At 65.7% G+C, this 57671-nt stretch carries 32 protein-coding genes, 1 tRNA gene and 1 pseudogene (1 of these 34 cut by a window edge); 10 read left to right on the forward strand and 24 right to left on the reverse strand.

Features of this window, described 5'->3' with window-relative positions:
* From V2J18_RS12860 to V2J18_RS12870, 3 genes are all read right to left on the reverse strand, one after another.
* On the reverse strand, positions 1-106 hold the start of the coding sequence (locus V2J18_RS12860; RefSeq protein WP_186442648.1) for an RES family NAD+ phosphorylase. It extends 1145 nt beyond the left edge of the window; only the first 106 of its 1251 coding nucleotides appear in the window; its start codon is at positions 104-106; its stop codon lies off the left edge, out of view.
* A 62-nt stretch (positions 107-168) separates the two neighbouring features.
* A complete protein-coding gene (locus V2J18_RS12865) occupies positions 169-783 on the reverse strand; it encodes a CDP-alcohol phosphatidyltransferase family protein (protein WP_064749491.1) in 615 nt (204 codons plus the stop codon).
* A gap of 124 nt (positions 784-907) precedes the next feature.
* Positions 908-2719 (reverse strand): 3-hydroxybutyrate oligomer hydrolase family protein, encoded by a 1812-nt coding sequence (locus V2J18_RS12870; protein WP_064749499.1) that lies wholly within the window; start codon positions 2717-2719, stop codon positions 908-910.
* 230 nt (positions 2720-2949) lie between these two features.
* On the opposite strand from V2J18_RS12870, the gene V2J18_RS12875 reads away from it, so the two are divergent.
* A complete protein-coding gene (locus V2J18_RS12875) occupies positions 2950-3615 on the forward strand; it encodes a response regulator transcription factor (protein WP_064749492.1) in 666 nt (221 codons plus the stop codon).
* Positions 3616-3860: 245 nt separating this feature from the next.
* Here the strand turns inward: V2J18_RS12875 and V2J18_RS12880 are convergent, their stop codons facing one another.
* Together V2J18_RS12880 and V2J18_RS12885 are read right to left on the reverse strand one after the other, a co-directional pair.
* Positions 3861-7196 (reverse strand): hybrid sensor histidine kinase/response regulator, encoded by a 3336-nt coding sequence (locus V2J18_RS12880; protein ID WP_336131966.1) that lies wholly within the window; start codon positions 7194-7196, stop codon positions 3861-3863.
* Between the two features lie 483 nt (positions 7197-7679).
* A complete protein-coding gene (locus tag V2J18_RS12885; protein ID WP_064749538.1) occupies positions 7680-9851 on the reverse strand; it encodes a TonB-dependent receptor in 2172 nt (723 codons plus the stop codon).
* A 303-nt stretch (positions 9852-10154) separates the two neighbouring features.
* Here V2J18_RS12885 and V2J18_RS12890 point away from each other — a divergent pair, with 303 nt between their 5' ends.
* Together V2J18_RS12890 and V2J18_RS12895 are read left to right on the forward strand one after the other, a co-directional pair.
* Entirely contained in the window at positions 10155-11552 is a 1398-nt protein-coding gene (locus tag V2J18_RS12890; RefSeq protein ID WP_336131967.1) for a GntP family permease, read from the forward strand.
* A 298-nt stretch (positions 11553-11850) separates the two neighbouring features.
* Positions 11851-12939: a glycoside hydrolase family 99 protein gene (locus V2J18_RS12895; RefSeq protein ID WP_336131968.1), complete on the forward strand. Its 1089-nt coding sequence runs from the start codon at positions 11851-11853 to the stop codon at positions 12937-12939.
* A gap of 415 nt (positions 12940-13354) precedes the next feature.
* Here the strand turns inward: V2J18_RS12895 and V2J18_RS12900 are convergent, their stop codons facing one another.
* Complete coding sequence (locus V2J18_RS12900; RefSeq protein ID WP_064749502.1) at positions 13355-13894, reverse strand: response regulator transcription factor; 540 nt, start codon at positions 13892-13894, stop codon at positions 13355-13357.
* Positions 13891-15126, reverse strand: coding sequence for an ATP-binding protein (locus V2J18_RS12905; protein WP_336131969.1), 1236 nt, complete (start codon positions 15124-15126; stop codon positions 13891-13893). The genes V2J18_RS12900 and V2J18_RS12905 overlap by 4 nt, the downstream gene beginning before the upstream one ends.
* A gap of 199 nt (positions 15127-15325) precedes the next feature.
* On the opposite strand from V2J18_RS12905, the gene V2J18_RS12910 reads away from it, so the two are divergent.
* Complete coding sequence (locus V2J18_RS12910) at positions 15326-15715, forward strand: hypothetical protein (RefSeq protein WP_064749504.1); 390 nt, start codon at positions 15326-15328, stop codon at positions 15713-15715.
* An 88-nt stretch (positions 15716-15803) separates the two neighbouring features.
* Here V2J18_RS12910 and V2J18_RS12915 read toward each other — a convergent pair whose 3' ends face one another.
* Positions 15804-18557 carry a TonB-dependent receptor plug domain-containing protein gene (locus V2J18_RS12915; protein WP_336131970.1) on the reverse strand — a complete coding sequence of 918 codons (2754 nt, stop codon included), beginning with the start codon at positions 18555-18557 and terminating at the stop codon, positions 15804-15806.
* 487 nt (positions 18558-19044) lie between these two features.
* Between V2J18_RS12915 and V2J18_RS12920 the strand changes: the two genes are divergently transcribed.
* Positions 19045-20793, forward strand: a complete 1749-nt coding sequence (locus tag V2J18_RS12920) for a DUF1800 domain-containing protein (protein WP_064749506.1) — start codon at positions 19045-19047, stop codon at positions 20791-20793.
* A 13-nt stretch (positions 20794-20806) separates the two neighbouring features.
* Positions 20807-22234 carry a DUF1501 domain-containing protein gene (locus V2J18_RS12925; protein ID WP_336131971.1) on the forward strand — a complete coding sequence of 476 codons (1428 nt, stop codon included), beginning with the start codon at positions 20807-20809 and terminating at the stop codon, positions 22232-22234.
* A gap of 69 nt (positions 22235-22303) precedes the next feature.
* Here V2J18_RS12925 and V2J18_RS12930 read toward each other — a convergent pair whose 3' ends face one another.
* Positions 22304-23236 carry a LysR family transcriptional regulator gene (locus V2J18_RS12930; RefSeq protein ID WP_336131972.1) on the reverse strand — a complete coding sequence of 311 codons (933 nt, stop codon included), beginning with the start codon at positions 23234-23236 and terminating at the stop codon, positions 22304-22306.
* 142 nt (positions 23237-23378) lie between these two features.
* Here V2J18_RS12930 and V2J18_RS12935 point away from each other — a divergent pair, with 142 nt between their 5' ends.
* Positions 23379-24128 (forward strand): SDR family oxidoreductase, encoded by a 750-nt coding sequence (locus V2J18_RS12935; RefSeq protein ID WP_336131973.1) that lies wholly within the window; start codon positions 23379-23381, stop codon positions 24126-24128.
* 124 nt (positions 24129-24252) lie between these two features.
* Here the strand turns inward: V2J18_RS12935 and V2J18_RS12940 are convergent.
* The 5 genes and pseudogenes from V2J18_RS12940 to V2J18_RS12960 form a co-directional block, all read right to left on the reverse strand.
* Positions 24253-24702, reverse strand: a pseudogene (locus tag V2J18_RS12940) (transposase); the annotation flags it as partial.
* 222 nt (positions 24703-24924) lie between these two features.
* A complete protein-coding gene (locus V2J18_RS12945; protein ID WP_336131974.1) occupies positions 24925-36048 on the reverse strand; it encodes a C80 family cysteine peptidase in 11124 nt (3707 codons plus the stop codon).
* A gap of 120 nt (positions 36049-36168) precedes the next feature.
* Positions 36169-38328: a type I secretion system permease/ATPase gene (locus V2J18_RS12950; protein WP_064749510.1), complete on the reverse strand. Its 2160-nt coding sequence runs from the start codon at positions 38326-38328 to the stop codon at positions 36169-36171.
* Positions 38328-39710: an HlyD family type I secretion periplasmic adaptor subunit gene (locus V2J18_RS12955; RefSeq protein WP_336131975.1), complete on the reverse strand. Its 1383-nt coding sequence runs from the start codon at positions 39708-39710 to the stop codon at positions 38328-38330. The genes V2J18_RS12950 and V2J18_RS12955 overlap by 1 nt, the downstream gene beginning before the upstream one ends.
* Positions 39700-41835: a peptidase domain-containing ABC transporter gene (locus V2J18_RS12960; protein WP_064749512.1), complete on the reverse strand. Its 2136-nt coding sequence runs from the start codon at positions 41833-41835 to the stop codon at positions 39700-39702. Before V2J18_RS12960 ends, V2J18_RS12955 begins: the two co-directional genes overlap by 11 nt.
* 909 nt (positions 41836-42744) lie before the next feature.
* On the opposite strand from V2J18_RS12960, the gene V2J18_RS12965 reads away from it, so the two are divergent.
* Both V2J18_RS12965 and V2J18_RS12970 read left to right on the forward strand, forming a co-directional pair.
* Positions 42745-43236 carry a hypothetical protein gene (locus V2J18_RS12965; protein ID WP_261370193.1) on the forward strand — a complete coding sequence of 164 codons (492 nt, stop codon included), beginning with the start codon at positions 42745-42747 and terminating at the stop codon, positions 43234-43236.
* Positions 43237-43362: 126 nt separating this feature from the next.
* Positions 43363-44220, forward strand: a complete 858-nt coding sequence (locus V2J18_RS12970) for a helix-turn-helix domain-containing protein (protein WP_064749539.1) — start codon at positions 43363-43365, stop codon at positions 44218-44220.
* Between the two features lie 66 nt (positions 44221-44286).
* Here V2J18_RS12970 and V2J18_RS12975 read toward each other — a convergent pair whose 3' ends face one another.
* On the reverse strand, positions 44287-45027 hold the full coding sequence (locus V2J18_RS12975) for a hypothetical protein (protein ID WP_336131976.1): 741 nt from the start codon (positions 45025-45027) through the stop codon (positions 44287-44289).
* Positions 45028-45202: 175 nt separating this feature from the next.
* Here V2J18_RS12975 and V2J18_RS12980 point away from each other — a divergent pair, with 175 nt between their 5' ends.
* Entirely contained in the window at positions 45203-45853 is a 651-nt protein-coding gene (locus V2J18_RS12980) for a hypothetical protein (RefSeq protein WP_336131977.1), read from the forward strand.
* 102 nt (positions 45854-45955) lie between these two features.
* Here the strand turns inward: V2J18_RS12980 and pnp are convergent, their stop codons facing one another.
* From pnp to nuoN, 9 genes are all read right to left on the reverse strand, one after another.
* Positions 45956-48064 carry a polyribonucleotide nucleotidyltransferase gene (pnp, locus tag V2J18_RS12985; RefSeq protein ID WP_064749515.1) on the reverse strand — a complete coding sequence of 703 codons (2109 nt, stop codon included), beginning with the start codon at positions 48062-48064 and terminating at the stop codon, positions 45956-45958.
* 261 nt (positions 48065-48325) lie between these two features.
* Entirely contained in the window at positions 48326-48586 is a 261-nt protein-coding gene (gene rpsO, locus V2J18_RS12990; protein WP_064749516.1) for a 30S ribosomal protein S15, read from the reverse strand.
* A 258-nt stretch (positions 48587-48844) separates the two neighbouring features.
* Positions 48845-49780 (reverse strand): tRNA pseudouridine(55) synthase TruB, encoded by a 936-nt coding sequence (gene truB, locus V2J18_RS12995; protein ID WP_064749517.1) that lies wholly within the window; start codon positions 49778-49780, stop codon positions 48845-48847.
* Positions 49781-49964: 184 nt separating this feature from the next.
* Positions 49965-50351, reverse strand: a complete 387-nt coding sequence (rbfA, locus tag V2J18_RS13000; protein WP_064749518.1) for a 30S ribosome-binding factor RbfA — start codon at positions 50349-50351, stop codon at positions 49965-49967.
* Between the two features lie 108 nt (positions 50352-50459).
* Positions 50460-53084 carry a translation initiation factor IF-2 gene (gene infB, locus V2J18_RS13005; protein WP_064749519.1) on the reverse strand — a complete coding sequence of 875 codons (2625 nt, stop codon included), beginning with the start codon at positions 53082-53084 and terminating at the stop codon, positions 50460-50462.
* A 221-nt stretch (positions 53085-53305) separates the two neighbouring features.
* Positions 53306-54793: a transcription termination factor NusA gene (gene nusA / locus V2J18_RS13010; RefSeq protein ID WP_064749520.1), complete on the reverse strand. Its 1488-nt coding sequence runs from the start codon at positions 54791-54793 to the stop codon at positions 53306-53308.
* An 84-nt stretch (positions 54794-54877) separates the two neighbouring features.
* Positions 54878-55465 carry a ribosome maturation factor RimP gene (gene rimP / locus V2J18_RS13015; RefSeq protein WP_336131978.1) on the reverse strand — a complete coding sequence of 196 codons (588 nt, stop codon included), beginning with the start codon at positions 55463-55465 and terminating at the stop codon, positions 54878-54880.
* Positions 55466-55756: 291 nt separating this feature from the next.
* Positions 55757-55833: transfer RNA gene (locus V2J18_RS13020), tRNA-Met, on the reverse strand.
* A gap of 355 nt (positions 55834-56188) precedes the next feature.
* Positions 56189-57634: an NADH-quinone oxidoreductase subunit NuoN gene (gene nuoN / locus V2J18_RS13025; protein ID WP_064749522.1), complete on the reverse strand. Its 1446-nt coding sequence runs from the start codon at positions 57632-57634 to the stop codon at positions 56189-56191.
* Between the last annotated feature and the right edge of the window lie 37 nt (positions 57635-57671).

A 57671-nucleotide genomic window follows, 5' to 3' on the forward strand; every position in this document is an offset into this window, starting at 1 on the left:
GTTCTTCGTAGAGCCGCCGCAACACGGTGTTGCCGATGCACGGCAAGCAGATTCCGCCGGCATACGGGCCTTGCGCGAACACGTCCTCGGCCAGCTCCCGCAGCATCCGCTTCATCCGTGCCGCCCCCGTGCCCGCATGGTCCGCCGTCTCCGCCCGGAGCGCACCGCTCAAGGCTTGGGAATGCGCAGCGTCTTGCTGATCATCAGCGAGCCCGACAGCGCGAACATCAGCACCAGCGGGTGGAACAGCCACGGGCCGATGCGGATGCCGCCGAACCACAGGTCGGGGCCGATCGCGCCCTGCCAGGCCGCGACCGCCAGCACGATCACCAACGCCAGGCTGGTCGGAATCGGCGTGCCCTCAAAGTACTTGACCTTGCCTTCGTCGCCGGAGAGGGCCTCGGCGGTGACGTTGTAGCGCGCCAGGCGGCTGACGCCGCAACCGACGAAATAGCTCAGCACCACCCAGTCCCAACCGCCCTGCAGGCCGCAGGCGTAGGCCAGCGCCGCCGGCGCGACGCCGAAGGAGATCACGTCGGCCAGCGAGTCGAGTTCGCGTCCGAGGGTGGACGAGGACTTGCGCCAGCGCGCGACCTTGCCGTCCAGCGCGTCGAAGATGAAGGCCAGCGGGATCAGCGCCATGCCGATCATCAGATCGCGCACGCCGCCTTCCTGCAGGAAGCGCATCGCGGCGAAGATCGCGCCGGTGCCGCAGAACGCGTTGGCGAGGGTGAACCAGTCCGCGAGATGGAATTCGCGAAGCATCGAGAAGTGGCGCCGCATGCGGTGTTGCTCCGTGATGGACGGCTGCGGCCGTCCCGAGGGGCGTCCAGCCTGCCAAAGCCGGAGCGCCGGCCGCAAGAGGCGGAGGTCGCATCCTGCCCCGTCCGCGGCCGCGGCGGCGCGGTCAGCGCGGGATCGCGAGCTGCGGCGCCTGCAACGGCTGACCGGCCGCTCGCAGGCCGGTGTCGATGGTGGCGTCGGCCGGCAGCGGCGCGCCGTCGGCCAGGTGCGCCTCGACCCGGTCCAGCGCGGCGTAGACGTACGGCAGCAGCGGTTGATAGCGCGCGGCCAATGCCGGCAGTCCGAGGAAAGCGTCGAAATGCTGCACGTTGCGCACCTGCCAGTACCGCACTTGCGCGCCGGCGCGGCGCGCCATCGCCACATAGGGCTCGCTGCTGAATGCCGGCGGAATCAGGCCGTCGTCGAGACCGTGCACGACCACCACCGGCACGCCCTTGCGCGGCGCCGAGGCGCGCGTCGCGGCGATGCCCTCGCGCACTCGCCGGTGCGCGGCGGCGAGGCCCGCTGCAGCGTCCCCATCGCCTCCCTGCCCGGTCCACAACGCGCGCAGCCCGGCCAGCGGCGCCAGCGCTTGCGCGGGATCGCCGGCCGGCGGCGCGAACAACTGCACGCCCGCACCGGGCGGAATGCCGCTGGCATCGGCCCACCAGGCGGCACGCTCGTTGGCGGCGGCCGGGCGTGCGGTCGGCGGCTGGGCCGCCGCGTCGGCAGCGGCATAGGCGAACGGCAGCCAAGGCTGGTCCGGCCCCTTGCCGGCCCGCTTCGCCGCCGGCGCGTAGCGGCCATAGGCCGAGGCGTACGTCGCCGCGACCGCGCGCCACAGATCGAAACTGACCGACAGCGCGCCAGCGCGCAACGCGGCGTCGCTCCAGCCGTTGTCGCGCAAGCGCCGATACGCGGCTTCCGCGCGCGCTTCGTTGCTCGCCTCGGCCATGCCCTCGCCGAGCCAGCCGTTGGCCGCGGCATAGGCGCAGTAAGCGTCCGCGGCGGCGCCGGCCGGCGCCGCCGGCATCGCCGCCAGGGGCTTGTGCTGCAGCGCGCACGGCATCAGCAGCGCCGCTTCGGTGGTGTAGTCGTACAGGGGGCGCGCCCCGTCGACGTACACGTTCGGTTCGCCCGCCACCACCGCGTCGAGCCAGGGCTCGCCGTCGAGTTCGGCGGCGCGCAGCACCGCACCGCCGCCGTTGGAGATGCCCACCGCGATGACCCGGGTGTTGGCCCAGGTGAACGGCGCCTGCTGCGGGAAGGCCCGATCCAACGCGCTCAGGCCGAACTGCGCCGCCTGCCGCACGTGGCGCCCCCAGTCGGCTTCGGGGTTGTCGCGAGAATGCGCATGCTTGAAGGCGATGCCGCCCGCCGCCGCGCGCTCGGCCGCGCTCGGCACGAAAGCCAGGTCGCCGTCCTCGGGCTGGCCGATGGTGCCGTCGGCGCGCACGCCCAGGCCGGCATCGAGATCGAAATAGTCGGTACCGGCGCCCTTGTCGGTGTAAGCCACCGCGCAGCCCTTGGGCAGGCCCCAGGCGCCGGCCACGGCGATCGCGCCGTAGATGCCGCGCGAACCGGAAGACGCCGCGACCACCAGACAGCGCTTGCCGGCATCGAACGCATCCGGCACCTGCGCCAGCACGCGGTGCGGCTGATGCGCGCCGGGCACGGTCGCGTAGGCGCTGTACTCGCGCCCTTCGACCCGCTGCACGCTGCCGTAGACCTCGCCGTAACCGCCGCCGACGGCAAGATCGGCGATGCCGCGCCAGTTCGCCCACAGCGCGCGCCGGCGCAGTTCGGCGGCGGTGGGATGGGCCGGGTCGGCGAAGGCCGGCGGCAGCGCGGCGCGCAAGCCGTCCAGACCGAGCCCGGCGCTGAGCAGGTCGTCGTGCTCGCCGCGGTGTTCGGTCTGGCGTGGGGCGCTGAACATCGGCGATGCGTCCTTGACGGGCGGGGCCGCCGCAGTGCGCGGCGCGGCGACCGCGATCGGGGCCGCGGCGGCGGCGGACAGGGCGACCGCGGCACAGGCCGCGGCAAGACGGGAGTGGAAGGCGTTCATCGGCGCAGGCTAGCAAGCCGCGCGCGCCGGCCCATCGTACTTTGGTACAGCCCGCCGGTGCGCGCGCGGAAGCGCCGGCGCGGCCTGCTAGGCTTAGCGCGATGCCGACCCTGCTGATCGCCGACGACCATCCCCTGTTCCGCGCTGCGTTGCGCCAGGCCGCCGCGGACGCTGTGCCCGATACGGCGGTGCGCGAAGCCGGCACGCTCGACGATGCGCTGGCCGCGCTCGAAGCCGAGCCCGGCATCGACCTGGTCCTGCTCGATCTGCACATGCCGGGCAACCACGGCCTGGCCGGGTTGGCGGCGATCCGCGCCCAGTACCCCGGCACCGCGGTCGCGGTGGTCTCGGCCAACGACGATCCGCGGGTGGTGCGGCGCGCGCTCGACCACGGCGCCGCCGGCTATCTGCCCAAGAGCGCCGGCCTGGACGAACTGCGCGACGCGATCCGCGCCGTATTGGCCTGCGAACAGTGGCTGCCGGCGACGCTGCGCGCCGCGGTCGCCCGCACCCACAGCGAGCGTGGCGACGCCGACCTCGCCTCGCGCCTGGCCAGCCTGTCGCCGCAGCAATTCAGAGTCCTGACTCTGGTCGCGCAGGGCCTGCTCAACAAGCAGATCGCCGACCGACTGGACGTGCAGGAGCGCACTGTCAAGGCGCACCTGTCGGCGATCTTCGACCGCCTCGGCGTGCGCAACCGCACCCAGGCCGGCGTGGTCCTGCGCGAGCTCGAACTGGCCGATCCGGCGCGCCGGATCGAGGACTGAGCGCGCAGTCACAGCGGGGTCTCTCGCTCGTTCGCGCCCGCTCACCCTGCCTCACCCCGCGTCGCGGTGTTTGTCCACACAGCCTGTGGACAAACCTGCGGACAGTAAGGTGGAGACCACGCCGAATCCTTTGTGGCACAAGCATTGCAATAGGGTTGGCGAGAAAATGACCAGAAGATTTCCTTGACATCGCTCACGCGATCTCACCTTCGCGCCATCGTCACGCGCCGGCGCTCGCCGCCCATTCAGGCGCCGACGCCGCCGGCCGCCAGCAAGCGGTCCAACACCGACTTCAAGGCCAGCGGCTTGACCGGCTTGGGCAGCAAGGCGACCCCGGCTTCGTGCACGGCCTGCCGCACGGCGGCCCCCGTGTCGGCGCTGAGCAGCAGGCAGGGCCGCGCGCCGAATTCGTCGCTCAGGCGCTGCGCCAGGGCCAGGCCGGTGTCGTCGTCGTCGAGGTGGAAGTCGAACAGCCACAGCGCTGCCGGCCGCTCGCGCAGGGCCCTGCGTGCGGCTTCGTCGCCGTCGGCGGTGGCCACCTCGCAGCCCCAGCGCCGCAACACCTCGTCCAGCGCCGCCAGCGCCTGCGGATCGTTGTCCACCGCCAGCACGCGCAGGCCGGCGACGCTGCGCTGAGCGCCGGCCGGCAACGCCGCCGACGGCATCGGCGCATGCGGCAGGCGTACCGCGAACGCGGTGCCGCGGCCGAGCGCACTGCGCAGGCTCAGCGGTGCATCCAGCAACTGGGCGATGCGGTCGGCGATCGACAGTCCCAGGCCCAGGCCCTGCCCCGGCGCGTCTTCGCCGCGGCGGAACTCTTCGAAGATCGCCGACTGCTGATCCGCAGCGATGCCCGGCCCGCTGTCCAGCACTTCCACCGCCAGCGCGCCGGCGCGCCGGCGCACGCCGAGCAGGACGCCGCCGCGTTCGGTGTAGCGCACCGCATTGGCGAGGAAGTTCTGCAGCACCCGGCGCAGCAGCTGCGGATCGCTGCGGGTCCAGGCGCGGCTGGCGACGTAGCGGAAACGCAGGCCGCGCGCCGCCGCGATCGCGCCGAACTCCGAGGCCAGCGGATCGAGCACTTCGGCCAGCGGAAACTCGCGCGGCTGCGGCACCAGGCCGCCGGCTTGCAGGCGCGACATGTCCAGCAGGCCGGTCAGCAGATCGCCGGTGGAATCCAGCGCACCGCCGATCTGGGCCACGGTCTCGCGCTGCGCCGGCGCGGTCAGCTGCTGCGCCAGGGCATCGGTGAACAGCTGTGCAGCGTGCAGCGGCTGCATCAGATCGTGGCCGACCGCGGCCAGGAAGCGGCTCTTGGCTTCGTTGGCGCGCTCGGCCTCGCGCTTGGCGACTTCCAGATCGGCGGTGCGCGCGGCCACCCGCTGCTCCAGGGTCTCGTTGGCCTGGATCAGCCCGGCCTCGGCGCGGCGGAACGCGGTGACATCGGTGAAGGTGGCGACGAACCCGCCACCGGGCATGGGATTGCCGCGGATCTCGACGATGCTGCCGTCGGCGAGCACGCGCTCGGACAGATGCGGGGTGCCGGCGCGCATGAACGCCAGGCGCCGCTGCAGCGCGCGCTCCAGATCGCCCTGCATCGGCAGGCGCTGCATCGCCCAGCGCGCCAGGTCGGCGATCGGACGGCCGACCTGCAGCAGCTCCGGCGGATACGCGAACAACTCGGCATAGCGCCGGTTCCACGCCACCAGGCGCAGTTGCGCGTCGACCACGCTGATGCCCTGGCTCATGTTCTGCAGCGCCGCTTCGAGCACGCGCTGGTTGAATCGCAGGTCGGCCGAGGCTTCGCCGACGATCGCCGCGACCGTGTCCAGGTCGCGCCCGGTTTCGCGCCGCGCCGCGTCCAGCAGCACGCGCGCCGACGCCGAGCCCAGCACCGCGGCCAGTTCGCGTTCCAATGCAGCCTCGACTTCGGCCGCCACCGGCGCACCCGCGGGCGCGGCATCGAGCAGCTGCGCGACGCGTTCGCGCGGCAGGAAACGCAGGCCGGCCGCGCGCAGGGTCTGCACGTCCAGACCGCGCCGCGCGCTGCGCGGGGTTTCGCGCCGCCACACCGCCGCCAGCACGGTCGCCAGCGTGCCCAGGAACAGGCTGGCGCCGACCGCGCGGCCGAGCCGGCTCCAGCCGGTCAGGCCGAACAGGCGCTCCGGCGCCAGCCACGACCAGCCCAGCGGACCTTCGTGCAGCCAGGCCGGAGCCACGCCGCCCGCGTCGTGCAGCATCGGCAGCAACAAGGCCCAGGCCCAGGCGGCGAAGCCGGCCGCGATGCCGATCACCGCCGCGCGCGCCGGCGTCTGCGGCCGCCATACCGCGAAGGCCAGCGCCGGCGCCAGCGTGGCCAAGGCCGAGAACGACACCGCGCCGACATCGGCCAGCGCTTCGCTGCCGGCGATCAAGCGGCTATAGCCCCAAGCCAGCAGCATGATCGCGACGATGCCGCCGCGGCGCAGCGCCAACACGCGCCCGCGCAGATCGCTGTCGCGCGCCCACGCTCCGCGCAGCAGGCCCGGCGCGAACCAGTGGTTGCCGATCATCAGGCTCAGGGTGAGCGTGCTGACCACGACCATGCCGGTGGCGGCGCTGAGCCCGCCGAGGAAGGCGAACAAGGCCAGCGACTCGTGCCCTTGCGACAGCGGCAAGGCCAGCACGTACAAGTCCGACGGCACCTGCGAGCCGAGCATCGCCTGCCCGACCGTCGCCAACGGCAATACCGGCAAGGCGATCAGCAACAGATACAGCGGGAACTGCCAGCGCGCGGTACGCACGTCGCGCTCGTCGCGGCACTCGACCACGCCGACATGGAACTGGTGCGGCAAGATGAACATCGCCAGCCCGCCGAGCAGCACCAGCGGCGCGAAGCCGCCGGTCTCGTCGGCCGGCAGCGGCGCCGTCGCGATCGGCGCCGTCAGGCCGTGATCCAGGCCGAACCAGACCAGGGCGCCGATCGCCAGCATCGCGGCGAGCTTGAACACCGACTCGAACGCCATCGCCAGGACCAGGCCGCGGTTGTGCTCGGCGGCGCTGGCGCGGCGGGTGCCGAACAGCATCGCGAACAAGGCCATCGCCAGGGCCACGTACAGCGCGCTGTCGCGCCACGCCGGCGACGCCGCGCCGTCGGTGGCGCGGGTGGTCAGCATGGCGAAGCTCATCGCCACCGCCTTGAGCTGCAAGGCGATGTAGGGAATCAGGCCGAGCGCGGCGACCAAGGTCACGGTCGCGGCCAACCAGGCGTCCTTGCCGAGCCGGGTGGCGATCAGGTCGGCCAGCGAGGTCGCGTTGGTTTCGCGCGCGAGCTTGACCAGCCGCATCATGAAGCCGACCGCGAAGGCGTAGAACAGGATCGAGCCGAGGAAGGTCGGCGGCAGCGGCCAACCGTAGCGCGCGGCCTGGGTGACGGTGCCGTAGAAGGTCCACGAGGTGCAGTGCACCGCCAGCGACAGCGCGTAGATGTGGCGCCAGTGCTTGGCCAGCGCGGCCGGCCGGCGCTCGGCGAACAAAGCGGTGCCGAACATCAGCGCCAGCCAGGCCAGGCTGGCCAGGGCGACGACGGTAAGGCTCAGCATGGGTGGCAGGAGCGCGGCATCGGCGCAGGATAGCGCGTGGCAGCGGACTGCGGCGCGGGAGATGGTGTCTTGCGCGAGCCGAAGCCGGTCCCCAGCCCGCCTCTTTTTCAAGAGGGCAACGGCTAGCGCGGAGACGGCCGCTGCGGCTGCGGCGGATGCGACTACGGCTGCCGCTACAGTCGCGGCTGGCTACGGCTGCAGTAGCGACAACGGCAGTTGCTGCGGCTGAGACAGGGACCGAGGGCAAGCACAGGAGCGGGACCGGACTTCGGATCGAATTCGGACTTGAAGATCATGGTCCGCCCTCCGAATGGACTCACCGCTTTCTTGAAAAAAAGGGCCTAGAGGGATTCGCTGTTGCCTTGCTGCTGATGCCTTGCTGTCGTCCTCCGGCGGCCTCGCCGGTGCCCCCAAAAAAACAGGCCCCCGCGCGAACGCGGAGGCCTGTTCTTCCGAACCCGCGCGGCCTCCTGCCGCGCGCGATCAGAAGTCGTACTTGACCGAGAAGGTGTACTGGCGCGGCGGACCGTAGAAGCCGGTGTAGACGCCCAGCGCCGAATTCAGGCTGTAACCGGTGGTGCGGTATTCCTTGTCGGTCAGGTTGCTGCCCTGCAGCGACAGCGTCCACGGGCCGTTGCTCTTCCAGGTCACCCCGGCGTTGACCAGGCCGTAACCGTCCTGGGTGATCGGCAGCGCGCCGGTGCGGACGATCTCGGTGGTCGCGATCACGTCGCTCTGGTAGCTGTAGCCGGCCCGCGCCGACAGCTTGCTGCCGTCGGACAGATCGGTGCGGTACTCGACGTTGATCGCGCCGGAGAAGTCCGGGGCGTTGGTGAACTCCTGCTCGTCGGCGATGTTGATCCCGGCGTACATGAACTCGTCGTACTTGGCGTCCAGCCAGGCCAGGTTGCCGGACACCAGCCAATGCTCGTTCGGCAACCACTGGTACTCGACCTCGAAGCCCTGCACCGTGCCCTTGCCGGCGTTGGTGAAGTCTCCGAAGAAGGCGTCGTTGGTGCCGTCGCCGTTGCTGTCGTAGGCGGTGAACACCGACAGCTGGATGTCCTTGTACTTGTTGTGGAAGTACGCCAGGTTCAGGAACAGGCGCTGGTCGAAGAAGGCCATCTTGCTGCCGATCTCATAGCTGTCGACGACCTCGTCGTCGAACGGCTCGGCCGAGCGCGGCACCGCGGTGGCCTGGGCGCGGATGTTGTAGCCGCCCGACTTGAAGCCGCGGGTGGCCAGACCGTACAGCAGAATGTCCGGAGCGATCTGGTAGTCCAGCGAGACCTTCGGCGAGGTGTTCTTGAAATTGATCTTACGGTCGAAGTTGGCCGCGATCACGCCGTTGGGAATGGTGAACGCCGGATCGCGGTAGCCGCGGTTGAGCACCTTGGCGCGCTTGTCCTCGTCGGTGTAACGCACGCCGACGTCGAGCTTGAGCTTGTCGTTCAGGTCGAAGGTCCAGTCGGCGTAGGCGGCGATGCTTTCGGTGTAGACCGTGCCCTGGGTGTCGCCGAAGCTGAGGTTGAAGAAGTTGTTCAGCACCTGGCCGCCGGCCTCGCCGTCGAAGCCGTAGATGCCCATCACGCCGCGCGCGCGGCCGCCGCCGTCGTAATTGGCCTGCAATTCGTGGCTGACCTGCTGGTCGCGGTAGAACGCCTTCACGTCGGCGATCTTGTTCTGCAGCGTGTCGAAGTCGATGTTGGTCTCGGTATCGGATTCGCGCTTGGCGATCACGTACTTGAAGGCCCAATCCTCGTTGGCGCGCCAGTTGACCGTCGCCGAGGCGCCCTTGATCGTGGTGTCGTTGACGTTGGGCATGCCGTTGCGCACGTCGTAGCGGTCGTCCAACGGCGCCTGGCCGGGGGCGAAGCGGTTCGGCGCCAGCATCTTGGCGCCGCGCACGCCGGACTGGTCGTCCATCCAGTCGAAGGCGAACTGGATGTCCAGATCGTCGCTGACATACGCGCCGAGGCTGCCGCGCAGGGCCAGCACTTCCTTGTCGCTGACGTCCTGGCCGGTGACCACGTTCCTGCCGAAGCCGTCGCGGTTGAGGCTGGCGACCGAAATCCGCCCGCGCAACGCATCGTCGCCGCCGATCGGGCCGCCGATCGCGGCCTTGACGTCGAGCTGGCCGTAGTTGCCCACCGTGACCGAGGCGAAGCCGTCGAGCGAGGTCGGCAGGCCGCGCGAGATGTACTTGATCGCGCCGCCGATGGTGTTCTTGCCGTACAGCGTGCCCTGCGGTCCGCGCAAGACTTCGACCCGCTCGACGTCGAACACGTCCAGCAGCGCGCCCTGGGGGCGAGCGATGTAGACGTCGTCCATGTAGATGCCGACGCCGGGGTCGACGCCCCACAGCGGATCGGACTGGCCGATGCCGCGGATGTAGGCGGTGATGGTGCTGCTGGAGCCGCGGGCGGCATAGACGGTCAGGTTCGGCACCAGCGCGTCCAGGTCGGACAGGTCTTCGACGTTGAGCCGGTCCAGCGCCTCGGGGGTGAAGGCGGTGATCGCGACCGGCACCTCCTGCAGGGTTTCCTCGCGCTTGCGCGCGGTCACGGTCAGGCCGCCGAGGGTCTTGGCCTCGGCTTGGGCGGCCGGTGCCGCGTCCTGCGCCCAGGCCGCGGGCGCCAACAGCGCACCGGCGATCGCCAGGCTCAGGTAATTGCGCACGGTCCTGCCCACGATGGCGCCGCGCGGATGCTTGCCTTGCTTCACGTCTGTCTCCTCCCCAGAAACCGGTCGGCGGTCGGACCGTCGCCACCGCCGCCGCCGTTCCCGTCCCTCGGCGGAAACGACGGCGACGGCAGGACGCAGGCCCCCGCCATGCAGCGCAGACTAGGAGGCCGACGCCGCCGCGGCTGCTGTACCTTCGGACAATGCCGGGCTCCGGCGGGCTTGCCGACACTGCGTCCACGACGGGCGCGGAGCCTGTCACGGGGAACGAAACCGATGGCGTTTTTGATCGTGCTGGCCGCGCTGTGCTTCCTGATGTATGTCGCCTACCGCGGCCACAGCGTGATCCTGTTCGCCCCGGTGGCCGCGCTCGGCGCGGTGCTGCTGACCGATCCCAGCCTGGTCGCGCCGATGTTCACCGGCCTGTTCATGGACAAGATGGTCGGCTTCCTCAAGCTGTATTTCCCGGTATTCCTGCTCGGCGCGATCTTCGGCAAGCTGATCGAACTGTCCGGTTTCTCCAAGGCGATAGTGGCGGCCACCATCCGTCTGCTCGGGCGCGAGCGGGCGATGTTGTCGATCGTCGCGGTCTGCGCCCTGCTGACCTACGGCGGCGTGTCGCTGTTCGTGGCGGTGTTCGCGGTCTACCCCTTCGCCGCCGAGCTGTTCCGGCAGAGCGCCATCCCCAAACGGCTGATCCCCGGCACGATCGCGCTCGGCGCGTTCACCTTCACCATGGACGCCTTGCCCGGCACGCCGCAGATCCAGAACATCATCCCGACCGCGTTCTTCGGCACCGACACCTGGGCCGCGCCCTGGCTGGGCCTGCTCGGCGGCGTGTTCATCCTGATCGTGGGCCTGAGCTATCTGAACTGGCGCCGCCGGGCCGCCGCCGCGGCCGGCGAAGGCTACGGCGACAACCTGGTCAACGAACCGGCGCCGTTCGCCGGCGATGCCCTGCCCAACCCGCTGCTGGCCTTGTTGCCGCTGGTCCTGGTCGGGGTCGCCAACAAGCTGCTCAGCGTCTGGTTGCCGCAGGTCTACGGCAGCGAGCACCGCTTCGACCCGGCGGTGATCGGCAACGCCGCGCCGGTGGTGCAGGAGGTGTCCAAGGTCGCGGCGATCTGGGCGGTCGAGGGCGCCTTGCTGATCGGCATCGCTGCGGTACTGGTCTGCGCCTGGAAACCGATCGCCGGCCGCTTCGCCGAAGGCAGCAAGGCCGCGATCGGCGGCGCCCTGCTGGCGGCGATGAACACCGCCAGCGAATACGGCTTCGGCGCGGTGATCGCGGCGCTGCCCGGCTTCCTGGTGGTCGCCAACGCCTTGAGCGCGATTCCCAATCCTCTGGTCAACGAAGCGATCACCGTGACCGCGCTGGCCGGAATCACCGGCTCGGCCTCCGGCGGCATGAGCATCGCCCTGGCGGCGATGGCCGACAGCTTCATCGCCAACGCCAACGCCGCCGGCATTCCGATGGAGGTGCTGCACCGGGTCGCGTCGATGGCCTCCGGCGGCATGGACACCCTACCCCACAACGGCGCGGTGATCACTCTGCTCGCCGTCACCGGCCTGACCCATCGCCAGGCCTACAAGGACGTGTTCGCGATCACCCTGATCAAGACGGCGGCGGTGTTCGTGGTCATCGCGACCTTCTACGCCACCGGCCTGGTCTGAGCGGCCGCCCGGGGCCGCCGCGGGCAACGCATACCGCTTGCAGCAATGGCGTGAACCGCGACATCCGCGGCGACGACCGGCAAGGATGGATTGCGCATCGCGGCCGCTCCGCGCGTAAAGTTCCAAACCGTTTACGCGCCGCCTGCGCAGATCGCGCCCGAACCGCTGCGCAATGCCGGCCGCACGGGCGTTTGTCGCATTTGACGCGTCCAAAGCGGTGCGCAGGACATCTTCGGCGCTGGGCGACGCTCACGGATCGACCTATAGTCGGCCACTCTCCTCCGCTCAGCGTACCCGCATGCGCCTCGTCATCGCCGCCTTGCTGTGCCTGTCGTCCCTGCTCGCGCCGTCGCTCGCCCGCGCCGCCGATGCGCTCAACCATCGCGCCATCGCCTTCTACTACAACTGGTACGGCAGCCCGGCGCTGGACGGCGCACGCCTGCACTGGGCCCACGACGTACTGCCGGAGAACGACCGCGACACCACCCGCAAGCGCATCCCCGGCGACGGCGATATCGCCGCCAACTTCTACCCGCAGCTCGGCGAATACAGCAGCGCCGATCCGGCGATCATCGAGCGGCATATGCGCATGCTGGTGCAGGCCCGCATCGGCACGGTGGCGGTCACCTGGCTCGGCGTCGACGACCCCAGCTTCAAGAGCCTGGCGCCGCTGTTCGCCGCCGCGCAGCGCCACGGCGTGAAGATCTGTTTCCAGATCGAACCGGCCGCGCGCAAGACCGCCGACGACGCGCGCGCGGCGATCGTCGAGATCCTGGACCGCTACGGCAGGCATCCCGCGTTCTACCGCGATGCGCAGACCCAGCGGCCGCTGTTCTTCGTCTACGACTCCTACGTGATCGACCGCAGGGAATGGGCGCGGGTCCTGAGCCGCGACGGCGCGCAGACCCTCCGCGGCACCGATTACGACGCCGACGTGCTCGGCCTGTGGGTCGGCGCGGACGAGCACGCCTTCTTCGAACAATCCGGTTTCGACGGCTTCTACACCTATTTCGCCAGCCGCGGCTTCAGCTACGGCGCGACGCCGGAGCATTGGCCGGACCTGCAACGCTGGGCCAAGCGGCACGGCAAATTGTTCGTGCCCTCGGTCGGTCCTGGCTATGTCGATACCCGGGTGCGGCCGTGGAACGCCAAGAACACCAAGGACCGCGAGCGCGGCGGCTATTACGACGCGATGTTCCGCGCCGCGATCGGCAGCGGCGCGCCCTTGATCGGCATCACCTCGTTCAATGAGTGGCACGAGGGCACCCAGATCGAACCGGCGGTGCCGTTCCGGCATGCGGCCTTCGATTACCTCGACTATGCGCCGCGCAAGCCGGACTACTACCTGGACCGCACGGCGTATTGGCTCGATCGCTTCGGCCGATGAGCCCGCTTGTAGGAGCGGCGCAAGCCGCGACAGCCGAAGCGTCGAACGCAAGCGCCACGGCCGAAGCCCGGACGCGCGAAGTGGTCGCCGGCCCGACCTGAAACGACTCGGCTTCGGCTGCCACAGTGGGACTTCGTCGCTTCGGTTGTCGCGGCTTACGCCGCTCCTACCCGGGAGGAATCGAGGCTCAATGCTTGGCCCGCCGAAACGCCGGCTTTTGTAGGAGCGGAGTAAGCCGCGACAACCGAAGCCGCGCACGCGAGCGCCGCAGCCGAAGACCGGAAGCGCGAAGTGGTTGCTGGCTCGACCTGGACAGACTCGGCTTCGGCTGCCGCGGTGGTGTTTAGTCGCTTCGGTTGTCGCGGCTCATGACCGGAGGAAATCCCCGTGGGACGCCGCTCCTACAAAAGCGTCGTCAGCGCTCGCGCACCGGGCGCTTGGCCAGGCGGCGCTGCAGGGTCCGGCGGTCGACGCCGAGCACGCGCGCCGCGGCGGATACGTTGCCGCCGCATTCGGCCAGCACCCGCTGCACGTGTTCCCAACCCTGGCGCCGCAGCGACGCGGCCTCGGCCGGCGGTTCCGGCGCCGCTTCCGCGGCAGGCTCGGCGAAGGATTGGGCCAGGGCTTCGATGTCGAACGGCTTGGGCAGATAGTTCCAGGCGCCGCGCCGCATCGCATCGACTGCGGTGGCGATGCTGGCGTAGCCGGTGGCCAGCACGATCCGCGCCTGCGGGCGGCGCTGGCGCAGATCGTGGATCAGCAACAGGCCGTTGTCGGCGCCGAGCTTGAGGTCAAGCACGATCCCGTCGGGAGCGAACTCCTCCACCGCGGCGAGCGCGCTGGCCGCGTCGTGGCGCGCCTGCACTTCGACTCCGCGCCTGCCCAGCAGCCGCGCAAGCACTTGGCAGAACGCCAGATCGTCGTCGATCAACAGCACCCGCGCGGGCAGGCTCATGCCGCGTCCTCCGCCGCCGACGCCAGCAAGGGCAGATCGATTTCGGTGGCGCAGCCGCCGCCTTCGCGCTCGACCTGGCGCATGCGCCCGCGGCTGCGTTCGATCGCCGCCTTGGAGATCATCAGGCCGATGCCCAGGCCGCCGCCCTCGCCGTCCTGCAGGCGCGGCCGCTCGGCGATGCGCTGCGGGCCGGCGCCGCGGTCGAGGATGCTCAGCACCAGCCAGCCGCTGCGTATCGCCGTCTCGACGTCCACCGGCAGATCGCGGCCGAGTGCGGCGTTGGCGTCGGCGGCGTTGTTGATCAGGTTGATGATCGCTTGCTGCAGGCCGGGGTCGACCCGGACCCGGCCGCCTGCGGCGCCGGGACGGAACTGCGCGCTGGCGTTCGGCCGCAGCAGGCGCCAGCGGTCGACGCAGGCGTGGACGAAACCGTCGGCGGATTCCACCGTCGGCTCGCCGGCCGCGCCGCGGCGCGCCATCTCGGCCAGGGCCCGCACGTGTTCGCGGCAATGGCTCAACTGCGCGCGTATCAGTTCGATGTCTTCGCGCGCCGGCGGCTCCTCGTGCGCCAACCAGTCGTCGACCAGCAGGCCCATGGTCGCCAGCGGCGTGTTGAGTTCGTGCGCGGTGCCGGCGGCGAGCGAGCCCAGCGCCGACAGCGATTCGTCGCGGATCGCCCGTTCGCGCGCTTCCGACAGCCGCCGCCGCTGCTCGCGCACCACGCTCATGAAGCGGCTCAGCACGACCGCCATGATCCCGGCCGAGAGCAGGAAGTTGATCCACATCCCGGTCACGTGCAGCTGGAAATCGCCGCCGTGCATGTGCGGCAAGGGGATGTTGTGGCGCATCAGCCAGGTGTACAACGCCGCGGTCAGCGCGGTCAGGCCCAGCATCGGCGCGATGTCCAGGCCGATCGCCGCCACCGCCACCGGCAACAGGTACAGCGAGACGAAGGGGTTGGCCGGCCCGCCGGAGAAATACAACAAAGCGGTCAGCGCCAGCAGGTCGACCAGCAGTTGCAGGATCAACGCGCGCGGACCGGCGTCGCGGTGGCGCAGCGACCACCCATGGCTGAGCACGTTGAACGCCAGCAGTCCGCACGAGATCGCCAGCAGTTCGCGCGCCGGGATCGGCAGGTTCAGGCGCTGGACCACGAACACCACGGTCAGCATCTGCCCGGCCACGGCCATGTATCGCAGGTAGATCAGCAGTTGCAGCACGGTTCGGCCCACGCAACGCGAGATCCGGATTATCGCATCCCCGCGTCACCGCGCCGCGGGCTGCGGCGATCGGTCCCGGCCGCCGGAGCGGACGCCCTGTCGGTTGTGACAGGCGGCAAAGCCGGCGGCGCCGCGGCCGCTATCCTCGACCGGCCAGAATCGTCTGGCGATCACAGGAAAGGACCTCATGAAATCGCAAGGATCGACGCTCATGAAACCCCTGTTCGGCTCCGCCCTCGCCGCCCTTCTCGGCAGCGGCGCCATCGCCCCGGCGGCCGCGCAAACCGGCCAGCCGGTGCTGTATTGCTTCGTCGGCCCCAACAGCCAGCCGCCGGTCGGCGACTTCGGCCGCTGCAGCACGAATTACCCCGCCAGCAGCTACACCGCGGTGTTCGAAGTCCGGCGCCTGCCCGCCGGCAGCTACAGTTTCGTCTGGACCACCGAGAGCGGCCTGGTGCTGGCCTGCGCCACGGCGCGCTGCAGCCAGACCTATCGCGGCAATATGGAAATCAGCGACATCGTCAGCGTGACCTACACCAACCTCGCCACCGGCGAATCGAGGACGCTGAGCCGCGCGCTGGCGATCAACGGGCCGTTCTGAGCGCTTCGCCGGCCGCCACCGCGACGCGGCGATGGCCGGCGATGGAAGAAGCGGGCCTCGGCCCGCTTTTTCGTGGACGGCGGCGCGCTCAGCGGAAGCGGTAGTTCACTTCCAGCCAGAACTGGCGGCCATAGGGGTCGTAGTTGCCGACCGGGTAGAACGGCCAGCCGCCGCCGCTGCGATCGACGGGCGGACGCGAGTCGCGCAGGTTGTTGACGATCAGCGCGACCGATCCCTGCTCGTTGAAACGGTAGGCCACGCTGCCGTTGTAGCGTGCGTACGGGGCGATGCGGCCGCTGCCGTCGCCGTTGGGCAGGCTGCCGTAGCGCAGGCCGGTCAGGTTCGCGGTCCAGTCGCCGATGTTCCAGGTCACTCCGGCATTGACCTTGCTGCGCCAGTCGGTGGAATCCAGCGAGTCGCGCAGATCGATCGCCGGATCGTCGGCGAACTGGCGGTAGTCGTGCTTGAGCACCAGGGTGTAGCCCAGGCGCGCGGCGAAATCGCCGTAGCGACCCGCGCTCCAGCGCAGGTTGCTCTTCAGATCGATGCCGTCGGTGCGCTCGGAGGCGGCGTTGATCGCGTTGATCAGCACCCGCCGCACCTGGTCCGGCTGCACCGCCGCGTCGGAGGGATTGCGGATCACCCGGCTCAGCGCGTTCTGGCACAGCGGCGAACGGATGTCGCGCGGTTCGCCGCCGACGGTGCGGCCGAGGCGGCAGTCGGCTTCCTCGCGCAGAATGCGGCTGCTGCTGAGGTTGGTGACTTCGTCCTCCAGGCGGATGCTGTAGTAGTCCAGCGACACGTCGAAGCGGTCGGAGGGCGACCACACCAGGCCGACGCCGTAGGACTTGCCGGCTTCCGGCTTCAGGTCCGGATTGCCGCGGCTGGTGTAGTCGATCGCCAGGCCGGAGTAGTCGCAGTCGTCGTAGGGCTGGCCGGCGGTGCGGCAGCGCCAGTAGTCGGTCATGCCCGGGTTATAGCCGCGGGTTTCGGCGGCGAAGATGTAGTTCATGTCCGGCGCGCGGAAGCTGGTCGCCGCGGTCGCACGCAGCAGCAGGCTGTCGAACGGACGGAACTCCAGGCCGGCGTTCCAAGTCGCCTTGCCCGACTTGCGCCCGGCGAAGCGGAACTCGTCGTAGCGCGCCGCGGCCGAGGCGGTCAGGCGCGAGAACAGCGGGACGCTGATTTCGGCGCCGATCGCGTAGCGGTCGCGCTCGCCCTCGGCGCGCACGCCGGCGCTGGTGTTCCAGAAGGTGCCGTCGCCCAGGTGCGGATCGGGACGGTTGATGTAGCCCTGGCTGCCTGCTTCGACCACGCCGGCGAAACCGACCGGCCCGGCCGGCAATTCGAACAGATCGCCGTTGACGGTGAAGGCCAGGTTCTGGATCCAGGCGGCGTTGTCGCTTTCGTGGAAACCGGTCAGGCGTTCGTAGTCGGCCGGAGTCAGCGGCCGGTACAGGCGCGACGGGTCCGGGTTGTACACGCCGATGCCGTTGCGCGTGCCCAGGCGCGGACCGAGGTAGAACTCGTTGATCCCGGCCAGGAACTGGCGGCGCTTGGTCTGGTTCTCGTAGCGGCCGCGGTTGTAGGCCAACTCGTAGTCCCAGCCCGATTCGCCGAAGCTGCCGCGCACGCCGGTGGTGAAGGCCCAGGAACGCTCGAGGAAGCGGTTGTTGTTGGCGTGCGCCGAGCCGATTTCCTCCGGCGCGATGCGCCGGTACCAGATCTCGTTGAGGCCGCTGGCCTGGTTGTAGAAATAATTGTTGTCCGAGGTCCAGCTCGGCGCGCGGGTGTTGTTCTGGATGCTGGACACGCCCAGTTGCACGTCGGCGAACAGGTCGGTGCGGTCGTTGAGGTGCCAGGTCAGCGAGCCGTAGGCGTCGGCGTTCTTCTTCTCGGTCTGCACGGTCCAGAACGCCGGCGAGGCCTCGTTGCTGCCGCAGTACCAGCCCTGGCGCGGGTTGTTGGCGCGGAACGTCGAGCCGCCGTACAGGCCGCCCAGCGTGGCGCAGTTCGCGCCCGGGTCGATGAAGCCGTTGGTGCGTGCGTTGCGGCGGTAGCCGACCTGGGTCGGCAACAACGCGGTGCCCGCCGGATTGTCGAGCAGCGAGTCCATGAAATCGCGCTGGCCGCCCCAGATCGCTTCGCGGTTCAGCAGTTCGATGCCGAACACCGAATCGTAACGCTCGCCGGACCGGCCGCTGACCAGTTGCAGGCGTTGGTTCTGGCCGCCGCCATGCTCGGTGCCGCCGACGCGCACGTTGACTTCGGTGCCTTCGAACTTGTCCTTGAGGATGATGTTGACCACGCCGGCGACCGCGTCGGAGCCGTACACCGCCGACGCGCCGCCGGCCAGCACTTCGATGCGCTTGATCAGGGCGCTGGGAATGTTGGCCAGGTTGACCACGTTGACCGAGCCTTCGTAGGCCAGCGGGTAGTCGGCCAGGCGGCGACCGTTGACCAGCACCAGGGTGTGGTTGGGACCGAAGCCGCGCAGGTTGATGGTGTTCGCCGCCGGGGTGAAGGTGTTGCCGAAGTCCTCGCCCTGCACCGAACCGGTGTTCTGGGTCAACGCGCTGACCGCATCGAAGGCGCTACGGTAGCCCTGCGCGTCGATGTCTTCCTTGCTGATGACGGTGACCGGCGACGGCCCTTCCAGGCTTGCGCGCGGAATGCGCGAACCGGTCACCACGACCTGCTCCAGATCGGTCGTCGCGCTGGCGGGGCGATCGGCCGGCGCGGACTCCGCGGCCAGGGCCGAGGCGGAAGCGGCGAGCGCCGGCAGCGCCAGCGCGAGCAAAACGGAAAGCGGACGGCGTCGCAGCCGCAGGGCAGCGTGCATGGAGGATCCTCGTCAGTGGGGTTGGACCGGCCGCCGGGACCTGCACCCCCGAGCCCGCGGTACGGCGTTCCGGCCATGGTTGTTGCTATGCAGCATGCGCAGAAATGAACCCCGCGCATCTGCATATGGCGAGCCGGCATTTGCCTGTCGCCAGCGAAGCTGCGCCGCACGGCGCAGCAAGGCTACGCAGCGGCGCACGCGCGATCCGCGCAATGCGTCGCGGCTTGCGAACGCCGACGCGGTTCGCGCAATCGCCAGAATCGGCAAGCCCTCACTGTCGGCGAATGAGCGCCTGCACGAAGCGCGCGTGACGCGTCGCACGCACGCAACGGTACCGGTGACGAACGCGTCAACGCGCGTGCGCCGCAGCGCATCGAAACGGTGACGCAGCGCAGCTCACCGCGAATCGATCTGTGACGCAGCCAAGGCTTTGCCGCGAACGGGCGGCATTAAGCTCGCGCTCCCTGAACGACGCCGCAGGAATGCCATGAACCGCACGCTTTCCGCTTCAGAACTGGCGGCGACCCGCAGCCGGCTGGTGCAGCGCTACGGCGCGCTCGGCCGCAGCACGCCGTCGAAGGCCGCGCGCGCCAAGCTCGCCGGCGAAGCGCCTGCGCCGGCCGACGCGTTCGCCGCGGCCTTGCCGCTGGACCTGCCGCGGCCGCCGTTCTGGATCCGCGTGCTGGGCAATCTCAGCTACGGCGCGACGCCGCAGTCGATCGCCGAATTCAACGCGCTCGGCACCACCGACACTCAGCGTCTGGCCAACTACGTCGACTGGCAGCTGGATTGGCGCGCGATCGACGACAGCGCGGTCGAAGCCCGCCTGGCCAATGCCGGGTACACCACCCTGGGCAAGTCGCTGACCCAGTTGTGGGCCGACCACGTCAAGCCCAACCCGGCCTACGAAGTGCGCATGCGCCCGGCCTGGGAATGCCAGCGCGCCGCGCTGGTGCGCGCGGTGCATTCCAAGCGCCAGTTGCACGAAATCATGGTCGGTTTCTGGCACGACCACTTCAACGTCACCGTCGGCGATTACGACGCCGGCCCGGTGTACGTGCACTACCAGCGCGACGTGATCCGGCCCAATGCGCTGGGCAACTTCCGCACCCTGCTCGAAGAGGTGGCCAAGAGCACCTCGATGCTCTACTACCTCGACAACGCCTCCAACACCCGCGCCGGCCCGAACGAGAACTTCGCCCGCGAACTGCTCGAACTGCATACGCTGGGCGCGGAGAACTACCTCGGCTTCATGGACCCGTTCCAGGTCCCGCCCGACGCCGAAGACCCGACCTACCCGGCCGGCTACACCGACATCGACGTATACGAGACCGCATCGGCCTTCACCGGCTGGTCGATCAAGAACGGCCATTGGGAATTCCCCAACGACAACGACGGCAGCTTCGTCTACCGCCAGTCCTGGCACGACGCCGGCCCCAAGTTCCTGCTCGGCCGCATGCTGTATCCCGAGCAGCCGGCGATGAAGGACGGCCGCGACGTGCTCGACCGCCTCGCCAGCCATCCGGGCGTGGCCCGCTTCGTCTGCCGCAAGCTGATCCGCCGTTTCATCAGCGACACGCCGGATCCGGCGCTGGTGCAGAGCGCGGCCAGGATCTTCCGCCAGAATTGGCGCAGCGCCGATCAGATCGCCCTGACCCTGCGCCACATCCTGGTCTCCACCGCGCTGTCGCAGGCTTGGGGCGCCAAGGCGCGGCGTCCGTTCGAGGCGGTCGCCGCGGCGATGCGCACGCTCGGCAGCGACTGGACCATCGCCGTCGGCAACGCCAAAAGCGACGAATTCGGCTGGCGCATGGGCTTCACCGGCCATGCGCCCTACGACTGGCCGGCGCCGAACGGCTACCCGGATACGCAGCAGGCCTGGTCGGGTTCGAGCAGCTATGCGATGACCTGGAAACTGCTCAACTGGCTGACCGAAGCCAGCGACGGCGGCGTGCCGCTGGCGCCGATCCTGGCGACCACGCGCGCGCAGGTGCCGCAATGGACCCCGACCAAGCTGGTCGATTTCTGGTGCCGGCGCATCCTCGGCTACCTGCCGACCGCGGCGCGCCGGCAGACGCTGATCGCCTTCATGGCCCAGAACGGCGACCCCGCGACTTACGTCGTCACCGACACCAACGCCTGGGCCGGCAGCGACCTCAAGCGCCACTACAACCAGGAACGGTTGCGCAGCATGGTCTCGCTGATCCTGATGTCGCCCGAATTCCTCAGCCGCTAGCAGGACGCCCGCCATGACCCTGACCCGACGCGAATTCCTCAAGGGCAGCTGCGCTACCGCCGCGGTCGGCGCCGTCGCCGGCCCGTCGCTGCTGTTCGCCCCGTCCGCACACGCCGCCGCCAACGGCCACGACACCGTGGTCCATCTGTTCCTGCGCGGCGGCCTCGACGGCCTCAACCTGGTGGTGCCGATCGACGGCGCCGACCGCACATTCTACGAACAGGCGCGGCCGAACCTGGCGATCGCCGCGACCGGCGCCTACGGCGCGCTGCCGCTGACCCTGGCCAGCGGCGCCGGCACCGGCTTCGGCCTGCACCCTTCGGCCAGCGGCCTGCGCGATCTGTGGAACGCCGGCCACCTCGCCATCGTTCACGCCTGCGGCCTGGCCAGCAGCGTCACCCGCAGCCATTTCGACGCCCAGCTCTACATCGACCTGGGCACGCCGGGCCAGCAAGGCATCGGCAGCGGCTGGATGGCGCGGGCGATGAACGTGCAGCCCAACCTCAACGGCGCCGAGCAACTGCCCGCGCTCGGCGTGGCTTCGCGCCAGCCCGCCGGCTTGTTGGGTTCGGTGCAGGCGCTGACGATGTCCAGTCCGGGCGACTTCGCCCTCAACGCCGGTGCGTGGTCGTGGCAGCGCACCCGCAGCGATTCGCCGGCCGGCCTGCGCGGGGTCAACGAGACCCTGGGCAGCCTGTGGGCCGGCAGCAGCGCGCTGGAGCTCGGCGGCCAGCGCGCCGACCGTTCGCTGCAGGTGATCGCGCGCCAGTCCTACAGCGCGGCGCCCGCCGGCTGGCCGAACAGCGAATTCGCGCGCCAACTGTGGACCATCGCCCAGTCGATCCAGTTCAACCTCGGCCTGCACTACGCCACCCTCGACCTCGGCGGCTGGGACACGCACAACGGCCAGGGCACCGCGGGCAGCGGCTACCACTACTACCAGAACAAGATCGCCGAACTGTCGCAGGCGCTGGCCGCGTTCTACGCCGCACTCGATACCAGCGGCCATGCCTCGCGCGTGACCGTGATCGTGCAGTCCGAGTTCGGCCGCCGGGTGCGCGCCAACGCCAGCGGCGGTACCGATCACGGCTACGGCAATCCGGTGCTGGTGCTCGGCGGTCCGGTCAACGGCCGGCGCTTCTACGGCACTTGGTCCGGCCTGGACCCGGAAATCCTCTCGCCGCATTTCGGCGACGTGCCGGTCACCACCGATCACCGCCAGGTGCTGTCGGAGATCCTGATCAAGCGCATGGGCAACAACCACCTGGCGACGGTCTTCCCGGGCTACGCCAACTACGCACCGCTGGGCCTGGTGCGCGACTTCGGCACCCTGGCCAAGCCCGCGCCGCGCCTGCGAGCGCGCCCGATCAAGCCGGCGGCCGCCGAACAACCCGACCTGCTCGAACGCCTGATGCGCTACGTGCAGGAGTGGGTGGATTGAAGCTGGGATTGAGGATTGGGGATTGGGGATTAGGGATCAGGCGTTTGGGGTGGGGAGATCTTGTGCGCGCTAACGCACGCCAATCCCCAATCCCGAATCCCCAATCCCGAACTTGTCGACAAACACCTGCGCCACCCAATCCACGAACACCCGCACTCGCGGCGACAGTTGCCGGTGCTGCGGATACAGCACCGACACCGGCACGCCCGGGCTGGCGTAGTCGGCCAGCACTTCCACCAGGCGCCCATCCGCGAGTTGCGCCTCCACCCCGTGGCGCGGCAGCTGGATCAGGCCGCAGCCGCGCACCGCCGCGGCGACATAACAGGCCGCATCGCTGACGCTGATCCAGCTGTCCAACGAATACTCGCGCAGTTCGCCGTCCACGGTCAGCTCGAACGGATAACGCAGGTCGCGGTTGCTGGCGAAGAACCCCACCGCCTGATGCGCCCACAGTTCTTCGGGATGGCGCGGCGTGCCGAAACGCTGCAGGTATTCCGGACTGGCGCAGACCACTTCCGGCATCACCGCCAGCCGCTTCGCCACCAGGCTGGAATCGCGCGGATGCCCCGAGCGCACCACGCAGTCGATGCCTTCGCGCACCAGATCGACCAGCCGGTCGCCGCTGCTGATCGCCAGATCGACCTGCGGATAGCGCGCGCGGAACTCGTCGATGCGCGGCAGGATGATCCCGGTCGCGTGGGTGCCGTGCAGATCCAGCCGCAACACCCCGCGCGGGTTCCGCGCCGCCGCGGTCAGCGCCGACTCGGCATCGTCGAGCTCGGTCAGCACGTGCACGCAACGTTCGTAATAGGCCTGTCCGTCCAGGGTCGGACGCACCTGACGGGTGGTGCGCTCGAGCAAGCGCACGCCCAGGCGCGCCTCGAGCTGCTTGATCGCGTGGGTGGCGGTGGCCTTGGGCAGGTCGAGCACGGCCGCGGCACGGGTGAAGCTGCCGAGTTCGACGATGCGCACGAACAAACGCAGGGCATCGAAACGGTCCATGGCGGCCTCCGGCCTCGGATTATTGGCGAATATTGAATTGTATTGCCGGAATAGGCCGATTTATCCATAAAGCCGCAATACGCAGACTGCTCCCACCACGATGCCGGGCCCTCCCGCCCGGCCGCCTACCGGAGCCACTGCCATGCCCCTTTCGCCCTCCCCGACCCGCGTCGCCCTCGTCACCGGCGCCTCGCGCGGCCTGGGCCGCGCCATCGCCCTGCGCCTGGCCGCCGACGGCCACGCCGTGGTCGTCAATTACGCGGGCAACGCCGCCGCGGCCGACGCCGTGGTCGCGCAGATCCGCGCCGACGGCGGCCAGGCCGTCGCGGTCCAGGGCGATGTCGGCGATGCCGACGACATGCCGCGTGTGTTCGATTTCGCCGAACGCAGCTACGGCCGCCTCGATGCGGTGGTCAACAGCGCCGGCGTGATGCCCTATCAGCCGATCGCCGGCGGCGACCTGGCCGAGTTCGACCGTGTGATCGCGACCAATCTGCGCGGCAGCTACCTGGTGCTGGGCCAGGCCGCGCAGCGCCTGGGCGAAGGCGGCCGCATCGTCGCGCTGTCGACCAGCGTGATCGGCAAGGCCTTCCCGACCTACGGCCCCTACATCGCCTCCAAGGCCGGCGTCGAAGGCCTGGTGCACGTGCTCGCCAACGAACTGCGCGGACGCGGCATTACCGTCAATGCCGTAGCCCCGGGCCCGGTCGCCACCGAGTTGTTCCTCAACGGCAAGAGCGAGGAGCAGATCGCCCATTTCCGCGGACTGGCGCCGCTGGAACGTCTCGGCACGCCGGAAGAGATCGCCGCCGCGGTGTCCTTCCTGGTCGGGCCCGACGGCGGCTGGGTCAACTCGCAAGTGCTGCGGGTCAACGGCGGCTACGTGTTCTGAGCCGTTCTGCATGCAAGCCGGTGCTCCACTAACACACTGCCTCCGCCGGAACTTGTTCCTGCTTTGAACCCCCTCTCTCCTAGAAGGAGCCTAAGAAGCGAAAGGGGAGGCTTGGCCACCGGTAGAACTCGGCCGGACGGCGCGCAGCAAAGCTGCAGAAGCTCTCGCTGCCGTTGATGGAATCGTTGCCCTCGGCGAAGTGATCGCCTCTATGGTGGATGGGCCAGTGCTTTGCATAGCCCAGGTCGACCAGGCCGTCGTAGCTGGACAGGCGATCGGAGAGGATCTTGCTCTCCAGGCGAACATGTCAACGAATCAAGGCCTGCAGCGTAGCGGCTTATAGTCGGGGACGCTCTACGCGTGGACCTGTTGGCCGTGCTCGAGCATCTCGAAGACGATGGTCTTCTTGCTCCGTACCAACTGCGTCCGCCACACAGATGCCAAGGTCCGAAGAAGGATTCGTCGAGCTCGACCTGGCCAGCAGACGGCGAATGCTACTCGCTTCGGAGAAGATGGCGCGACGCATGGCCCGCAAGATCGAGTTGACCGATCGCACGCTCAGCTTGGTCAGTTGGCGGTGCTGATACAGTCAAATCCAGCGCTCAGCCGCGCACGAGGGTCTGAAATTGGACCTCACCAATCGGGAGGTGCAGCTGCACGACCTCCTTGTGCATTCGGAGAATAGCTACATTGTGAGGCGGCTTTCCCTACTAGGCCCCAAAAAAACGCGGAGGTCTCCCTCCGCGCCGCAAATTCAGGGGACGGCCGGGCCCTGAGACCCGGCCGCTCCTTTGCGTTAAAGCAAAGCGATATTGTGGGTCAAAGGCGGTGCCAGCATTGCGCCTCGCATCTTCGTCGGCTGGCCTTGCGAAGTGCCTGGATCGACTCCGGATTGGGCATCGAAGCCCGCCATGGTTTCGATCAGCTTTTCGATCGACCAGCCGGCCGACGACGGCACCGCAGCATCTCGGTCGGCGCTGGCCGACGGACTGATCTCATCCGGTTGGCTCAGCTTACTTGGCGACGGCGATCCGCCCGAAGCCGGGGCGGGAGGCGAAACCAGATCGATCTGCCTCGTCGTGAACGTAACCTCGTCGATCCAGCGATCCCGGTCGTAGCTGCCTTCGATGCCGCGGATACGGTAGCTTTGATATGGAATGCCCTTGGTATCGAGCGCAACGGTCATGTCCGTCTTGTCGCCAGCCTTCTCGCCCTCCTTGGGCGTCCAGACCAGGTTCTGCGTCGAAACCTTCACCCATGCGTTGTCCGCGCTTAAAGCCTCGACCACGTAAACGCCATGACGTGTGGTGTCCAGCTGCTTATCGTCGGCCGGGTTGTAGGTGGTCTTCAGAGTCAAGGTAGACAGGGCGATCTTATGCTTCATATCGAAACGAACCGCCACGATCTCGCTGCTTAGCGGGTCTTCGGACGCCTGGCCGCTCGGCAGTCGATACGAGATGCTCTGCGCTGCCGATTGCCCGCTCTGCTGGACTTTTACGCCGGAAATCCGGCGATCGCTGTCCTTGTTGCCAGAAGTACGGCGGACGCGATAGTTCTGATACGCGGCGCCCTTAGGGTCCAATTGAACGGTCATATCGACCTTGTCGCCTTTCTTCTCGCCGGGCACAGGCGTCCAAAGCAAACTCTCCTTCGACACCTCCACCCAACTGCCGTCCGTTCGCAGCGCCTCAACGATATACACACCGCTGCGAGCGATATCCGGGGGACTACCATCGACCCGATCATACTCCGTCTGCAGAGTCAACGAAGTAAGCAGGACTTTTCCTTGCATATCGAAATGGACGATTTCACTGGCGATCGAGTCCGTCTGTTCCAAAGACAGATCCTTGATCCGGACCTCTTCCTTGACCTCGCCGTTCTCGACCTTTTTTATCACTTCCGTCGAATTGGCTGCACGCCACGAGAACGCCTCGCCGCTATGGGCACTGCCGTCGACCAGATTCTCGTCGGTACTACGGCCGAAACCAGTCTCGGTCGCGGCACTCAGCTTCACGCCCTTATCGACGAATCCGGCTTTCCACAGCCAAATCACCGGATCGTCGTCGCCCAAGTAGCCGTTAGGAACGACACCGCCCACACTGAGCACTTCGCCTGGATGGATGAACTGCCACTGGCTAGTGTCCGGCATAGGGCCGGGCAGTGGAGTACCATTCGCACTCTTAAGCACCAAATTATTAAGGTCGGTGCCCATTTTGTAGACATTGCCATCCCGATCGATGCCCAAGATTTCCCGCGCGTAATAGGCATCGGTCTGCGCGGGCGTACCAGTCACCATAGGCAAGCTGGCCGACACTTTAATCAGCCCGTCGCGCCTGCCGCTTCCTTCGTACTGAAGGCGCTGCGCATTGGCATCGAGCAAGTCGTAGCCGTCCACACCGGCCTGGGCCAGGTGCTTGAGTTGGGCCGGATCGCTGACGCCGGCGTTCAACAACCCTTCCACGGCTTCGTAATCCAGAACCTGAGCGTCAACCATCTTCTTGGCCAAGAATTCTGCACGGCCGGCCAGAAATCCCTTATAAATCAGCACCAACTTCAGCAGCTTCTCATCGCCGGCCTTGTCTACCGAGCCCGGAACGAAACGGTGCATGACCGACATATCGCCGCCCGACCCGCGAACCAACCAGCTCTGCAAATCGCGCTTCTTCTCCTCATCCGAGGCATAGGTAGAACCGATCAAGACCGCCAGCTGCTGCATGTGAGCCGCAGTGGCGTTGCCGGCCACACCATGGAACAACCTCGGCCGGTCCCAGGCGGGAACTTCCAAGAAATCCAGCAGTGTCGTCAACAGCGCCTGATCGTTCGAGTTGAGGATCCCAACCGGCCCGGCATTGATCATCAGATACGGCTTGGTCTTTGCGTATAGAGCCAAGGCGAAGTCCGCCAATCGATTCTCGTCGGGCAGATCATTGTCGAGCAAGCTGTATGCCGCGATATCCTGCGCCGAAAGCCCATACTTGTACGCATCCAAAATGAAGTCGGGCGCATACCCCATAGCCTCTAAGGCTTCGGCGAACTCCAGGCCGCCATCTACATGCAGCCAGCTCTGATGCTGCTTCGCATAAGCGATGATGAAGTCTTCCGACAACCGTCCCTCGGACGCCTTGAACGCAAGACAAGTGGTTCCGACGTCTGCCACCGAGGTCAATCCGGCGCTTACCGCTGCCGTGGCCTTTGCGGCGGAGAACCCGTTGACCCTGTAGTACAACTCGATGTTGCTGGGGTTCGCGCCCCAGGTATGGCCACTCGACCAGAAGATACTGTCGACCTGCGCATTGGCGACCGTACCTTCCTTCATCTTTCGAATAGGGTTGGCGTCGTGCTTCAGCGTGCTGCTCGCCAGGCGCGTCTGACCGAAGTTTAAGCGATTATCGCTGGAGAGATCCAAGCGAATATCGTTAGTTATCGTGCGCCCATTGGCGCCGTTCGCGACAACGGTCAGGGTGCTGCCGTTGAACTGCAGCACGAACTCGCTGTCGCTCGGCCGCGCGACAGGAGCATTCCTTTGGTTGGAGATCCGTGCGGACTCGGAGTACAAGGTGTACTCGACACCATCCTTCCCTCCCTCGGTCACATAGGCCTTGTAGCAAAGGTAGCCATCGCTATCGATATACAGCTTGAAGCCGTTGCTCCCGCCGCCACCGGTCGCGAATAAGACCCGCTCCCCGCTACCCGGCGGAGTTTTCAAATAAACAGCGAAGTCTCCACTCGGCAGTGCCTGGAAATCGGTCGCATTCGAACTGGGATCTTCCTGATTGAGAACCGCGATCTCCTTGAGTTCCGCTTCGGTGTCGATGTCGCTGTGCATATAGGCGACCCACTTTTCGCGCGGCACCTTCAAACGCCCGAATAGGGCCTGAATTTCGCTCTTGAACGTCGCCGGAATCAGTGTTTGCGGAATACCAAACACGCCCGCAGGATTGCGGTAGTAGTCGCGCAAGTAGATGGTCGTCTTGTCCTTGATCAGCTTCAGATCGTAGCCTTGCACCTCCATCTGATAGCCCGCACCGTCGAACAGGACGCTCGTGCTTGATGGATCGAGCACCCTGAGCGCCATCATCGAATTTCTGGGCACCTGGACCTCATGCACGCCGTCGCCCACCACCAAGACGCTCGAACCGACGTGCAGGAAAAAGCCGGCATCCGAATCCACCAAAGGCAATCTGAACGGGAGTGCCCCATCCATCCTGAGATCGAGATTCCGGGCCAGGGGATCGATGATGTAGTTCTTGATTACGATCGTCTTCTTGGTAGGACTGCCCCCGCCGGTTTTCGGAACGTCCAGGAGAATCTCCAAGTCGTCGCCGGCCTGCCGGAATCCGCTCAGCCACTGGATCGGCGCCTTATTGAGATGCAAGGTATCAAGCTTTTTATCCGTAGATGCATTGTCGATCACCCAGCGGGTCGGACCATCGCTGGCGATATCGATCACATAGGTATCGGCCCCATCCATTCCCGCCAGTTCGGTCGCGCTTCCGGCCACCAACGTATTATCCAGATTGTTGCCGGCGTAGGACGAAGGAGCGATCGCCAAGACGCTGACAACGCTACCGCGCTTATCTTTGATGGTCGGCTTCGTCGCGTAGGAGAAGTAGTTCTTCACCCGTCGCTTCTTGGCCTTGGAATAGTCGCCCTGGTAGAGCAGCAGATCGTCGCCGACGCGCAACTGCGTAAAAGCCTCCGTACCCACGCCCTGCAGAACGATCTCGGCACCTTGGTTATTGCTATCCGAAACGATCTCCAACGGCCCGCCGACCTTATCCAATTCGCGCTCGATCTCCTCCATCAAGGACCCATCGCCCATGGCCTTCAAGGGTCCGCTCGCATCCAGTTTCGCCGCCGGAAGCTCGACCATGATGATCGTGGACTTCCCGGAATCCGCGTCTTCAGGACTTGCGACGCCTCCGCTTGCAGTCTGGGCCTTCGTGTCGGCCTTCGGAGGCACTAGCGCAACGCGAAGAACACCGCTATTGAGCGCTTCGGCATAGCCCGGGATCTTCAGCTCCAGTCTGGGCTTGCCAGGAACCGTGGCGATGATCAGCTCGTCGTTCTTCACGCTGTAGGTCAAATCCTCCAGGTTCGCCTCCAACACGAACTGCATCGACATGCCGGTATGCACCTCGCCGATGAAGCTGCCGGCGCCCTTTTTCAGGGTATAGGTATTGGCCGCAGTATCGTTGACCACCCGCCTCGGCGTCGCCGCCTGCGTTTCGGTGAACACGAAGCTCTTTCCCATCATCGCCAGGGACAGCCATTGGCTGTCGATCAGCCCCAGCGTAGTCATCGAGAAGCTGTTGCCGCGGGGATCCAAGAATTGAATGGCCTTGCTGGCGTCCAGCTTTCCGTTCGCGTCGTATATCCCCTTGATGGTTAGTGTACGAGTCTCCGCGCGAGGCAGCTTGGACACGGTATGGCGACTATCGGCCACAGCCGTGGCCTCATAGGACAGCTCCACGTTGTTTCCGACCCGACGCACTCGGACATCGCGATGATGCGCCGGCAAATCGATCAGCAATGCCTGGGTATCCTTTTCCGGAACACCGAGCATGGTCACGGTCGCATCGACCCTCCCGTTCCACAGCACGACATCGTTGCTTGAGCTAAAGATTTGGTTGCCCTGATTCAACGAGTACGTATTGTTTCCGGCGCCGCCGGACACTTTCACGTTCGCGCCAGACACGTCGAAGAACTCATCGCCGGCGCCGCCCTCGATGTCGGCCTTGCCCGCGTCGCTGATGATGTAGGATTCGATGCCTCCGACCTTGACATTCTGCTGAACCGCCCTGGTCACATCGGGGGCCGCGGCGTCCAGGTTCCCATTCTTGGTTACCTGGTCGAGCAGAATCGCCTGCCCGCTATAGGTCAATCGAGTCTGGCTGTTTACCAGCTTCAGCGCGACATCGGTCCCGGCGGCATCCAACAACACCGTGTCGTTACCGTCCCGGCCGTCGATTTCCTCGATTTCGGTGAGGGCATCGAGATTGAAGGCATCGGTCTTCGCTCCACCCTTGGCGCTCTTCAGCGCCGCCCCGCTCATATTGAACAGGTTGTTCTCGTCTGCGACGCCTTGTGCGGCATAGTTCTTATCGGTGGTACCGAGCTCGGCCCATACGCCGCCGCCCTTGGAGAGTCGATCGGATTCCCTCGTCTCCATCGCGCCATAGTCCGGGCGATCCTGCAGTACGTGACTAAATACGCTCGGATCGGGCTTATCCCCCCACGGCATATCCGTTTGCCCGCCCGGAGTGCTACGCGTGCGGAACGTACCATGGTAGACCTTATGCTCGCGGTCCCGGTAGTTCATCGTCTTGTAGCCGTCCTTCGAGAACAGGTCGGACAGATAGGTCTTGGTCTTTTCCCATTCGCTATTGAGGCTCGCCTCGACCTTGTCGGCGTCCGTTTGAGCGTCCTTCTCGGCCTTCGCGCGCTTCATGCCGAGAGTCTCGACCCCGACCCAGGCAGCGAAGAAGGCTTCCACTTTGGCACCGGTATCGGCGAAGTATTCGTCGTACTCCGCCACCGCCATAGCACCTTGGACGATACCACTGATGATGAAGCCGGCCACGGCGACGGCAACGCCGATCGGCCCGGCCGAGGCGGCAATCGTTCCAAGAACCGAACTGGCCGCAATGAAGCCCAGCGACGAAGCGATCGCCACGCCGGTCAAGGCGGCGCTCACGGCCGTGGTCACGGTGGTGATGACCGTATTGGCCACCAGCGATTTGTACTCAAAGCTATTCTTGTCTCCGTTGTCCGACCAGAACGACTTCCATTGCATGCCGATGGAGGTAAAAGTCACCGGCGCCAACGCTAGGTCGAGCACGCCGGCGTCGATCACGCTGGCGATCTTGCCCAACGTTCCGGCGGCCTTCCCCACCACCTTGCCCAACTGATTCAGCGCCTTCGCTATCCCGCTACTGAGCGGGGACATCGCGATGCCGCCGACCAACTCGGTCAGGGTGAAGCCCTTGTCGGTGTTGCTCATCTGATCCCAACTGCGGACCAACTGCTGTACGGAGTTCAAGACCTCGTACACGTCGAGCGCAGAGCCGACGCTGTCGCTCCAGCCGCCCTGGTCCACATCTACCGGCTTGTTTCGTTCGCCATCGACCGAATCTATAAATCGCTTCGCATTCTGGTCGCCGCGCGAGTTGATCTCTTCACGTGTTTCCGCGTACACGTCTGGCGGCAGCTTCAGCATCGCCATGGAGACACGAATGCGGTCCATCGCGCTGGCGTTCTTGATAAACCCGTTGAAATTGACGATGTTGAGATCAAACTTCCCCGAAACGTCTTGCGTTGCCACGCCGGAGCGGAGCAAGAAGCGCTTGGCGTCGCCTTCGTCCCACTGGGCAAGTTGAAGCGTGCTACTGGCGTTGTCGTCGTTGCGTAGTCGCTTGCGGACGGTATCCAAGGCCATTCGCTGCAGGATCTCGACGCTGGACAAGTCGGGACGCTCGGCTTGAAGCTTGTTGTACTTGACCAAGTCGAAGCCGGATGCTTCGCTGGCGGTGTTGTACAGCTTCTGCACCAGCTCCCGCTGCGCCGCATCCAGGCCTTCTGCCAGAGACAGCCAATTCGCTCGAACGGACGCCTGCTCGCCGAACAGTTCCTTGGCCTTCTTTGCGACTTCGACCTCCAATGCAGCAGCCGGCTTGTCTCTAAGCACCACGAGCATATCGTCGGCGCGCGCATCGGTCAGCGGTGCGCTGCGCAAGAGGCTGTCGATAGTGGCGCCGTTGGCGCTCAACTGCTTCTTCACGACCGCCGCCAACTTCTCCAAGTCCGCCTGCGACGGTACCTCGGCCATCATTCGAGCCAGCCCGACCGGGTCGAAGGCGATCTTCTTTCCGGTGATCGACGCGCCCAGCGCCGTCGCCAAGGCCGGGGTCAGCGGACTGCCGTCGATCGTCGCCCCGAGGTCGAACAACAAGGCCAGCGAAACGTCGACCCCGTCGACCTTGATCGTGCCCTTTGCCGCGAGTTCTTTGCGCATCGTGTCTCGAACCGCGGGGTCTGCACCGACGCTGTCCAGCGCGCCGACACCGAGGCCGATCTGGCCCTGGCCCTTGGAGCCCAAATGGACCAGGGCGGTTCGTTCGATGGTGGCCAGCAACCTGTCGTAGTCGGCTTCCTTCTTCAGCGTATCAGTCAACCCCTTTTCGTTCAGGCCGGTTCCTGCTGCATCCGGGAAGAACCGGATCAATGCCTTCCGCTCTTCAGCGCTTAGATCCGACAGCGGTCGGCTCGAGCCGCGGATGTTCTTGATGAGTTCGGCGACGTTGATTCGATCCGGGCCGAGCAGAAGAATTGGCTTGGGGGCGGCACGGTTCTGGACGACATTACCTTCCCAGCGCCATTGATACACCACTTTGTTGTCGTCCATGGCCGATGCAATCTGTCCGCCCGGCGCCCCCGGTTGCTTTCGGCCATTGCGGTCGATCGCCAGATCCGAGGTATGGATCGACACTTCGACCGAGGGTTCCTTAAGCGCGCTGACGAACCGGTAGCCGAAGCCTTCCTGGGCAGTGTTGCTTTCCAGGGAACAACCAACCAGGCTGATTCTCGCAGGCAAGCCTATTACCCCGCGATCTGCCGACAGCTTGCGCTGGAAGTCGGCCAGATGTTCAGCCAGTCCTTGGGCACTCATTCCCCCCATGGTCCGCGCATCATCCGCGCCACGGCCGTGGCCCACCACCTGCCATCGCATCGGAGAATCCGTCTTAAGCAGGTCAACGTCGCCGGTGACCACTTGGAACTGTCCGTTAGCGCCGAGCTGCAGGATCCGATAGTCGCCGTTTGCGGCAAGCTGGACGATAACGCTGTTGTCCGGGTGCTTCGCCGCCAGACGAGCGGCCGCTTCGGCCGCGTCCGGATCGTTCTCCAGCTGAACGATGATTTGGCGCTCGTAGCGGGTGTCGCTGTCTCTGAAGCCCCTCTGTGCACCTGGAATGGACCAGGTCCCCGTAACGCCTGGCACCTGGGACGGCCTACTGCCGGACCGCGGGAAGCTGGTATCGAACACCGACAGATCGGGAGACCGCTCATACACCGGCGGCACGAAGACTTGCGCGCCGGCGGCCCCCTCATTGACGACCGGCAGGAGCTCGGCCATGACGCCGGTATAGAGCTCATGAGTCAACATCGCGCCGCCGCTCGCCTTCGTCTTTAGGTCGTCGAACAGCTGCAGCAGTGCCGGCCCCTTGCTGTCCGCTGCCTTGGGTTCGAAGCGCGCTGCGACATAGATCGCCTCGAAGAACGAGTGGTAGCCATTGCGGATCATCAACGCAGCATTAGCCAATTCGAACTTCCAGTACTGCTGCACCGACAAGGTTTCGCCCAGCGTTGAGCTCAAATACTGAGTGACGTCGCGGGTAGTACCGGAAATGCCACCCGTGAACGGCACATCGAGTGCGTTCATATACTTGCTAGCGTCTGAGTTCTCGTCCGGCACATACAGATTGCGGCTGCGCAGCTTGTCGTTCGGAAAAAGAAAACTATCGAAAGCCGTCGCGTCATCGACGGCATTCAGCAGCGAATAGAGATCCTTCGATAGCGTCCGATTATTGATGGCAACCACGGACGGATCATCGTTGAAACCGAACTTATGGTTGTTGGGCGGAGCCGTCTTGGTGACGCCCAAGGCGGTCTTTAGATTGTCGTTCAAACCGTCCAGATGATGGGTCAACGGCCGTAGAACATGGAAGAACAGCTGGGTACGCAAGGAGTCTATCCCCGTCCCGCCGAATTCGACCTTGATTTTGTCGCGCAAGACCGGATCGGTGGTCAGCCCGTCGACCGCATCGGCCCCCGACAGGACGGTCAGCAGAACTTTCTCGTTGATTTGGTCGCGCACATCCTTCGCTTGGTACTGTTGAAGCGGCTGCAAATTCGGCGCAGCGCCTCTTTTATCAGGCGGAAGCGCCTCCCAGTCTGCAATCTTCTTATTGTTTCTCTCCGTTATTTTTTCGTTCTCAGCCGCGATTCGCGCTTTCTCGGCAGAGTCAAATTCTTTATAGATCTGCCCCCACAATTCCGGCATCCTATTGCGAATTGTCAACAGATCGGTACGAACATAGACCGCGTTGTCGATGATTTTTTCCCACAGACTGAGGCGCCAAGTCTTTTTTTTCCCTGTGTCTGCAGAATGAATCTGCTCGCTTAACCAAACCAGCCTGCCGGCCAGTTTCTTCGACAGATCGGACATCATGCCCTTGATTGCAGGGCTGTCCATGTATCCGTCGGCAAAGTTCCGCTCCCAGGTGGATTTGTTGTAGCTGTTGCCGTTGATGTCTCGGCGGCTTTCGCTGATTCGATCCACTTCGCTCAACAGCCCCGCGGGCGTCATATGATTGCGATCAAGCGTGCGCGCCAGCGCATCTTCGAATTGCTTGCGCGTGACCGGGTCCTTGTACCAAGCCTGATCCTCGGCGATGCCGTTCTTGAGATCGTCGAATTTCTCGAAGAAGTCCAAACTGCTCTCGTAGAGCTCCTTCGTCTGGTTCGCAGTGAGGTGTCCGCCATCGTCCATGATGAACGGCGTCGCCCCTTGGCGTTTGCCATCCTTATCCGTGTACTCGAGCAGGTACTGGCGACCGCCGAGGCCGATCTTGTCCGCCAGCTGGTTTATGTTCTTGAACTCGCCGTGCCGGTCCTTGTTGTAGTAGGAATTGCGATAGTCTTCCAATGCATAGGTTTGGAAAGACGAGAGATCGGCGTTCGCGTTCACCACATCCTGGAACGGACTACCAAGCCCGACTTCAATGCCGATCTGATTGGGAACTTTTCGATCTACATTGGTCAGCTTCAGCGTTCTTCCGTCTTCGCTGATCTCGACCTGCATCGCGGGACGTCTCGACTTCTCCGACACCATGTAGTCGCCGAAGTATTGCTTGACGAATTCCGTCTTCACCAGAACCGAGCGGATCGGAGCCAAGGTTAGGCTCGGCACGTCGATACGATATTTTTGCTGCCACGCAAGGCTGCGCGAGTCCGTACCGAACGAAAAGTTGATGACGGCGGCACCTTCGGAACCCCTGTTCTGAATGACGATCTTCCCATCCTCGCCCAGATACACGTCTTTCTGAGTACTGCCCTTGGGGGTATTATTGAAGTCGTCATCCACCAAGGCGATGTTCATGCGGATATAGCCGGGCCGCTCCTCCATCAGCAACAGCGTTGCGTTGAGCGGAGCGTCCTTGTCGTCCCCCATCGGCAACTTCATCGGATCGGGAACATCCTTGTCATTATTCAGGAATCTGGCGTAGTAGCCGTCTTTGCCCACCATCGTTTTCCCGACCTTCACCTTGGCCTCGCCGAGATCCTTGTACGCGGCGAGTTCGATCCTTTTCTTCAGATAGCCTTCCTCCGTAGGCGTGAGTTTGTCGAACTCGGCCTGCAGGGCGGCGATCTTGGCAGTCAGAGCGGCCTGCTTTGCGACTTTGTCGGTCTTCAGACTGTCGAGATCGCCGCCGCCGGCGCCGGCCTCTTTCAAGAGCTTCGTCGCGGCATCCCACGCCTTCGCGTACTCCACGTCGCGAAAATTCTGCCGCTCGTAAATGTAGATGGTGTCTTTCAAGCTCGCTATATAGTTCTTCCTCGCCGGAGTTTCGCCGTAGTCCTTGGCTCGCTTCTCGGCCTGAGCCAAAGCGGCCTTCAATTCCGCCAAACGATCCACGATCGAAGCCGGATTACCCTGCATGTCAATGTACTGGGCGGCCAATACCTGCAGAGTCGTCCTTTGCATCTCGCCTAAGCGCTTGAGGACCTCATTGGTATAGACCCTGCGCTCTTCCGGCGACATTCCATACCATTCGGAGCGCGTGCGGCCGCCGTCTCGAATGCTGCGATCAGTGTTGGCGTCGATAATTCCGTCAAGGATATTTGAAATAGCTTCGTTCATGATCAACTCAATAGGAAAAGGTGTTCCGGCCGCCGTCGCGGGCGCCAGGCAAATACATTCAAAAGACGCGCCCACCAACTGGCGTCTGCGCACCTCGAAGCGAAGAGGCTTGGGCGATAGCTAGGTGATCATCGCCACCTCCGCTCCGCCTGTTTGCAAGCGCCACAATCGGGCGTAGGTCGCGCCGCTGGCGATCAGCGTGTCGTGCGTCCCGTCTTCGACCACAGCGCCGCGATCGATCACGAGAATGCGGTCGGCCCTTCGTAACGTGTTGAGCCTATGGGCGATGCTGATGATCGTTCGTCCCTCGGCGATCGCGTCCATATTGGCCATGATCGCAGCCTCCGACTCGTAGTCGAGCGCACTGGTCGCTTCATCCAGCAGCAGGATCTTAGGGCGTGTGAGCAATGCCCTGGCCAAAGCGATGCGCTGGCGCTGACCGCCCGACAGCCGCGAGCCTCTTTCCCCGACTTGAGTGCCGTACCCCTCAGGAAGCGACCGAATAAACGCATCGGCACCGGCCAAAGCGGCAGCCTCGACGACCTCCGCCTCGGAGGCCTCCGGCCTACACATAGCGATGTTTTCGGCCACGGTGCCTGAGAACAAAACGCTTTCTTGCGGAACAACGCTCATCTGACGGCGCAGCGTCACCGGATCGGCGATCGCAAGGTCGATCCCATCCACCAATACCTGCCCGCGCTGCGGAACGTACAGCCGTTGCAGCAACCGACTGATCGTGCTCTTGCCCGATCCCGAGGGGCCAGTTATGCCGATGAACTCGCCCGGACGAACCTCCAGGTTCAAGTTGCGCAGCACTTCCTGGCCGTCTTCGCCGTATCGAAAGAAAACGTTTTTAAATCCAACCCTTCCCTGTAGCGCCGGGATCGACGCCAGTCCGCCGCTTCCGCTCTCCGTGGGTTCGTCGAGCACGTCGCCGACGCGACGCAACGAAATCATCGCGTGTTGCAGGTCTTGCCAGGTTTGCGCCAAACGCAAGATCGGCTGAGTGAGATGCCCTGCGAGCATATTGAACGCCACCAGCTCGCCCGGACTGAGTTTGTTATCCATCACCGAAGTGATGCCCCACCACAACAGCAAAGCGCTCGACAGCTTCTGCACCAGACCGATTGATTGACCGACGGAAATTCCTAGCACGTTCGACCGAAACGAAGCCCGCACGAACTTAGAGAACTCGCTCTCCCATTGCCGCAGAAATAGCTCTTCCGTGGCAGTGGTCTTTATGACCTCGATGCCAGTGACCGATGAGGTCAAGAACGCGGTGTTGTCCGCACTCAGTTCGTACTCTCGCTTAGTGCGGATGCGCAACAGCGGGCCTAATACCATCCACAGAACGAAGTAGATCACTAGCGTCGCCAGAACGACCAAAGTCAGCTTGACGCTGTAGGCAAGCATCACAGCGACGAACATCCCGAGGAACATCAAATCCAACACTACGGTCATCGTCGAGCCGGTCAGGAACTGGCGGATATGATCCATCTCGCCGACGCGGGCGATGATTTCTCCCGTCTGGCGCTTGCGGAAATATCCGACCGGCAACGCCATCAGATGTTGATAGACGCGCGCGGAAAGCTCAGAATTAATCTTCGCCGCTACGTTCGAGAACAGCCAAGAGCGCAAGAATCCATACACCGGCTCGAATACCGCCAAAGCGAGCAGTGCGATTCCAAGCACCTGCAAACTAGAGATGCTTCGGCTCACCAAGACTCGATCGATGACGTTCTCGAATACTGCCGGAGTCACCAAGGCGATCACTTGCAGCATCAGTGACACCAACAGAACGCTCCTGAACTGCCGGATATGCTTGATGACCGACGGAACGAACCAAGCGAAGCCAAATGATTTCCGTCCAGCTGGCTCGCTCGTCTCGGCCAGCAGGATGGCCTGACCCTGCCACGCCGAAGGCAGCTCGCCGAACGTCACTGTCGAGCGCGTGCCGGTCGTCGGATCGCGCAAGATCGCATTCGCCTCGTCCACCGCCTCGAGTACTTGCCAGCCTACGTTCGTCGCCAATAGCGCCGGAAGCGGCAATGCTGCGACTCTCTCCACTCCGCTATGGACGCTTCTTGCCCTCAAGCCGATCAGGCGCGCGCAGCGGCAAATGTCTATTTCACTCGCTACGCCTTGCGTCCGCCCGAGTTGATGGCGCAACTGCTCGGGTTCGACCGAAATCCCGTGATGCCGCGCCGCATAGGACAGAGCCACCAATCCGCTGTCGATTGCGCCATTGGCCAAACATCGGCCCGCCGTCAACCTCAACATCACCGCTCCTTCAGCGCTTCGGAGCGATACTCACGCAAAGGGCTGAGAACGTAGTCGATGACGCGCCGCTTCCCCGTGCGGATTTCCGCGGTCACGCTCATGCCCGCTTGCAAGGGGAACTTCTTGCCGTCGGACGACATATGCAGACGACTCAACTCGACCCGGGCAGGAAATACCAGTCCCAACTGATCGTCCTTCACCGAGTCGCGGGAAACGTTCAGTATCTTCCCAGGCACGGTTCCGTAGCGCGTATAGGCGAAAGAGTCGACCTTCAACTCGACCGATTGCCCAGGCTTTACAAACCCCACATCTGCGTTGAGCACCATGATTTCTGCCTGCAGCGAACTCTCGTTAGGCACGATCACCATCAACTGTTGCCCGGGCTGCACCGCGCCGCCACGGGTATGCACGGCCAGCTGCTGCACAACTCCACTGACCGTCGCCCTCAGTGTCTGCAGGCGCAGCTTTTCTTGCGCCCTGATCAACTGCTGGGCAAGGGTAGAACTGTCCACTCGCACTAAGCTCAGATTGTCCTGATACTCCTTGACCATCTTCGCCAAGTAGCTATTTCGCTGATTGCTCAACGATTGATACTGCGCCCTCAGCACTGCCAGATCGGATCGCTGCTGGGAGATAGATCGCTCTATCTCTAGGCGCTCTTTCTCTTGCTGCTGCAACTCCACCTTGGAAAGCAATTTGTCGGCCGCCAAAGCCCGATAGGCCTCCAGCCGCTCGCTTACGTTGGCCTCCAGCTTCTGCAGCGCCGCGATGTCCGCATTGCGTCCCCGCTGATTGGCCAGATTGACTCCCATTTCGCTTTCAATCCCGGCGACATTCGCCCGCCTTTCCCTCGAAGAACTAATCAGGTGCCCGCGCGCAAGCGCCGCCTCTTCGGCCGACACCTCCTCCGGTGCGGTGAAGTTCGCGACCGGATCGTCCGTCAGCATCGCCTGCAGCCTGGCCTGCTCCAACAGTTTGGAGTTCAGCTGATTGCGCAACGACCTTAGCTCTGCGTCGGCGCCGATCGGATTCAGGCTAATCAGTACGTCGCCGACCTCGACTCGAGCGCCGTCGCGTACGTGAATCGAAGCGATCTCGCCGCCTTCGACCGCCTGAACCACTTTCGAATTGCTGGGCACGAGCAGGCGCCCCGCCGCGTTGGCCTGGATGTCCAGATGACCGGCAATCGACCAGATAAGCGCCGCGACGAATAGCGCCGTCAACGCGATAGCGGTTCGGCGCGACCAAGGCACCGGCGGGCGCTCCACGACCTCTAGGTATCCCGGCTGGAACTCGTATTCGTCCCGGTTCTTTTCCAGATGACTGCCCTTACTGGCGGAACGTACGACGTTCAACGCGTTTTTTATGCGATTAGGCAGCATTTCTTTCTCCTGCATCCCCGAACGAGCGCTGCAATTGGAACAACTTGGCGTAGCATCCGCCGAGCGAAATCAGTTCATCGTGACTTCCGACTTCGGTAATTCGACCATGTTCCAACGCGACGATTCGGTCGCATTGTCGAACCGCGGATAGGCGATGGGCGATCGTGATGACGGTGCGTCCCCTGGATATTTCCGCCATGTTTTCCTGGATCAAGGCCTGCGATTCGTCGTCCAGGGCGCTGGTCGCCTCGTCGAAGATTAGTATTCTCGGATCGGCCATAAGGGCGCGGGCGATAGCGATGCGCTGCCGCTGTCCGCCCGAGAGGGAACTCCCGCCTTCCGCCAAAACGGTGTCGTAGCCCAACGGAAGCTGCAGGATGAAGTCGTGAGCGCCGGCGAGTTTCGCCGCTCGCGCTACGTCGTCCAGCGACGCCGAGGTATCCCGGATGGCGATGTTGTGGCGGACACTGCGATTGAAGAGATAGCTTTCCTGCTGGACCACGCCGATCTGGCTGCGCAAGTAACGGGTACTCAGCTGCTTCAGCGGCAAGCCGTCGAGAAGGATCTCACCCGAATCCGGCTCATACAGTTTCTGCAGCAGATAGGCCAACGTGCTTTTTCCGGATCCTGAAGGGCCGACCACCCCGATACTCTCTCCCGGCTCGATATCCAAGGACACGCCCTTCAGCACCGGCTCCGAATTTGGCTGATAGCGAAACACTAAATCGCACAGCTGGATCGATCCGGTGATCCGTTCCGCCGGCTCGTTCGCCGCTTGATCCGACTCAGTCGGCAGATTCAGCATGTCCCCGAGCTTGTCAACCGCGACCCTGGCTTGAACGAACTGTTGCCAAAGGTCGGTGAGCTTGGAGATGGGTCCATTGATATGCGACGCCATCATGTTGAATGCGATCAGCTGCCCTATGGTGATCTGCAAAGAAGTCACCAAATGAGCGCCGTACCAGATGACGCCGACGGATATGACCTTCTGTAGAAGCGTCACGCCGTGACTGATCATGCTGTTCAAACTCTGGGTGCGGAATCCCGCCTCTACTGCTTCCGCGGTCTGCGCCTCCCACCGCCGAAGCATTCTCGGCTCTACCGCCATGCTCTTGATCGTCTCTACGCCGCCGACCGACTCTGTCAGCAGAGATTTATTCATGGCTGCAGCCTGAAACTGACGATCTATTCGCAGCTGCAATGGTCCCGTACTCGCGTAGGCGATAGCGAAGTAAAAAGGCATGCCGACGAGAACGACGCAGGTTAGCGCCCACGACAACCGCGACATTACATACAGGAACACGAATGCGAACAGAAGATCAACACAGAGAGTAAGCATGGACCCGGTAAGGAAGGACCGGATTCCCTCCAACTGCTGCACACGGGCGATGATCGTTCCGATCTGACGGGACTTGAAATAGAGCAGCGGCAAACCCATCAAATGCTTGAATAGCCTGACGCCCAAACCTATGTCTATTCGATTAGTGGTGTGGGTGAATATGTACTCGCGCAATCCGGTCAGAATCGCTTCCCAAACTGCGATCACGACCAACGCGACCGTAAGGACGTCCAATGTCGATAGCGCCTTGTTCGCCAGAACCTTGTCCATCGCCACTTGAAACACCAACGGCGACCCCAGCGCCAACAGCTGCAGCACCAGAGAGATGGCCAGCACCTCTGCCAGCAAGCCTTTGTGCCGTATGAATTCCGGAACGAACCAGCGAACGTCGAATTTCGGTGGCGAATCGAGCAATTTGATGACTTCGTCGCCCCAAATCGCTTTAAGTTGATCGCCACTAATGACTTGCGGGCTGGAGCTGCCCGGATGAAGAACCAACGCCTGAGTGGCCGACCGATTCAGTAGAATTAGATACCTACCCGCCTCGGTCCGAAAGGCAATGGGCAAGCGGGCTTTGGCCAGCTTCGAATAGCGAAGCTTGGTTACGGAAAACTTGGCGCTGCTAGCCTTTCCGTATATTGCGATCGCGCGCTTGACTTCGACGCCTTGAACCTGGATGTCGAAACTTTGATCTTGGCCCCTCGCCAGGGAGAGCAGGATCCGGCAGCACGCCAGCGCCGAACTCAGCGGATCGAGTTGGCCATCGGAATTTCGAATCTTCGACATTTGCCACCGGCCCTTGGAAGTCAGGCACCGTGCGGCTTCGAACGAAGCGCTTACAGATCTGACCAACTCTCATGGCGGGAAAGAATATCGATGGCTTGCAAGCCGCCTCAATTGGCAAAATTCTTAGTTTTTTTGTGAAATAGGTCTCAAATTTTTTACTTGCTGATGCGCCAAGGTGCCGCGTTGATCACATGTATCGACCGCGACTGGCGGCGATCACGACAATCGGGCCCAAAGCGTCCTCGCTAGTTCGATCCAAACAGAAGCAGTCCCCTCCCCAAGAAGCTCTGCATGAAGAAGTCGAAGTTCAATCGTCCGGATACTGAAAGAGACCGAAGCCGGCGCGCAGGGTCGCCGAGACCTGCCGCAAACACGGAATCAACAAGCTGACGTACTACATACGGAAATCGAAGCACACCGGCATGAAGGTGTCGTAACTACGGCACCTGAAGGACATCGCAGCCGAACTGGCTCGGTTGAAGTGCATGTACGCCGACCCGGCCTTGGACCGCCATGCACTCAAGGACGTCATGCCGCGAAGGCTCTAAGCCAGGCTCGGCGGCTGAGGCCGAGTCTGGCGATGCAAACCGATCATGGACTGAGCGCCCGACATGCCGATCGAGCGCTGCGCCTGTCTCGGTCGGCACGGCACTATCGGCCCCGTGCCTACAATGACGGGCCGTTGGTCGCTGCCATCGAGCTGCATCTGAAGGACAACCCGGACCAAGGCTTCGGGTTGCTGTTCGACGGTGCGCTGCGGCAGCAGGGCTGAGACAAGGCGCGGACCCGGCACATGGACAGACGCTGAAGCTCAACTTGCTGCGGCACGGGAAGCGTCGCCTACCGAAACGGATCAGGGAACCGCTGAAAGCTCCACCCTCCGCCAATCACACCTGGTCCGTCTGCTTCATGTCCGATGCGCGTTGGCCGGACCGGCGTTTTCGCACCTTCAACGTCAACGATGACCTCAACCGGGAGTCGATGAAGATCGACATCGACAGCAACCTGCCATCGGCCAACATCGTTCGCGTCCTGGACGAACTCGTCGAGGTGCGCGGCGCCAAAACGATTGCGCGTGGAAAATGGCCCGGAGTTCATCAGCGACGCGTTGAAGCACTGGGCCAAGCACGAGGCACCGGACCGGTTCGTATCCGCCACGCTGGACGAGGTCCGGCGCATGGCCGAGGACTGGCGCCACCGTTGCAGCCATCGCCGCCCGCACCGATCGCTGGGCGGCCTTTCACCACATCACTACGCGATGGCGAACTCGCCAGCCACCTCTACTTTCAAATGGCTCGAAAGAAAGAGGACGCTTCAGTTGCTTGTTCTATGGCATCAGGACCGGATCGACAGCTGGTGCTCAAGGCCTTGATGATGGACAGTTGGCAACGCCCACCGTAGCGCGGTGATCCCGTACTTCGATCGCGGGACGCAGTTCACCGGCGCGGAGTACCGCGAACCAGCCGCCGGCCCGCGGGTGCACTCCAGCACATGCCGGCCGCGGCGGACGCGGACCAGCATCCGCGCATGAGCGACCGTCCCGTCTGCTACCCCGCCCCTTCGACCGCATCGTCGGCCTCAGGCCCGCTGCCGCAGCTCGACGTGCTGACCTCGCCGGTGCCGGTCGGGCGCTTCGACTCGCCGGTGGACCGGCGCCATGTGCTCTGCCTGCACCTGGGCGCGCCGGTGCCGGTGTCCTATCGCGCCGGCCGCTACGAACGCCAAGGCGTGCGCCTGCACGGTCAATTCTGCGTGGTGCCCGGCGGCAGCAGCACGCGCTGGACCCTGACCCGTCCGGCACGCTCGCTGCTGCTGCGGCTGGCGCCGTCGCTGTGGCAGGACACCGTGCACGGCTTGGGCGCGGGAGCGGCGGACGAGCTCGCGCCGGCCATCCACATCCGCGACCCGCAGATCGAACGCATCGGCTGGATGATGCAAGCCGAGGAAAGCGACGGCTTTCCCGGCGGGCGCTTGTTCGCCGACGGTCTGGCCTCGGCGCTGGCCGCGCGCCTGCTGGCGCTGCAATCGCGCAAACCCTTGGCGCCGTCCGCGGCCGGCGCGCTACCGGCCTGGCGCCTGCGCCGGGTGATCGAATACATCGAAGCCCATCTCGACCGCGATCTGCGCCTGGAGGAACTGGCCGAGATCGCAGGCTTCAGCGTCTCCCACTTCAAACCTCTGTTCAAACAGGCCACCGGCCTGCCCGCGCATCGCTTCGTGCTGGAGCGGCGGGTCGAACGCGCACGCACGCTGTTGCAGCAGGGCCGTCACGGCATCAGCGAGGTCGCCCTGGCCTGCGGTTTTTCCCACCCCAGCCACATGGCGCGATGCCTGCGCCGATCGCTCGGGCTCACGCCCTCGCAGATCGTCGCCGCGACGCATTGAGCGCGCCGCAAGACACCCCAGCCACTGGCCGACGACAGCTCGGCCGGCGCCATCCGGGCGAATCGCTCAGGGCGAGGCGCGGCGCGCTTCGCCCAAGGTCGCAGCCGCGGCGCCGGGCTGCATCCAACCCTGCAGGGAAAAATCGTCCGGCAGCGGCGGCGACGGCGGCTGTAGGCGCACGCGGGCCGCGATCCGCATGCCGACCGGAGCGAGCTCGGCCAGGCGCGCGGCGCGATCCTCGTCGGTGCTGATGGTCGCGAAGGTTCCGCTCGGGTCCGGCGTTGGCGCCGACTCCGGGGTACTGACGGTCTCGGTCTTGACGATCTCGATGGCATAGCCGGCGTCCGCCGAGGCTTCGATCCGCACGCGATAGCGCTCCTGCCCATAGGCCCAGTCCGTGCTGGCGACCCGCTCCAAGGGCGCGCCAGGCGCAGGCCAGCGCGCGCCTTCCTCGAGCAGCATGCTCAGCCACAGCAGCGGCGGCGTCGCAACCAGGCCGACGAAGGCCGCCGGGTCTTCCGGCAGCGCGCCCGCCGCTTCGCCTTTCACGAACCGGCGGCCGTTGCCGAGCAGCAGCACCTCGATCCGATGTCCGCCGTTGTCGATCGCCACCCGGGTCTCGTCGCCGGCATAGCGCTCTACCCGGCCCAGATAGTCCGCATGGCCGTTGCCGTCGGCGCGGGTTTCGATCCAGCTCATGCATTCGACCATGTGTTCGATGCGCGCGCAGTCGGGCTGCGCGGCGGCGCAGGCCGCCGGCGCGGCGAACACAGCGGCCAACAAGCCGGCCCGGCACAGTCCTCTCATGGCATCGTCCTCATGACGCGAAACTCCCTGCCTTGCGCAAGCGCAGGAGTATACGCAGCGGCAAGTCGCGGCGGCGCTTCACGCCGCGATGCAGCCTGCGTTAGCACCCATGAGCGTCGCGCGCTCCGCCTGCGGAACGTCGCACCGCCGCCTTCCACCCATCGAAAGGCCCGCCATGAGCAACTACCTCCCCGAGCAACTGCTCCACATCGGCCACTTCACCCTGGACTTGTATCCCTATGTGTCGCAACCCGATCCGCAGGAAGGCAGCACGGCCATCCAGTACGGCGGCGACTTCAAGTCCAGCTACGCGCCGCTGCCGGCGCGCAACAAGCTCGGTCTGGTCCAGCTGATCTTTCCGCAGACCAAGGTCTTCGAGCAGACCAAGCCCAATGCCTGGAACGTCGACAAGCGCGCCCCCGACACCGGCCAGAGCCAATTCATGGCCCAGTGCCTGTACGGCAGCGACAACGGCCGTATCGCGAACTCGAAGTTCGACGGCCCGCAACGGCACCTCGGCGCGGACCTGTGTTGGCTGGTGGATACGCCGCGCGAGTTCTGCAAGAACATCGCTCCCAACCTGGTCTCCACCGCGACCCTGACCAAGTTCGCCAACTACGCCGTCGACCTGGTCACCGGCAAGTTCGTCAACGCCGGCATGCTTTGGGGTTACTACGTGCTGCCGCCGGGCGGCGCGCACCAGCCTTACACCCTGTACGTGCAACCGCCGCAGGAAACCCGCCTGCGCGACAGCAACGAACACATCAAGGCCATCGCCGACTTCCTCAAGACCACCGCCGACAAGGTCAAGAGCAACATCGGCTGAGGGCCGGACGCATCGCCCGCGGCGACCGCCGGCCAAACGCGCAGGCAAAAGAAAAGCGGGCCGAAGCCCGCTTTTCTTCAATCGCTGCGATGCGCGGGCCGATTACTCGGCGGCCACGCCCTCGCCTTCTTCCACGGCCTTCATCGACAGGCGGATGCGGCCCTGCTTGTCGACTTCCAGCACCTTGACCTTGACCAGGTCGCCTTCCTTGAGCTTGTCGCTGACCTTCTCGACGCGCTCGTTGGAGATCTGCGAGACGTGGACCAGACCGTCCTTGCCCGGCAGGATCGTCACGAAGGCGCCGAAGTCCATGATCTTGGCGACCTTGCCTTCGTAGATGCGGCCCGGCTCGACGTCGGACACGATCTGGTCGATGCGCGCCTTCGCGGCCTGGGCGGCGGCGGCGTTCACCGAGGCGATGACGATGGTGCCGTCGTCCTGGATGTCGATCTGGGTGCCGGTTTCCTTGGTGATGGCCTGGATGGTCGAACCGCCCTTGCCGATCACTTCGCGGATCTTGTCCGGATGGATCTTCATCGTCAGCAGGCGCGGCGCGTACTCGCTCAGCTCGCCGCGCGGCGCGGTGATGGCGTTGGCCATCTCGCCGAGGATGTGCAGACGGCCGGCCTGGGCCTGGGCCAGGGCGACCTTCATGATCTCTTCGGTGATGCCCTGGATCTTGATGTCCATCTGCAGCGCCGAGATGCCTTCGGCGGTACCGGCCACCTTGAAGTCCATGTCGCCGAGGTGATCCTCGTCGCCCAGGATGTCGGACAGGACGACGAAGTTGTCGCCCTCCTTGACCAGGCCCATGGCGATGCCGGCGACCGGCGCCTTGATCGGCACGCCGGCGTCCATCAGCGCCAGCGAGCTGCCGCAGACCGAAGCCATCGAGGACGAGCCGTTCGACTCGGTGATTTCCGAGACCACGCGAATGGTGTACGGGAACTCTTCCATGGTCGGCATCACCGCCAGCACGCCGCGCTTGGCGAGACGGCCGTGGCCGATTTCGCGGCGCTTCGGCGCGCCGAAGCGGCCGCATTCGCCGACCGAGTACGGCGGGAAGTTGTAATGGAACAGGAAGTGTTCCTTGTACTCGCCCGAGACGGCGTCGATGATCTGGCCGTCGCGCGCGGTGCCGAGGGTGGCGACCACGATCGCCTGGGTCTCGCCGCGGGTGAACAGCGAGGAGCCGTGGGTGCGCGGCAGCACGCCGACCTTGGAGGCGATCGGGCGCACGGTGTCGAGCGCGCGGCCGTCGATGCGGACCTTAGTGGTCAGCACGGCGTTGCGCATGGTCTGGTACTCGAGCTCGCCGAATTCCTTGGACAGGTCGGCGGCGACCCAGCCTTCGGCCTCGGCGCGGCCGGCCAGCGAAGCCAGCACGTCCTTCTTGATCGCGCCGATGGCGTCGCGGCGCTGCAGCTTGTCGCGCACCTGGAAGGCTTCGGCCAGCTGGCCGCCGACCGCTTCCTTCAGCGCCGAGATCATCGCGTCGTTCTTGGCCGGAGCTTCCCAGCTCGACGGCTTGGTGCCGGCCTCGACGACCAGCTCGTTGATCGCGTTGATGACCTTCTGCATTTCGCGATGGCCGAACATCACCGCGCCGAGCATGACCTCTTCGGACAGCATCTTGGCTTCGGATTCGACCATCAGCACCGCGTTCGAGGTGCCGGCCACGACCAGTTCCAGGTCGGAGTCGAGCAGTTCGGTGGCGGTCGGGTTCAGCAGGTACTGGCCGTTCTTGTAGCCGACCTTGGCCGCGCCGATCGGGCCCTGGAACGGCGTGCCGGCCAGCGCCAGCGCGGCCGAAGCGCCGATCAGCGCCGGGATGTCGCCGTCGACTTCCGGGTTCAGCGACATCACCGTGGCGATGATCTGAACTTCGTTCTTGTAGTCTTCCGGGAACAGCGGACGGATCGGACGGTCGATCAGGCGCGAGATCAGCGTTTCCTTCTCGGTCGCGCGGCCTTCACGCTTGAAGAAGCCGCCCGGGATGCGACCGCCGGCGTAGAACTTCTCCTGGTAATCCACGGTGAGCGGGAAGAAGTCCTGGCCCTCGCGCGCGCTCTTGGCGGCGACGGCGGTCACCAGCAGTACGGTGTCGTCCATCTTGACGATCACGGCGCCGCTGGCCTGACGGGCGACTTCGCCGGTCTCCAGGGTCACCTGATGGTTGCCGTACTGGAAGGTCTTGGTAATTTTTGCCACGTTGGGTTCCTTCGGTATCTATGCGTGCCCGGCCGAGGCCCCTGCCTCGCTCCGGTAGGCCGCCGGCGCAAGCGGCCTGAGGATTGGTTGTGGTGCGCGCGCGCTCCGGCGCCGCATCGCAATGGCCCGCAGGCCTGTCCAGTTCGGCGGTCGCGCGCGCGTACCGCCGCTGGTGGCGTTGCCTCCTGCATCGCCGGGCGGCGCTTTCGCGTCCGCCAAAAGAAACCGCGGCGCATCGCTGCGCCGCGGTGGGGTGTCCGGTTAGCGGCGCAGACCGAGCTTCTCGATCAGGGCCTTGTAGCGCTCGCCGTCTTTGCGCTTCAGATAGTCGAGGAGGCTGCGACGACGGTTGACCATCATCAGCAGGCCGCGACGGCTGTGGTGGTCCTGCTTGTGGGTCTTGAAGTGGCCGGTGAGCTGCTCGATGCGAGCGGTCAGCAGGGCGACCTGGACTTCCGGCGAACCGGTGTCGTTGGCGCCGCGCTTGTTATCTTCGATGATCTTGCTGGTGTCGATCGACATGACGATTTCTCTGTAGATGCGCGGCCCGCAGAAGCGAATCGGTCGCGGTGGATCACCGCCCCGACGCACCGCTTGGCCCGCCGTTTGCTGAAGTAAGGAATGCCGTTCTCGCCGCTTCCGCGACGCGGGCGCCGGGAAGTGCTTGAAAAGCGGCGGGATTGTAACAGCCCGGAAGCGCGAATGCGACCCGCGGGCCAATGCCGCGGCAGGAATCTCGCCCTGTTCAGTTTTCCCGACCTGGTCCGCGCCCGCAGCGGCTCAACCGCCCTGCGCGGCCCAACGGAACAGCCGCTGCGGCTGCAGCCGGCCCTCGCCCTGGCGCAGGCCCAGCCCCAGGCAGCGCCCGGCCTCGCCGAACACGGCCACCAGCCCGGGTTCGCCGGCCTCGCAGGGCACCGCCTGGCCGCGCCCCAGGCGCGCCGCCGCCGCCGCGTCCAGTTCGACCCGGCCGAAGCCGCTCAGCCCGGCTTCGATCGGCAACAGGCATTCGTCGAGGGCGCGGTCGCTGCCCTCGCCGGCCAGTTCGCGCAATCGCTCCAGAGTGATCATCTGCGGCTGCAGGAAGGGCTCGACCCAGAGCCGGCGCAGGCGGGCGACGTGGGCGCCGCAGCCCAGGGCTTCGCCGAGGTCGCGCACCAGGCTGCGCACGTAGGTGCCCGAGCCGCATTCCACCTGCAGGTGCAGCAGGCGCGCGCCCTCGCGGCCGGTCAGGCTCAGCGAATGCACCGTCACCTCGCGCTCGGGCGCCTCGATCGCCTCGCCGCGGCGGGCCTTGGCGTACAGCGGCTCGCCGCCCTGCTTGAGCGCGGAATAGATCGGCGCGCGCTGGCGGATCGTGCCGCGCAGCGGCGCCAGCGCCGCCTCGATGGCGGCGTCGTCGAACTCCGGCACCGGCCGCTCGCGCAGCGGCGCGCCGTCGGCGTCGTCGCTGTCGGTGGTCAGACCGAGCACGGCGGTGGTGGTATAGGCCTTGCGCGCGCCCAGCAGCAAACCGGCGATCTTGGTCGCCTCGCCGAAGCACAGCGGCAACAGGCCGGTGGCCAGCGGGTCCAGGCTGCCGGTGTGGCCGCCCTTCTCCGCGCGAAACAAGTGTCGCGCCTGCTGCAGTGCCTGATTCGAGCTCAGGCCTTGCGGTTTGTCGAGCAGCAGAATGCCGTCGACATTGCGCCATTGGCGTTTACGCGTGGTGTTCAAGCAGGGCGTCCGGGTTGGAAGTTCGCGGCCGCAGCGGCCGCAAGGCGGATGGCCGAATGCTCCCATATTGCGCAGCCAGCGGCGCGTGAAGCAGCGCGCGCCGACCGGCGGTCGCCGCCGCGCGGGCGCGGGGACCGGATCGGGATTCGGCGGAAGGGGGCGGGCCGAGCCGCCCGGGCGCGGCTCAGCCGGCCTTGCCGTCGTCGTCGCTGTCGCCGGCATCGGCCGGCGGCAGGTCGCGCAACAGGATGTTGATGCGCTCGCCGCGATCGACCGAATCGTCGTAATGGAAATGCAGCTCCGGCACATGGCGCAGCTTCATCGCCCGGCCGAGCTGGAAGCGCAGCTCGCGCGCCAGCTCCTTGAGCGCCTTGACCGCCTCGGCGGCGCGCTCGCTCTGCAGCGCGGTCACGAACACCTTGGCATGGGCCAGGTCGCGGCTGATCTCGACGTCGGACACGCTGACCGACGGCAGGCCGTGCTCGCGCACGGCCTCGTGCACCAGCGTCCCGAGCTCGCGACGGAGCTGGGCGGAAACGCGATCGGTGCGGTGGAACGATTTGCTTGGCATCAGGGATTCGTGATTCGTGATTCGGGATTGGTCAAAGCAAGCATCGCGGGAGCCGGGAGATTCGGGGTCCGCCTTGCGAACCCCGAATCCCCAATCCCGAATCCCGGCTTACAGCGTGCGCTGAACCTCGATGCGCTCGAAGCACTCGATCTGGTCGCCCGGCTTGACGTCGTTGTACTGCTTGACGCCGATGCCGCACTCGGTGCCGTTGCGCACTTCGTCGACGTTCTCCTTGAACCGGCGCAGCGATTCCAGCTCGCCTTCGAAAATGACCGCATTGTCGCGCAGCACACGGATCGGCTTGCTGCGCTTGACCACGCCTTCCACGACCATGCAGCCGGCGACCGCGCCGAACTTCGAGCTGCGGAACACGTCGCGCACTTCGGCGATGCCGATGATCTCTTCGCGGATCTCGACGCCGAGGATGCCCGAGGCCACCTGCTTCACCTGGTCGATCACGTCATAGATGATCGAGAAGTAGCGCAGGTCGACGCCGTTGGACTCGATGATGCGGCGGGCCGAAGCGTCGGCGCGGACGTTGAAGCCGATCACCGTGGCCTTGGCGGTGGCCGCGGCGTTGGCGTCGGACTCGGTGATGCCGCCGACGCCCGAGCTGATCACGTTGATCCGGATCTGATCGTTCGACAACGCCACCAGCGCCTGGCGCAGCGCTTCCACCGAACCCTGCACGTCGGCCTTGACCACCAGGTTGAGGCTCAGCTGGCCCTCGCCCTTGCCCAGCTGGGCCATGATGTCTTCCATGCGGTTGCCGGCCTGGGCGACCAGGCGCGACTCGCGGCGCTTGGCGTCGCGCTGCTGCGCCACGTCCTTGGCCAGGCGTTCGTCGTCGACGACCACGAAGTCGTCGCCGGCGTCGGGCACGCCCGACAGGCCCAGCACCTGCACCGGGATCGACGGACCGGCGCTTTCGACCTGCTTGCCGGTTTCGTCGAACAGGGCGCGGACGCGGCCGTAATGCACGCCGCACACCAGATAGTCGCCCTTCTTGAGCTGGCCCTGCTGCACCAGCACGGTCGCGACCGGGCCGCGGCCCTTGTCGAGCGCGGATTCGATCACCGTACCGGTGGCGCGGCCGACCGGAACCGCCTGCAGCTCAAGCACTTCGGCCTGCAGCGAGATCGCATCGAGCAGATCGTCGACGCCGGCGCCGGTCTTGGCCGACAGCTCGACCATCTGGGTCTCGCCGCCGAACTCTTCGGCCACCACTTCCTCGCCGAGCAGTTCGTTCTTGACCCGCAGCGGATCGGCGTCGGACTTGTCGATCTTGTTGATCGCCACGATCAGCGGCACGCCGGCCGCCTTGGCGTGCTGCACGGCTTCCTTGGTCTGCGGCATGACGCCGTCGTCGGCGGCGACCACCAGCACCACGATGTCGGTCAGCTTGGCGCCGCGCGCGCGCATCGAGGTGAAGGCGGCGTGGCCCGGGGTGTCGAGGAAGCTGATCACGCCCTTCGGCGTTTCGACGTGGTACGCGCCGATGTGCTGGGTGATGCCGCCGGCTTCGCCCGAGGCGACCTTGGTGCGGCGGATGTAGTCCAGCAGCGAGGTCTTGCCGTGGTCGACGTGGCCCATGATCGTGACCACCGGCGGACGCGGCGCCTTGTCGCCCTGCGTCTCCTCGACGTGTGCGATCAGCGCGTCCTCGGCGTCGTTGGCGTTGGCCTTGATCACGGTGTGGCCGAGTTCTTCGGTCACCAGCGCCGCGGTGTCGTGGTCGATGGACTGGTTGATGGTCGCCATGACGCCCATCTTGAACAGCGCCTTGACCACGTCGCCGCCCTTGAGCGCGAGCTTCTGCGCCAGGTCGGCCACGGTGATGGTGTCGCCGATCGCGACTTCGCGCACGATCGGCGCGGTCGGACGCGAGAAGCCGTGCTGGCCGCCGCCGGAGCGCGACTGCTCGGACTGGCGGCGCGGCTGCGGCTTGGACTTGCCGCGCGAGCTGCTGCTGCGGCGGGCCCGGTCGGAGGCGCTGAGGTGCAGCTGGCCGGCGAAGCGGTTGGCCGCATCGTCGTCCTCGACGCCGGCGACCATCGCGTGCGAGCCGCGGGTCTTGTGGCGCGCGGCGCTGTTGCGGTCGTCGGCGCGCGGCGCGACGGCCGGCGCCGGCTTCGGATGGCCGTGGCCGTGAACGCTCGGCGGCTTGCGCGCCGGCTCCTGCTCGGCGGTCGGCGCGGCCGCGCTGGCGTCGGCCAGCTTGGTCCGGGCTTCCTCTTCGGCCTTGGCCCGCGCTGCGTCCTCGGCGGCCTGGCGCGCGGCCTCGACGGCCTCGGCGCGACGGCGGTCGTCCTCGGCCAGGCGCTGCTGCTCGGCCAGGTTGCGCTGCTTGGACTCCTCGAGCTTGCGCAGGATCTCCGCGCGCTCGTCGTTGTCCGTCGCGCCCGAACCGCCCTCGTTCGGCTTGACCAAGGTCACCTTCTTGCGCACGACCACGTCGACGGTGGTGCGGTTCTTGCCGCCGCCGACGGTGATTTCCTGCTTGCGGCTGCGGTTGAGGGTGATCTTCTTCGACGCCTCGTCCGCATCGGCCGGCTTGTCGGCCTTGCCGTGGGAGCGCTTGAGGAAGCCGAGCAGCTTGACTTTTTCGATGCTGGTCACGACCTGGTCGGGGCCGCTGAACTTCATGCCGGCCTCGGCCAGCTGTTCCAGCAACTTCTCGACCGGCGTGTTCACCAGTTCGGCCAGCTTGCGGATGGTGGTTTGCTGCGACATTCGGTTTTCCGTGTCCTCGTGGCGCGGGACGGATCCCGCGCGTGATGGCGCCATTCTAGCTCCGCGCGCGCCGCACGACCGGCTCGCGCAGGCCTTCTTGGCCTGCCCGCGGACCGGGCCATGCCCGATCCTGCGAATCCGCGCCCGGCCGGGCCGGTGGCGGGGTGCCGCAAGACGCTCCCCGGAGCCTCTTGCGGCGGTGATTACCTCGACTCGCTAATTCACTCGAACCAGTGCTTGCGCGCTTCCATGATCAGGGCCTTGGCCCGCTCTTCGTCCACGCCCTCGATATCGGTCAGCTCGTCGGTGGCCAGGTCGGCCAGGTCGTCGCGGGTGACCACGCCGCGCGAGGCGAGCGTGAACGCCAGCGCCTCGTCCATGCCGTCCAGCGACAGCAGGTCGGCGGCGGGCTGGTGCTCGTCGAGCTCCTCTTCGGCGGCCAGGGCCTCGTTGAGCAGGGCGTCGCGGGCGCGGGCGCGCAGCTCCTCGACGATGTCCTCGTCGAAGCCCTCCACCGCCAGCAGCTCGCCGACCGGCACGTAGGCGATTTCCTCGACCGTGCTGAAGCCTTCCGAGACCAGGATGCCGGCGATTTCCTCGTCGACCTCGAGCTTGTCCTGGAACAGCTGACGCGCCGACGCCTGTTCGGCCTCGGACTTGGCGGTGACCTGGTCCTGGGTCATGACGTTGAGCTGCCAGCCCGACAGGCGGCTGGCCAGGCGCACGTTCTGGCCGCCCTTGCCGATCGCCTGGGCCAGACGGTCCTCGGCCACGGCCAGGTCCATCGAATGCTTTTCTTCGTCGACGATGATCGACTGCACTTCCGCCGGCGCCATCGCGTTGATCACGAACTGGGCCGGATTGTCCGACCACAGCACGATGTCCACGCGCTCGCCGTTGAGTTCGTTCGACACCGCCTGCACGCGCGAACCGCGCATGCCGATGCAGGCGCCGATCGGATCGGTGCGGTTGTCGTGGGCGAGCACGGCGATCTTGGCGCGGTCGCCCGGATCGCGCGCGCAGGCCTTGATCGAGACCAGGCCCTGGCCGACTTCCGGCACTTCGAGCTTGAACAGCTCCATCATGAATTCCGGCGCGGCGCGGCTGATGAACAGCTGCGGGCCGCGCGGCTCGGTGCGCACGTCCTGCAGGTAGCCGCGGACGCGGTCGCCGGCGCGCAGCACGTCGCGCGGGATGCCCTTGTCCTTGGGGATGATCGCCTCGGCGTTGCCGCCCAGGTCGACGTAGATGTTGCCGCGCTCCACGCGCTTGACGATGCCGGTGACCAGTTCGCCGACGCGGTCCTTCCACGCGTCGACGACCTGCGCGCGCTCGGCTTCGCGCACGCGCTGCACGATCACCTGCTTGGCGGCCTGGGCGGCGATGCGGCCGAATTCGGGGTTCTCGATCTGCTCTTCGATGTAATCGCCGACCTCGACGCCTTCGACCTCGTCGACCGCGTCCATCAGGCGGATCTGGCGGTCCGGCGACTCCATGACCACGTCGTCGGCCACCACTTCCATGCGCCGGAACGTCTCGTAGCTGCCGTCCTTCTGGTCGATGGACACGCGCACCAGCACATCCTCGTCGTGGTAGCGCTTCTTCGCGGCCGAAGCCAGCGCGGCCTCGATGGCCTCGAAGATGACCTCGCGCGGCACGCCCTTTTCGTTGGCGACCGCATCCACCACCAGCAACAGTTCCTTGCTCATTTCGTCACTCCGCACGGGTCGGCGTTCCGCCGCCGGCTTTTCGGGTTGGTAATCGGCTGGAAGCGTCCCGCGCTCCCATGTTCGTCACTTCTTCTTCGACGCGTCCTGCTTCGAAGCCTTGTCCTTGGTCGGCTTGCCGCGGCTCGGGCTGCCCTTGCTCGGGGCGAAGCCCAGCGCGGCCCAGTCCGGCACGATCCGGCCCTTGTCGATGTTCGAAAACGGCACCGCGAACCGCACGCCGTCGACCGCGAACGCGACCTGCTCGCCCTCCACGCCGAGGATCTCCCCCTGCAGGCGGCGACGGCCTTCGTGCGGCAGCTTGAGGCCGACCTTGGCGGTCTCGCCGGCGAAACGGCGGTAGTGCTCGATCGTGAACAGCGGCCGGTCGATGCCCGGCGAGGACACTTCGAGGTTGTAGTTGCCGCTGATCGGGTCCTCGACGTCGAGCTGCGCCGACACTTCGCGGCTGACCGCTTCGCAGTCTTCGATCGTCACCGAGCGCGGCTCCTGGCCTTCCGGCGTGGCGTCGAGCTCGGCCGCCGGCACGTCGATGTACAGGCGCAGGGTCGCGCTGCCCGGCGCCGGCAGGTATTCGATGCCAAGCAGCTCCACGCCCAGCGACGCGATGGTCGGAGCGAGCATTTCGGCGATTTGGGTGGCCTTGTCCGTCACGCGCCGGAACTCCCTATGTTGCGATTGCCAAGAGGTGCGACTGGTTACGACCAATCTTTCGATACGCGAAGCTTGTGTACGCCGAGCGGTAACCGCGAGGCCCTGCGGCTTGGTAGCGCCGCGAACCGCGTTGCGCCCCGGATCGCGGAAACGCAGAAACGACAAAGGGCCCGTTGGGCCCCTTGTCCGTTACCGCTGGATTTCGGCGTGATCGCGCGAGCAGAGCGCGACCACAAAGCCCGAGCCTTAGGCAAAAAGAAAGCCTCCTTGGAGACTCTCTTCAGCCGAAGCTGGTAGCGGGGGCAGGATTTGAACCTGCGACCTTCGGGTTATGAGCCCGACGAGCTGCCAGACTGCTCCACCCCGCATCAGGCCGACCATGATAGCGGTCGGCGTCACTTCCTGCAAGCCTTCGATCTCGATTCGGGATCTCCGCTTGCCCTGCGTTCCGTGGTCGTTGCCGACTGCGTCTCGCAGGACCGCAATAATAAGGCGGTTTCAAAATTATTCAAGTCTTATTTCGGGATTCGGGATTCGGGATTCGGGATTCGGGATTGGGGATTGGGGATTGGCGAGCAGGCGCTCGTCGCTCCAACCCCACCCGCTATCCGCGCCCCACCCGCTAGCGGCGAACCGCTTGAACGAATCCCCAATCCCGAATCCCGGCCCAAAAACAAAAGGGCCGCGGAGCGGCCCTCTCGTAACGCTTGCGGCCTAAAGGGCTCAGGCCTGGAAGGCGCGCAGGCACCAGTCCATGATCGGGTTCCAGGCGATGCCCAGCGCCAGCAGGCCCAGGGCGTTGACGCCGAACACCACGCGCAGCGGGCGGTCGTCGCTCGGCGCCGGCATCTTGCCGTCCGGCTCGTCGAAGTACATGGCCTTGATCACGCGCAGGTAGTAGAAGGCGCCGATCACCGCGAACACGATGCCGACGATCGCCAGCCACAGCATGTCGCCGTGCAGCGCGGCCTTGAGCACCGCCAGCTTGGCCCAGAAGCCCAGGAACGGCGGCAGGCCGGCCAGCGAGGCCATCACGCACAGGACCATGCCGGCCATCCACGGGCTGCGCGCGTTGAGGCCTTTGTAGTCGTCGATCTTGTCGGCCTCGAAACCGCGGCCGGACATGACGATGATCGCGGCGAAGGCCGCCGCCGACATCAGCGCGTAGCTGATGGCGTAGAACGCCGCCGCGGCGAAGCCCTGCCCGCCCCCGCCGGCCATGCCGATGAACAGGAAGCCGACGTGGGACACGGTCGAGTAAGCGAGCAGGCGCTTGAGGTTGGTCTGCACCAGCGCGCTGAGGTTGCCGATCGCCAGCGACAGCACCGCCAGACCGGCCAGCAGCAGGCGCCAGTGGCCGTCCTGGCCGGCCGCGCCGACTTCGAGCAGACGGTAGGTCATGCCGAACGCCGCCAGCTTCGGCGCCGCGCCGATGAACAACGTGATCGGGGTCGGCGCGCCCTGATAGACGTCCGGCAGCCACATGTGGAACGGCGCCGCGCCGAACTTGAAGGCGATGCCGGCGACCACGAACACCACGCCGGTGATCAACATCAGCGAGGACGGGCCGACCTGAGTCGCGACCGCGATCTGGTCCAGCATCAGGCTGCCGGTGGCGCCGTAGATCAGCGACAGGCCGTACAGCAGCAGGCCCGAGGCCAGCGCGCCGAGCACGAAGTACTTGATCGCCGCTTCCGAGGCCAGCGGACTGTCGCGATCGACCGCGACCAGCGCGTAGGAGCACAGCGCCAGCATTTCCAGGCCCAGGTAGACCATCACCAGGCTGCCGGCCGAGACCAGCAGCATCATGCCGGCCAGGGCGAACAGCATCAGCACCGCGACTTCGCCCTTGTACAGGCCGCGCGAGCGCAGGTAGGGCCAGGTATAGATCAGCGACAGGATGCCGACCACGCCGATGCCGAGCTTGAGCACGTCGGCGGCGGTATCGCGCACGAACATGCCGGCCAGCACCGAACCGTGGCCGCCGACGTCGAAGGCGATCAGCGCGGTGGCGACCGCGACCGTCGCGATCGCGAACACGTGGGAGACGATGCGATTGCGCTCCTCGACGAACAGGTCGAGCATCAACAGCGCGAACGCGCCGAGGATCACCACCAGTTCGGGCAGCAGGGGCATCAGATCGGCGAAGGTCCGTACGGGCATGTTCATTAGTGCATCTCTTGGCGGATCCGGCTCGGCGGCGAGC

The organism is Lysobacter firmicutimachus, assembly GCF_037027445.1.
GTDB lineage: Bacteria > Pseudomonadota > Gammaproteobacteria > Xanthomonadales > Xanthomonadaceae > Lysobacter > Lysobacter firmicutimachus.

What these genes read in the sequence shown, in the direction of transcription:
- V2J18_RS12915 (WP_336131970.1), bottom strand. Translation starts at nt 18,557, where the DNA reads ATGCACGCTGCCCTGCGGCTGCGACGCCGTCCGCTTTCCGTTTTGCTC.
- V2J18_RS12955 (WP_336131975.1), bottom strand. Translation starts at nt 39,710, where the DNA reads ATGCTGCCTAATCGCATAAAAAACGCGTTGAACGTCGTACGTTCCGCC.
- V2J18_RS12945 (WP_336131974.1), bottom strand. Translation starts at nt 36,048, where the DNA reads ATGAACGAAGCTATTTCAAATATCCTTGACGGAATTATCGACGCCAAC.
- V2J18_RS12865 (WP_064749491.1), bottom strand. Translation starts at nt 783, where the DNA reads ATGCGGCGCCACTTCTCGATGCTTCGCGAATTCCATCTCGCGGACTGG.
- V2J18_RS12930 (WP_336131972.1), bottom strand. Translation starts at nt 23,236, where the DNA reads ATGGACCGTTTCGATGCCCTGCGTTTGTTCGTGCGCATCGTCGAACTC.
- V2J18_RS12970 (WP_064749539.1), top strand. Translation starts at nt 43,363, where the DNA reads ATGAGCGACCGTCCCGTCTGCTACCCCGCCCCTTCGACCGCATCGTCG.
- rbfA (WP_064749518.1), bottom strand. Translation starts at nt 50,351, where the DNA reads ATGCCAAGCAAATCGTTCCACCGCACCGATCGCGTTTCCGCCCAGCTC.
- V2J18_RS12965 (WP_261370193.1), top strand. Translation starts at nt 42,745, where the DNA reads ATGTCCGATGCGCGTTGGCCGGACCGGCGTTTTCGCACCTTCAACGTC.
- V2J18_RS12980 (WP_336131977.1), top strand. Translation starts at nt 45,203, where the DNA reads ATGAGCAACTACCTCCCCGAGCAACTGCTCCACATCGGCCACTTCACC.
- V2J18_RS12875 (WP_064749492.1), top strand. Translation starts at nt 2,950, where the DNA reads ATGCCGACCCTGCTGATCGCCGACGACCATCCCCTGTTCCGCGCTGCG.
- V2J18_RS12910 (WP_064749504.1), top strand. Translation starts at nt 15,326, where the DNA reads ATGAAACCCCTGTTCGGCTCCGCCCTCGCCGCCCTTCTCGGCAGCGGC.
- V2J18_RS12880 (WP_336131966.1), bottom strand. Translation starts at nt 7,196, where the DNA reads ATGCTGAGCCTTACCGTCGTCGCCCTGGCCAGCCTGGCCTGGCTGGCG.
- V2J18_RS12890 (WP_336131967.1), top strand. Translation starts at nt 10,155, where the DNA reads ATGGCGTTTTTGATCGTGCTGGCCGCGCTGTGCTTCCTGATGTATGTC.
- V2J18_RS12960 (WP_064749512.1), bottom strand. Translation starts at nt 41,835, where the DNA reads ATGTCGAAGATTCGAAATTCCGATGGCCAACTCGATCCGCTGAGTTCG.
- V2J18_RS12895 (WP_336131968.1), top strand. Translation starts at nt 11,851, where the DNA reads ATGCGCCTCGTCATCGCCGCCTTGCTGTGCCTGTCGTCCCTGCTCGCG.
- V2J18_RS12870 (WP_064749499.1), bottom strand. Translation starts at nt 2,719, where the DNA reads ATGTTCAGCGCCCCACGCCAGACCGAACACCGCGGCGAGCACGACGAC.
- rpsO (WP_064749516.1), bottom strand. Translation starts at nt 48,586, where the DNA reads ATGTCGATCGACACCAGCAAGATCATCGAAGATAACAAGCGCGGCGCC.
- V2J18_RS12900 (WP_064749502.1), bottom strand. Translation starts at nt 13,894, where the DNA reads ATGAGCCTGCCCGCGCGGGTGCTGTTGATCGACGACGATCTGGCGTTC.
- V2J18_RS12935 (WP_336131973.1), top strand. Translation starts at nt 23,379, where the DNA reads ATGCCCCTTTCGCCCTCCCCGACCCGCGTCGCCCTCGTCACCGGCGCC.
- nuoN (WP_064749522.1), bottom strand. Translation starts at nt 57,634, where the DNA reads ATGAACATGCCCGTACGGACCTTCGCCGATCTGATGCCCCTGCTGCCC.
- V2J18_RS12920 (WP_064749506.1), top strand. Translation starts at nt 19,045, where the DNA reads ATGAACCGCACGCTTTCCGCTTCAGAACTGGCGGCGACCCGCAGCCGG.
- V2J18_RS12950 (WP_064749510.1), bottom strand. Translation starts at nt 38,328, where the DNA reads ATGTTGAGGTTGACGGCGGGCCGATGTTTGGCCAATGGCGCAATCGAC.
- nusA (WP_064749520.1), bottom strand. Translation starts at nt 54,793, where the DNA reads ATGAGCAAGGAACTGTTGCTGGTGGTGGATGCGGTCGCCAACGAAAAG.
- infB (WP_064749519.1), bottom strand. Translation starts at nt 53,084, where the DNA reads ATGTCGCAGCAAACCACCATCCGCAAGCTGGCCGAACTGGTGAACACG.
- V2J18_RS12925 (WP_336131971.1), top strand. Translation starts at nt 20,807, where the DNA reads ATGACCCTGACCCGACGCGAATTCCTCAAGGGCAGCTGCGCTACCGCC.
- V2J18_RS12975 (WP_336131976.1), bottom strand. Translation starts at nt 45,027, where the DNA reads ATGAGAGGACTGTGCCGGGCCGGCTTGTTGGCCGCTGTGTTCGCCGCG.